Genomic DNA, 43117 nt, shown 5'->3' with positions numbered 1-43117 from the left:
CCAGCTCCAGCTCCAGCTCCTCTAAACCCACCAGCTCCTGCACCTGGCGACCCAGCGTGATCTCCTGCTCATGGGACAGCAGCGGCACTCGCCCGATGTCCCGCAGGTAGCTACGCACCAGGTCGCCGTCGGCCGCGGGCATGGAGCGGGCAGCCTTGTCGGGAGCAGCTGCGGTGGGTGCAGTAGCGATGGCGACGACCACGGCGTTGGGGCTTTGAAGATGTGTAAAGCCTAACCTGAAGAAGTGTTAACTCCTCTCAGAAACCCCAAAACTGCTACTGCGACTTAAGCCACTCCCAGCAGCGACCTAGCCAGGCGCGGCGCGTTGCAGCAGCCAAGAGGCGGTTTGCAGGTAGATGAACACCCCAGCGACGTCTGTAGCGGTGGCAATAAAAGGCGCGGACATCAAGGCCGGATCCAGGCCCAGACGGTCAAACAGCAGCGGCAGGGCCGCGCCGGCCGTTGCAGCGAGGGTGGTGATCGCCACCAGGCTCAGGCCGGCGGCCATAGCCACTAACCAGCTGCCTGCCACGTAGGCGGCCCACGGCACCACCGCCAGCACCATCAACAAGCCCAGCAGGGCGCCGGCCACAGATTCACGCCAGATCGCCCGCCAGGCGCCCATCGCCTGAATGCGCTGGGTGCTCAGGCCCCGAATCACAACGGTGGAGCTCTGGGCTCCCACATTGCCGCCGGTGCCGATCAGCAGCGGAATAAAGGCGGCGAGCACCACCACCTGCTTGAGCACCAACTCCTGGGAGGCGATCACCGCCGAGGTGCCGCTGTTGGCCACCAACAGCACCAGCAGCCACACCACCCGGCGCCGCGCCACGGTGAACAAGTTGCTCTGGAAGTAGTCGTCTTCATCGCCAGCCTGCACGGCGCCGGCGGCGTAGAGGTCGCGGGTGGCCTCCTGCTCGATCACGTCGATGACGTCGTCCACGGTGACGATCCCCACCAACCGCTGCTCCCGGTCCACCACCGGCACGGCCAGGAAGTCGTAGCGCTGGATAGCGCGCGCCACCTCCTCCTGGTCGGTGTCGGTGCCAACGCTCACCACATCGCGGGTCATCACATCGCCGATGCGGGCCTCGGGGTCGGCCGTAACCAGATCCCGCAGCGACAGGATGCCGGTGAGGTGGCGCGAGCCATCGGTGACATATAGAGAATAAATGGTTTCTGTGTCGCGGGCGCGGCGGCGCACGATCGCCAGGGCTTGGGCGGCGCTGTGAAACTCCTTGAGGTCGACGAATTCGGTGGTCATCAGCCGGCCCGCCGTCTCCGCCTCGTAGCCGAGTAGTTGGGCCGTGACCCGCCGCTCCGCCGGGCTGAGTTCGGCAAGCAGGCGCCTCACCACCTTGGCGGGCAACTCATCAAAAAGCCGCACCCGATCGTCGGGTGACATTTCCTCCACCAGCTCCAGCACCTCGCCGGAGCGCAGCCGCTCCAGCAGGGTCTGCTGCACTGACGCATCGAGGTATTCATAGACCTCAATTGCCTCGTCCTTGGGCAGCAGCCGAAAGGCCAGGGCCTGCAGGGTGCGCGGCAAGCTGCCTATAGCTTCAGCTGCGTCCACCTCCTGCACGGGGCCGAGCAGCAACTTGGCGCCGTCGTAGTTACCTGCCTCAAGCAGGCTTTCCAGCTGTTGGGCCACCACCTCGGCCACCTGGATCCCGTTGGCTTCGCCCATAGGCCCCGCGACGCCGCAATGCTGAGTTTATGGGTCGCAGCTGCCTTCGGCCCGCTATGGTCCGGCCAACTGATGACAACCGGACCAATGGCTATCTCCGTGACCAATGTGGCCGTGCGCGATGCCAAAGGCGACAAGCGCAATTTGGGCGAATGGGCCGGCAAGGTGCTGCTGATCGTGAACGTGGCCAGCCGCTGCGGATTCACCCGCCAATACGCAGGCCTGCAGGCCCTCCAGGGGAGCTACGGCCCCCAGGGCCTGGCCGTGCTCGGCTTCCCCTGCAACGATTTCGGCGCCCAGGAGCCCGGCACGCTGCCAGAGATCCAGCAGTTCTGCTCCACCACCTACGGCGCCAACTTTGAGTTGCTCGACAAAGTGCAGATGGCCGAAGAGCCCTACACCACCCTCAGCAAGAGCGAGCCCGCTGGCCCCGTGGGCTGGAACTTCGAGAAGTTTCTGGTGGGCAAGGACGGCACCGTGTTGGGCCGCTACAAGAGCAACGTGGAGCCCGATTCAGCTGAATTAAAGAGCGCCATCGAAGCTGCCCTAGCCGCCTAACCGGCGGATCGTTGGTCTGTTAGGGAAGGTCGGGATAACCCGGGGGCCGGGGCGGGGGCATCCAGGTCGCTGGATGAGACTCATGCCAGCGACTTCATGGTGATTGGCCGCACGGTGGCTTTCCAGAGCTTCCTTAGCCCTCATTGAGTTTGTACATCTGTACAAACTCAATGAGATACCAATGTCGAGTGTGCCCTCAAGCAACTCACTCAACCAGCAGCCAACCAGCCGCGGCGATCGGCGGCCTGCACTTGAAGCCAGCGCTGGCCGGAACTGCCCCGCCAGCTGCGCAGCACTCGCATGGGCTCGCCAGGTCCCAGCTGCTGCAGGGCGGGGGCGCGCTGCTCCGGTGCTGCCCGCAACGCCACGGCCTGGGTGGACAGCAAGGGATCTCCGGCACAACGCCGGCGCACCTCAAGCGGCCTGCGATCAGCCCCTCCGGCAGGCAAGCCCACGGGGGTGATCAGGGCGAAACCAAGCAGGGCTGCCCAGCGCCAGGCTGCAGACGACTGCATCATGCGGATGTCCGCCATCAAATATCGAGCTGGGCTAGATCGAGGGTGGCGCTATGGGCCTCGATAAATTCCCGGCGCGGGGCCACTTTGTCGCCCATCAGGATTGTGAAGATGCGATCGGCTTCGAGGGCATCTTCAATCTCGACTCGCTTCATCATGCGAGTGGTGGGGTCCATGGTGGTTTCCCATAGCTGCTTCGGCATCATTTCGCCCAAGCCCTTGAAACGCTGGATCGTGTAGTTCGCCTTCTCACCAAATGAAGCGATCGTTTTCTTGAGATCGTCTTCGTTGTAGCAGTAGGTGTGGTTCTTACCCCGCTCCACTTTATAGAGGGGTGGGCAGGCGATGTAGATGTAGCCACCCTCAACTAGGGCCCGCTGATAGCGGAAGAAGAAGGTGAGAATCAGAGTGCGGATGTGGGCGCCGTCGACGTCGGCGTCGGTCATGATCACGATCCGGTGGTAGCGAAGATTTTTCTCATCAAACTCCTCGCCTTTAATCCCCAAACCTAGTCCGGTGATTAGCGCCTGAATTTCAGTATTTTTATAAATCTTGGCGTCGTCAGTTTTCTCGATGTTGAGAATTTTGCCCCGCAATGGCAGGATCGCTTGGAAGCGACGGTCGCGCCCCTGCTTGGCCGAACCACCAGCTGAATCCCCCTCCACGATGTAGATCTCAGACTCGGCCGGGTCGCGGGAGGAGCAATCTGCCAACTTGCCAGGCAGGGTGGAGCTCTCGAGCACGCTCTTGCGTCGCACCAGCTCGCGGGCGCGGCGGGCAGCCTCGGCTGCATTGAAGGCCTGAATAGCCTTCTCGAGGATCAGATCGATCACCGAGGGATTGAATTCAAGATATTCGCTGAGGGCTTCACCCACCAGCGTGTCAACAATGCCGCGAACTTCCGTATTGCCCAGCTTAGTTTTGGTCTGACCCTCAAATTCCGGGTCGGGCACCTTCACCGAAAGCACCGCGGTGAGGCCCTCGCGGATGTTTTCGCCGGCCAGATTGGTATCGGCATCCTTGCGCTTGCCGCGCTTTTTGGCAAAGGTGTTGAGGGTGCGGGTAAGCACCGTTTTCAGGCCCTCGATATGGGTGCCACCATCGACAGTGCGGATGTTGTTGGCAAAGCCAAGAATGCTGTCTGAGTAGGCATCCACGCACCACTGCAGTGCCGCTTCCACCTGTACACCATCCTTTTCGCGGTTGACGTAAATGATTTCGGGGTGGAGAGGATCCTTCTCCTTATTCATGTAGGCGACATATTCCTTGATGCCGCCTTCGTAGAAATAGATCTCTTCGTGAGCTTCGCCAGCGGCATTGCGGGCCACAGCACGGTCGTCACGGAAGACAATCCGCACCCCACCATTGAGGTAGGCCAGCTCGCGCAAACGCGAGGAGAGAGTTTGGTAATCGAACTCAATGCCGGTCGAGAAAATCTCGATATCGGGCTTGAAGCACACCGATGTTCCGGTGCGGCCCTTCTCGCCAGCGGCTGATTGCAGGATGCCGATCGGAGCACCTCGCTCAAAGCGCTGGGTATGCACTTGGTCTTGGCGATAAACCGTGACCTCCACCCACTCGGAGAGGGCATTGACCACCGACACACCAACGCCGTGCAGGCCGCCAGAAACCTTGTAGCCACCAGAACCAAACTTGCCGCCGGCGTGCAACACCGTGAGCACGGTTTCAAGGGCGCTCTTACCGGTGCGCGGGTGGATATCGGTGGGGATGCCGCGGCCGTTGTCGGTGACGGCGCAAGAGCCGTCATCGTTGAGCACCGCCAGGATCTGGTCGCAGTGGCCGGCTAGGGCCTCATCCACTGCGTTGTCGACCACCTCGTACACCAAATGGTGCAGGCCTCGGGGGCCGGTGGAGCCGATGTACATGCCCGGACGTTTACGAACGGGCTCCAGGCCCTCCAGAACCTGGATCTGCTCGGCGCCATAGGCGGCCTGAATTTTCGTGGAAGCTTGGCTTTCAGCGCTCATGCAGGAAGGTCTCCCCAGGGATTCGGCACAGGACGGCGAAATCCCGGGGCAAGTAAGGCGCAAACGAGCCCAAAAGCCCTTTTGCAATAAGCAATTTACCACCGCCAACTCGGGCTGACACCCCCTGGCAAGGTGGACCCATGAGCCCCACTGAGTCCGCAGGCCAACCCCTTGTCATCGTCTTGCTAGGCCCCACGGCCAGCGGCAAAACGGACCTAGCGATCGCCCTGGCCCAGGCCCTGGATCTGGCGGTGCTGAACGTGGATTCGCGCCAGCTCTACCGGCAGATGGACGTGGGCACCGCCAAGCCCACGGCCGCTCAGCGGGGGCAGGCGCGCCACGAGCTGCTGGATCTGCGCGATCCCGACCAGCCGATCAACCTGCAGGAGTTTCGGGCGATCGCCGAGGCCCAGCTCAACGCCGAACTTGCCCGCAAGCCCCTGGCCCTGCTGGCGGGCGGCAGCGGCCTCTACCTACAGGCCCTCACCCAGGGGCTGGAGCCCCCAGCGGTGCCACCCCAACCCCAGCTGCGCGCCCAGCTGGCAGCCCTCGGCCAGCCCCTCTGCCACCAGCTGCTGCGCCAGGGCGATCCAGCGGCCGCCGCTCGCATCGCCCCCGCCGATGCCGTGCGCACCCAAAGGGCCCTGGAGGTGCTTTATGCCACAGGGCGGCCCCTATCCAGCCAGCAGGGGGCCACGCCGCCGCCCTGGCGGGTGCTGGAGCTGGGCCTAAACCCCACCGACCTAACAGGCCGCATTGCCAGCCGCACCAAGGGCCTATTTGCTGCGGGGCTGGTAGCTGAAACCGAAGCGCTGATCGAGCGCTACGGGGCTGAACTGCCCCTGCTCAACACCATCGGCTACGGCGAGGCGAAGCAGCAGCTGGCCGGCGAGCTCAGCGAAACTGAAGCGATCGCCCTTTGCGAGCAGCGCACCCGCCAATTCGCCAAACGGCAACGCACCTGGTTTCGGCGGCGCCATGAGCCGATCTGGCTGGAAGAGCGCAGCACCGAGGGGCAGTTGGCCCAGGCGTTGCAAGTGGTCGAGCGCGGACTAGGGTGAAGCGTTAGCGATTTCGCGATCCTTCACACCCCTGAATGCCTCCACGTCCCCGTTTTGACCGCCGTGCTCCCGTGCGGGAGCTGCCCAACATCAACGACCGCATCAGCTACCCCAACCTGCGGGTGGTGGATGCCGATGGCAGTCAACTGGGGGTGATCACCCGCGAGGAGGCCCTTGAGGTTGCCAAGGACCGCGAGCTCGATCTGGTGTTGGTGAGCGAAAAGGCCGATCCGCCGGTGTGCCGGATCATGGACTACGGCAAATACAAGTTTGAGCAGGAAAAGAAGGCCAAAGAAGCCAAGAAGAAGTCGCACCAGACGGAGGTAAAAGAAGTGAAGATGCGCTACAAGATCGACTCGCACGACTATCAGGTGCGGATCGGCCAGGCGCAGCGCTTCCTTAAGGACGGCGACAAGGTGAAGTGCACCGTGATCTTCCGCGGCCGCGAAATCCAGCACACCGCCTTAGCTGAAGTACTGCTCTACCGCATGGCCAAGGACCTCGAGGACAACGCCGAGATCCAGCAGCCCCCCAAGCGGGAAGGGCGCAACATGATCATGTTCCTGAGCCCCCGCAAGGCCGCCGCTCCCAAGGGCAACAGCAAGGTCGCTTCAAGTTCCGCTGCAGAACCCACGGGTTAAACCGCTTCTATAGCGATCGCCGACATATCGCTCAAGCGCTGAGCGGTTGAAGGGAAGGTCTGGGCTGCTGACATTGGCGGACTGACATTGGCGGGCGGGCATTGGCGGGCGGGCATTGGGTTTTTGCGCGTGTGCAGGAAGTTGTACAGATGTACAACTTCCCGGAGGGCCGCCCTCTTGCACCAGGCCCAACCGGCACACGCCCGTATGCCAACAGGGGGATTGTCCCCAGGGCCAAGCCTCTTTATGGTGGCCACCAGCCCAATTGGCCCAACCCCGGCGTGCGATTCCACATCCAGCAGGAAAGCGACATCCCGGCGTCGACGCAGCTCTACAACCAGATCTGCTTCGCCATTGCGGCCCGCCACTACCCGCCGGGGCACCGATTGCCCAGCACCAGGCAGCTGGCGATGCAAACCGGCCTGCACCGCAACACGATCAGCAAGGTGTATCGCCAGCTGGAAACCGACGGCGTCGTTGAAGCGATGGCGGGATCGGGCATCTATGTGCGCGACCAGCAAAAGCCGCGGGAAATCAAGCCGCCGCCGGGCCCCAGGGGCCGTCCCCTGCCAGACATCGACCGTGAGGTGCGCCAGAGCGTCGATGGCCTGCTCAATGCCGGCTGCACCCTGCAGCAGAGCCGCGACTTATTCACCCGGGAGATCGACTGGCGTCTGCGCTGCGGCGCCCGGGTGCTAGTCAGCACCCCCCGCGAGGACATCGGCGCCTCGATGCTGATCGCCGAGGAGCTCATCCCCAGCCTGGAGGTGCCGGTGGAGGTGGTGCCGATGGAGGAGCTGGCGGCGGTGCTGACCGAATCCAACAACGGCACGGTGGTGACCAGCCGCTACTTCCTCCAGCCGGTGGAGGAGATTGCCAAGCAGCACGGCGTGCGGGCGGTGGCCGTTGATCTCAACGATTTTCGCCACGAGCTCGACCTACTCAAGGAGCTGCGCCAGGGCAGCTGCGTGGGCCTGGTGAGCATCAGCCCGGGGATCCTGCGGGCCGCCGAGGTGATACTGCACAGCATGCGCGGCAACGAGCTGCTAGTGATGACCGCCAACCCTGACACAGGCAGCCGCCTGCTGGCCCTGCTGCGGGCCGCCAGCCACGTGCTCTGCGACCGCCCCAGCCTGCCTCTGGTGGAGCAGAGCCTGCGCCAAAACAGGGCCCAACTAATACGGATGCCGGTGGTGCACTGCGCCCAGAGCTACCTAGGCACCGCCACCATCGACGGACTGCGCAAAGAAATTGGCCTACTGGCTACCTGAAACCAATGGCTACATGAACCAAATGGCAGGCTGAATCAAGCGGATGAAGAGATTCGAACTCTCGACCCTCTCCTTGGCAAGGAGATGCTCTACCACTGAGCTACATCCGCAACTACCGGCTTTGCCGATTTCAAGATCATGCATGACGGGGGGCCCCTCGGTCAAACTGGCTCCATGCTCAAGGCACTGCAGGCCGACCTGGCGATCATCAAGCAACGAGATCCTGCGGCCCGAGGCACGCTGGAAATCCTGCTCTGCTATCCGGGCTTGCACGCCCTAACCCTGCACCGTCTCAGCCATTGGCTCTGGGGCCGGCGGCTGCCGCCGTTGCCCCTGCTGGCACGGCTGCTGAGCCAGCTGGGGCGACTGGCTACCGGTGTTGAAATCCACCCCGGCGCCCGGATCGGCCATGGCGTGTTCATCGACCACGGCATGGGAGTGGTGATCGGTGAAACAGCCGTGATCAGTAACCGCTGCCTGCTGTATCAGGGCGTCACCCTGGGCGGCACCGGCAAGGCCCATGGCAAGCGCCACCCCACCCTGCTGGAGAACGTGGTGGTGGGCGCCGGCGCCAAGGTGCTGGGGGCGATCACCGTGGGTGCCAACACCCGCATCGGCGCCGGCTCGGTGCTGCTGCGCGATGTGGCGGCCGACAGCACGGTGGTGGGCATCCCGGGCCGGGTGATCCATCAGAGCGGGGTGAGGATCGACCCCCTTGCCCACTCAGCCCTGCCAGACACGGAGGCGAATGTGATCCGCAACCTGATGGAGCGCATCGACGTGTTGGAAATGGAGCTGGCCCGCACCCAAGGCTGCCTGCGGGAGCTGGCCGCCGGCCGCCCCCTGCTGGAGCCCTGCAACGGCGCCGCTCAAAACCTCAAAGATCGCGAGATCCTGGAGTTCCTGGGCGACAACCCTGGCACCACCAGGTGAGTCCTGGTTTCACACGCGTGCCTTCAGATGGCAGCTTTCACATCAGTGCGAGCAAAATCATCACCTTTGAACAGCAGCGGCAGGTCCAGGGCCATGGCTAGGCCGTAGCTGAAGCAATCACCCAGGTTGAGGCCAGCCCGGTGGCGGCCCTTGCCGAAGTGGCGCCAGCCGTGGAGGGCCAAGTGCACATGCAACGTGTCGAGCGGAAGCGACTTGATCTCCGCTCGGCCCAAGAGCAAGTCCAACTCAGGAGGCCCTGCCTCACCGAGCTGACTGATCACCAGGATCTGAGCTTCCAAGAGAGTGGCGGTGGAGATCCACTTCGGAGATGGCTGACTCAGGCAGACAAGGAGTTCGGCAGCTTCCGGCTCCGCTTTGAGAATGGCTATCAGAGCAGAGGTATCGATCACCATCAGACCGGCAGACCGTCATCGTCGTAGAGGGCATCCTGCAACTCCTTGCTGGTGCGCTGGTCTGGCCAATGCAGATTGCTGAAGCGCCCCAACAAAGCGAGTAACTGCTGCAACTTGGCATCCTGCAGCTTCAGCGCAGATGGCCCTGGGCTTCTCTCCAGTTCGGCCGCAAGCGCACGACGCACGGCATCGGTCACGGTGGTGCCATGCCGCGCCGCCAGCTCACGGGCTATGGCATGAACCTCAGGGTCTTTGATGTTCATGCCCATGGATGCTCACACCCCCACAAGGAGCAGGGTAGAAATCAACCATAATTCTACCTAGACCCCGATCTCACCCACAACGAAGATCACCTTCTTGTCGCCATGAACAACAAGATAAGGCGCTAACTTGACGCCATGGACGACAAGCTGCCCGCAGGGCTGAAAGCCCTGCTGCGCCAGAAACTGGTGGACAGCTGGCAGCAGCCGCTACCCCAGCTGACCCAGCGCGACACCTGGATCCCCAGGATCCCCGGCAAAACGCTGGCCGTGATCGGCATGCGCCGCAGCGGCAAAACCTCACTGCTATGGCAGGAGCTGGGCCGGCGTGTGGAGGCGGGCGAGGAGCGCAGCTGGCTGCCGATGCTGTCGCTGGAAGACGAGCGCCTGCTGGCCCACAACCCTGGTGCGGAGCTGCTCGACCAGCTTCTCGAGACTTATTTCCAGCTCCAGCCCCAGGCGCGGCAAGCGGGAGCGCGGCGGGGCTGCCTGTTTCTCGATGAGATCCAACGCATTCCCGGCTGGGAGGGATTCGTGCGGCGGGTGATGGACAGCGAACCGATCGACGTGGTTGTGAGTGGCTCGTCGGCGGAGATGCTCTCCACCGAGATCGCCAGCAACCTGCGGGGGCGCGCCCTAGAGGCGGTGGTGTATCCGTTCAGCTTCCGCGAGAGCCTCCGCCACCGAAGCCTGGAGCCGCTGCAGCCGAGCACGCACTGGAGCAGCGCCCAGCGCTCGCAGCTCACTCACCAGCTGGAGCACTACCTGCGCTGCGGGGGGTTCCCGGAGGCTCAGGGACTGGAGGAGCGCAGCCGCCGGCTGCTGCTGGGCAGCTACGTGGACAGCACCGTGCTGCGGGATGTGATCGAGCGCCATGCCATCCGCCAGCCCCTGGCTCTGCAATGGCTGGTGCGGCAGCTGCTCGGCAACGGTGGCGGCAGCTTCAGCCTCAACCGCCTGCATGGGGCCCTGAAAAGCCAGGGTCTAGCGATCGGCCGCGAACACCTAGCCGAGCTGGTGCAGCACCTAGAGAGTGCCTTCCTGATCCACTGCTTGGGCGTGGTGGGAGGTTCGCTGAGGCGTCAGATGACGCTGCCCCGCAAGGTGTATCCGGTCGATCCGGGTTTGCTGCCCCTCTATGAACTGGAGGGGCGCAGCAATCTCGGACATGCGCTGGAAACCGTGGTGCTTTTGGAATTACTGCGGAAAGGAGCGGAGGTGGGCTACCTGCGTACAAGCAACGGCAACGAGGTGGACTTCCTCGCCCGTTTCCCCGATGGCCGGCGGGAGCTGATCCAGGTGTGTACCGATCTCAGTGAACCAGCGACTTTGCAAAGGGAGCTGCGGGCACTCCTGGAGGCCCTGCAGGAACCGTCGAGCAGCGGCGCCCAAGCGCGGGTGATTTCACTCAACAACAGGCCGCCCCGGGGGGAATGGCCACAACCGGTGGCCTGGAGCAGCGCAGTGGAATGGCTGCTGGAGTGAGCCGAATCAGCTGATGCACTGGCCTTGTCGAGGTGCGTTTAGGCAAGCTGACGGCAGCCAGCGGACTGGTCGACACCCTGCCCCAACTCCTGGCGGCTTCAGGGCTGCAGGCCTTCCCTTAGCGCTTGCTCTGGTAGCCGCCCGGTAAGATTTGGATTGTGCTGGCCGTTCCGCCTCAATGCTCAAGCTGCTGCTGGGTGATCCAAATGCCCGCAAGCTGAAGCGCTACCAGCCGATCGTTTCCGATATCAACCTGCTCGAGGAGGAAATCTCCCCCCTCTCCGACGACGAGCTGCGCGGCCTCACGGCTGAATTCCGCCTGAAGTTGGAGCAGGTGGCGGGCAATGCCGTCAAGGAGCGGGCCTTGCTCGATGAGCTGCTGCCCCAGGCCTTTGCCGTGGTGCGCGAGGCCGGCAAGCGGGTGCTGGGCATGCGGCACTTCGATGTGCAGCTGATCGGCGGCATGGTGCTGCACAACGGTCAAATCGCTGAGATGAAAACCGGCGAGGGCAAAACCCTCGTGGCCACCCTGCCCGCCTACCTCAACGCCCTCACCGGGCGGGGCGTGCACGTGGTGACGGTGAACGACTACCTGGCCCGGCGCGACGCCGAGTGGATGGGCCAGGTGCACCGCTTCCTGGGGCTCTCGGTGGGCCTAATCCAGCAGGAGATGACGCCAACCACCCGCCGGGCCAACTACGCCTGCGACATCACCTACGCCACCAACAGCGAGCTGGGCTTCGACTACCTGCGCGACAACATGGCCAGCGACATCGCTGAGGTGGTGCAGCGCCAGCCCAACTACTGCGTGATCGACGAGGTCGATTCGATCCTGATCGACGAGGCCCGCACGCCGCTGATTATCTCCGGCCAGATCGAGCGCCCCCAGGAGAAATACCGCCGCGCAGCCGAGGTGGCTGAGCTGCTGGAGCGCTCGGCCGAACTAGGCAAAGACGGTATCGACCCCGAGGGCGACTACGAGGTCGACGAGAAGCAGCGCAATGTGACCCTCACCGACGAGGGCTATGCCAAGGCCGAGCAGGAGCTGGGGGTGACCGATCTCTTCAACCCAGAAGACCCCTGGGCCCACTTCATCGGCAATGCCCTCAAGGCAAAGGAGATGTTTGCCAAGGACGTGAACTACATCGTGCGCAATGGCGATGCGGTGATCGTGGACGAATTCACCGGCCGGGTGATGCCAGGGCGGCGCTGGAGCGACGGCCTGCACCAGGCGATTGAGGCCAAGGAACAGCTGGAGATTCAGCCCGAAACCCAAACCCTCGCCTCGATCACCTACCAAAACTTCTTCCTGCTCTACCCGCGCCTGGCCGGGATGACCGGCACCGCCAAAACCGAGGAAGTGGAATTCGAGAAGACCTACAAGCTCGAGGTCACGATTGTGCCCACCAACCGGGTGCGCTCCCGCTCCGACTGGACCGATCAGGTATACAAAACCGAAACCGCTAAATGGCGGGCGGTAGCCCTGGAAACCGCCGAGGTGCACAAGGGCGGCCGGCCGGTGCTGGTGGGCACCACCAGTGTGGAGAAATCCGAGCTGCTATCAACCCTGCTGGCTGAGCAAGACATCCCCCACAACCTGCTAAATGCCAAGCCAGAGAACGTGGAGCGGGAAGCCGAAATCGTGGCCCAGGCAGGCCGGGCTGGCGCAGTGACCATCGCCACCAACATGGCGGGCCGTGGCACCGACATCATTCTGGGCGGCAATAGCGATTACATGGCCCGCCTCAAGCTGCGCGAGGTTCTGTTGCCCAAGCTGGTGCGCCCGGAAAATGAGCACAGGCCCATCCCCTCAGCCAAAGCCGCGCGCGAGGTCCGCAGTTTGGGGAGCCTCTATCCCTGCAGTCTAAGCGAAACGACTGACCAGGATCTGGCCACCCTCGCCAAAGACCTCGTGAATGCCTGGGGCGACCGGCAGCTCACCTTGCTGGAGCTGGAAGACCGCATTGCCCAGGCAGCCGAAAAGGCCCCCAGCGAGGACCCCCAAATCCAGGCCCTGCGCGACTGCATCGCCCAGGTGAAGGCTGAATACGACGACATGGTGAAGCAAGACGATCAGCAGGTGCGCGAAGCCGGTGGACTGCACGTAATCGGCACCGAGCGCCACGAATCCCGCCGCGTCGACAATCAACTGCGCGGCCGCGCCGGACGTCAGGGTGATCCCGGCTCCACCCGCTTCTTCCTGTCGCTGGAAGACAACCTGCTGCGCATCTTCGGCGGCGATCGGGTCGCCGGACTGATGAATGCCTTCCGGGTGGAAGAAGACATGCCGATTGAATCAGGCATGCTCACCCGCTCGCTGGAAGGGGCCCAGAAGAAGGTGGAAACCTACTACTACGACATCCGCAAGCAGGTATTCGAATACGACGAGGTGATGAACAACCAGCGCAAAGCCGTTTACACCGAGCGGCGCCGGGTGCTCGAGGGCCGCGAGCTCAAGGCCCAGGTGATCGGCTACGGCGAGCGCACCATCGAAGACATCGTGGATGCCTATGTGAACCCGGAGCTCCCCCCCGAGGAATGGGATCTCAGCCGCTTGGTGGATAAAACCAAGGAGTTTATTTATATCCTGGAAGATCTAACGCCCGACCAACTACAGGGTTTAGGGGTTGAGGAGCTCAAGGCCTTCCTGCAGGAGCAGCTGCGCAATGCCTACGACATCAAGGAGGGCCAAGTTGAGCAGCAACGCCCGGGGTTGATGCGCGAAGCCGAGCGCTACTTCATCCTGCAGCAGATCGACACGCTCTGGAGGGAGCACCTGCAAGCGATGGACGCCCTGCGCGAATCGGTGGGCCTGAGGGGATATGGGCAGAAGGATCCGTTGATCGAATATAAGAATGAGGGGTACGATATGTTCTTGGAGATGATGACGCAGATGCGAAGGAATGTGATCTATTCGATGTTTATGTTTCAGCCGGCGCCGGCGCCACAGGGGACGGCGGCTTAGATTAGTAGGATGAACAGACAGAATCATCCTTACCCAATAAGCTAAAGCGCTTACCAAAAGATCTAGGACCTAAATCTTCTTAGTGGCCAAAACTGCTCTCATCGCCGGCATCACCGGCCAAGACGGTGCCTATCTCGCCCGCCATCTGCTGGAAGCCGGCTACCGGGTAGTAGGGAGCAGCCGTGATGCCCAGAGCAGCGATACCAGCCGACTCGACAGGCTAGGCATCGCTCAAGACATTGAGCTCATCTCCCTAGCCCCAAACGATTTCCGCAGCGTACTTAAGGCACTCTCTTCGATCGAACCAAAGGAGGTATACAACCTCGCCGGTCAAACAAGTGTGGGGCTCTCGTTTGAACAGCCCGTTGAATGCATGGAGTCAATCGCCGGTGGAACGCTCAACTTTTTAGAAGTACTGCGCTACCTCGAAGCTCCCACACGCCTATTTAGCGCAGGCAGCTCAGAGTGCTTTGGTGACACCCAGCAACAAGCAGCGAACGAAGCAACAGCCTTCCACCCCAGAAGCCCCTACGCCGTTGCCAAAAGCACAGCATTCTGGCAGGTGGCAAATTACCGCGAAGCCTATGGAATATTCTGCTGTACCGGTATTTTAGCCAACCATGAATCCCCCCTGCGTCCCCAGCGCTTCGTGACGCAAAAGATCATCGATGGAGTGAGGCGAATCAAACGGGGTGAAACCCAAGAGCTGAGGCTCGGCAATCTGGACATCTGGCGCGATTGGGGATGGGCGGCGGAATACGTTGTAGCCATGCATCAGATGTTGCAGGCACCAACTGCGAAGGATTACCTAATAGCGTCGGGGCACACCACATCACTGCGGGAGTTCGTTCGCATGGCCTTTGCGGCAGCTGGGCTAGAAGCAGACAAATACTTGGTCAGCGACGCAACATTTCTTAGGCCAAGCGACTTAAAGTATTCCTCCATGAATCCAAGCCAAATCTATGCAGACTTGGGCTGGAAAGCTCAAGTACAGCCGAGCGAGATCGTACAAAAAATGTATGAAGAAAGGCTGCTTTAGTCCCAGCGCTAATCTTTCAGCCGGGCACCCGCATCCTCTTAGCAAATCCTAATTACGTTCCATGATCAAGACTGCTCTCATTACAGGGATTACGGGTCAAGACGGCAGCTACCTGGCTGAGCTGCTGCTGGAGAAGGGCTATGCGGTGCACGGCATCAAACGCCGGGCCAGCAGCTTCAACACTGCAAGGATCGATCACCTATACCAAGACCCGCACGAGAGCGATCCCAGGCTGGTGCTGCACTACGGCGATTTAACTGACAGCACCAATCTGATCCGGATCATCCAGCAGGTGCAGCCCGATGAGATCTACAACCTAGGGGCCCAGAGCCATGTGGCGGTGAGCTTCGAGGCGCCGGAATACACCGCCAATTCCGATGCGCTCGGCACGCTTCGCATCCTGGAAGCTGTGCGGATGCTGGGACTCACAGCCAAAACCCGCATCTACCAGGCCAGCACCAGCGAGCTCTACGGCCTGGTACAGGAGATTCCCCAGAAGGAAACCACTCCCTTCTACCCCCGCAGCCCCTATGGGGTTGCCAAGCTGTACGCCTACTGGATCACGGTTAATTACCGCGAGGCCTACGGGATGTATGCCTGCAACGGCATCCTGTTCAATCACGAATCACCGCGGCGCGGTGAAACGTTCGTGACCCGCAAGATCACCCGCGGCCTGGCCCGCATCGATGCCGGGCTGGATCAATGCCTGTTCATGGGCAACCTCGATTCGCTGCGGGATTGGGGCCATGCCAGGGATTACGTGGAGATGCAGTGGCGGATGCTGCAACAGGAGGGGCCCCCGGAAGACTTCGTGATCGCCACGGGCCGCCAGGAATCGGTGCGGCGCTTCATTGAGCTCGCAGCACAGCAGCTCGGCTGGAACGCTGGTGGCGAGCAGGCCATCCAGTGGCAGGGTGAGGGCCTGGAGGAAGTGGGTCACCGCGCAGACACCGGCGCTGTGGTGGTGCGCATCGACCCCCGCTATTTCCGCCCGGCGGAGGTGGAAACACTGCTGGGCGATCCCAGCAAGGCACAAGAGAAGCTGGGCTGGACTCCCACCACCACCTTGGAGGAACTCGTGGCAGAAATGGTGGCGGCGGATAAAGAAGAAGCAGCCAAGGAGGCCACCCTGCGGCGCGAAGGCTTTGCGGTGGTGGGCTCGATGGAGAATCCACCGACCAATGCGGCTGCGGTGGCCGCCGCCCAACCATGAGTGGGCTAATAACCCGAGCCGACCGCATCTTCGTGGCCGGCCACCGGGGCATGGCCGGCAGCGCCATTACTCGGGCTCTGCAGGGGGCCGGCTACGTCGATCCAGCACAAGGTGGCGCTCTGATCACCGCCACGCGCGCCGAGCTCGACCTGCTGGATGCCGTGGCGGTGCAGCGCTGGTTTGCCGAGCAGCGGCCCACTGTTGTGGTGCTGGCGGCAGCAAAGGTGGGTGGCATCCATGCCAACAGCGCATACCCGGCCGACTTCCTGCTCGACAACCTCAAAATCCAGACCAACGTGATCGAAACGGCCTGGCGGGCCGGAGTGCGCCGCCTGCTGTTTCTAGGCAGCAGCTGTATTTATCCTAAATTTGCTGAGCAGCCAATACGGGAGGAAGCCCTTCTAACCAGGCCGCTGGAGCCCAGCAACGAGTGGTATGCCATCGCCAAGATCGCCGGGCTCAAGCTCTGTGCGGCGCTGCGCCGCCAGCACGGCTTTGACGCCTTCAGCCTGATGCCGACCAACCTTTATGGCCCAGGCGACAACTACCACCCCACAAACAGCCATGTACTGCCGGCGCTGATCCGCCGGTTCCATCAGGCAACTGAGTCTGGCGAAACCAGAGTTACTTGCTGGGGAACGGGGACCCCACTGCGGGAATTCCTGCATGTGGATGATCTTGGCGAGGCTTGCGTATTTGCCCTAGAGCATTGGCAGCCAGGCCCCGAGGAGCTGCAGCACCTGAATGTGGGCACCGGAGTAGATCTCACCATCGCAGGCCTGGCAGAAGCAGTGGCGGCGGCCACAGGGTTTCAGGGTGATATCTACTGGGATAGAAGCAAGCCAGACGGTACGCCCAGGAAACAGCTTGACGTAAGCCGGATGGCGGCACTGGGCTGGCGCGCGCGTATTGAGCTGGCAGAAGGCCTAGCAAGCACAGTTGCGCTTTACCAACAAGAGATCAAGACAAAAGCAATTCGCACGCAATGATCTTCAAAGGCGCTTCATTCGTCATGCAATATATGCATATGAACATCATATAGTCCGCGCCTTAATGTCTATTGCAGAATCGACTTGTGGATTAACGGCAATCATTCAGAGATCTTTGGACTGACAACACATTGAAATTCTCCAGATTCACTAATGCATCGGCCGACCTGGCTACTCCACCCTTAGAGCACATCTGGGTAGACCTAACGCCAATGCTGACGGGGGGTGCCAACGGTGGCGCCAAGCCATTCATCCTCACGCTGCTGCAGGAGCTTGCCAAACACCAGCCCCAGGCCCTGTTCCACTGCACCTGCAAGCCAGAGCTGGTAGGTGATCTTCAGCCCCTTGAAGCAGCCAATCTCATCTTCACGCCATCTGTTCCGGTGTTGGCGGCAGGGCGGTGGCTGGGCTCGAGGCGCCTCGGCCGCCACGGCCGACATCTCCGCCGGAGGGTACTGAATTATCTTTCAGGGCGCTCGAATAGGGCGGAAGTTTCATATCATCCAACTACACCTAACCACAACCAGGGTGCTGGAGCCCAACTCCTCCTCTGCCCCTTTGGAGCACCCCTGCTGCACTGTGCAGGTCTCACCACAGTGTCTACTTTCTACGACCTACAGGCACTCGCCTATCCAGGCTTCTTTCCCGCCGTTGCACAGTCAGAACGGCTGAGCCATTTCCGCCAGATGCTGGCAAAGGCCAGCCGCATCGCAGCCATCTCCCACTTCTCCCACCAGGAAGCAATCAAGCATGGGGCTGATCCAGGGCGCATCAGAGCCATACCGATCCGAATGGCCCGCAGTCGCAGTGCGGTGCCAATGGAACGGCCACCCTTCCATCTGGTGAGTGGCCGCTTCTTTCTCTATCCCGCCAACCTCTGGCGCCACAAGAACCATGAGCTCCTGCTCACCGCGTTCGCCATGGCGCGTCAACAAGGGCTGCTGCACGATTTCATCTTGGTGTGCACCGGAGATGGCGTCGGTCGGTTGGAGGAGCTAAGGAAATTGTCGGCAGATCTGGGCTTAAACGAGAGTGTGCTGCTGCCGGGGTTCATTCAAGAAGACGAACTCGAAGGGCTGTATCAGCACAGCCTCGCGGTGGTTTTTCCGTCTCTCTATGAAGGCTTCGGCATGCCAGTAATAGAGGCAATGGCTCGTGGCATCCCCGTAGCCTGCAGCAACACCACTGCCCTCGGAGAGGTGGCCGGCGATGCCGCCCTACTCTTCCATCCGGGCAATCCACAGCAGATCGCAACAGCCCTGCTGCAGCTGGCCAAGGACCCAGCGCTGCGGCATAGCCTGATCAAACAGGGTCTAAAACAAGCAACGCCGTATGCGCAGGCTGAAGTGATGGCTCAGCAGTACTGGGAACTGTTGTCTGAGGCCCACGCTGCTGGGTCTATGGCCTAGACCATCACCCCGATCAGATAATCCGTACCGCCGTCCTGTTTCATGAGCGAACTAATCCGAATTAGCGTCATCACGCCGTCTTACAACCAAGGCGTGTTTATCGGTCGCACCCTGGCCAGCGTGGCCAGCCAGAGCCATTCACCCCATGAGCACCTGGTATTTGACGGCGGCAGTAGTGACGAAACCCTGCAGGTGCTGAAGGCGGCCGGAGCCAACGTGCGCTGGGTCTCACAGCCAGATAATGGCCAGGCCGATGCAGTGAACCAGGGTCTTCAGGCAGCGAGTGGAGACATAATCGGCTGGCTCAACTCCGACGATATTTATTATCCGGATACCTTCAAGAAGGTGGCGGCAGCCTTCGCCAAAGATCCCAGCCTTGACGTGGTGTATGGAGAGGCCGATCACATCGACTTAGACGATGTACCTTTCGAAAGCTATCCCACCACCTTCTGGGATCCGGAGCTGCTGCGACACACCTGTTTTATCTGCCAGCCAGCCCTCTTCTTCAGAAGACGGATCATCGAGCGAGTAGGCCTACTGGATGCCAGCTTGCGCTACTGCATGGATTACAACTATTGGCTCAAACTAGCTGATGCTGGCTGCCGCTTTGCCTACATCCCCGATAAACTAGCAGGATCAAGACTTTACGCAGAGAATAAAACGCTCAGCGATCGTCCAGCCGTACATCGTGAGATCGCTGAGATGTTTCGAAGTTATCAAGGAAATGTTCCTTTGCGCTGGGTGTTTGCCTATGCGCATCACAGCACTGCAGCCCAGTTTGACCGCAGCAAAGAGCCAATGCGCTTCAAGCTGCATCTTTACCTCGAAACAATGCGAAGCCAATGGCGTTGGAACCGTCGCGTTGGAATCTCAGCGCTACGCGAATTACGTCAGGCCAACCGGCGTCACGCCCTAGAGGCAACGGCAGCCGAAATGCATGCTGCCTCCTCATAGAGGTCAAGAAGTTGGCGAGTGCTGACTTCCCAACTAAAGGCCGCTGCCCGCTCCCGAGCTGCAGCAGCTAAATCGGCCCGCCGCTGAGGCTGAATCAATAACACTTCGATAGCCTCCACCCAGGCATCCCGATTATTGGGGTCTAAAAGAATGCCGGCATTGGCCACGATCTCTGGCAGTGAGGTAGATCTGGAACTGATCACAGGCGCTCCCTGCCCCATACCCTCCAGCACCGGCAAGCCGAATCCCTCGTAGTGGCTGGGATACAGGTTCAATAAACAATGGCGGTAGAGCCAGATCAGCTCCCGATCACTCACATAGCCGAGCAGATGAATATCTGCAGCCCAGGGTGAATCCATCAGATCCCGCTCAAAATCATCCATCAGCCAACCCATACCACCTGCAAGGACCAAAGGAATGGCCGCACCACCACGCTCCCGGAAACGGCTGTACACCTCCACTAGGAAACGCTGATTCTTGCGCGGTTCGATCGTGCCGATGGCAAGAAGGAAAGGGTTTCCGCTATGGAAGAGCTTTGCCTGCGGCTGAATGGGCTGGATATCAAATCCAGGCTGATCGAATCGAGAGGCCGGATAAATCACCCGAACCCTCTCCGGCACAACATGAGGGAAATGATGCAGAAACTGCCGCTTAGAAGAGTTGGATATCGCTAACAGCCAGTCTGCCCGAACAGAAGCTTGCTGCACCCCCTTAAAACAACCGAGGCGGTTCGTCTCGGTTGTCCACTCAGGATGCTCAGCAAAACTCAAATCGTAGAGCGTGTAGATCAGGGTCGTGCGCAGCCGCCAGGGCGGACACCAGAAGTTGTTGGCATGTATTAAATCAAATCCATCAAGTAGCTCTCCTGCCTGCTGCTCGCTTTGCCAAAAAGCCTGCGCATCAGAGCGACGCAACAGACGCGGCCCATAACCCACCCCGTGGCTGCGATGCGGGAAAGCCGCCGCTTGGGTGGGATCATGAAAAAAGTCACCGAAGCTTGTAAGCAGCGTGAAATGATGATCTGCACCCGATGTCAGCAGGCCATCGATCAAAGCTGCAGCATAAAAACCGCAGCCAGCCTTCCGTGGCCCTGTCTGACTCACATCAAAGGCAATATTCAGTGGAATCACCCCTAATCTCCCTGATAATTGGGCAATAATAAGGGAGACGATCTCCTAACTAAGCGAAGCCAGAATTTCCCCCAATAGCGTCGCCAAGCAGGGGCGATAATCCCCAAATCTTGATTAATCTCCTCTAGCTGCTTCTTACCCCTCAAAATGGCCTGCCAGCCACTCGTGGCTCCGCCCTCAGCCATCGCGACCAAAGGTACCGAGCAGATAGCCACTTGCCCTGCCAGACCTGGCCGCAACAACAATGTCTGCATAAGTTTATAATCTGCAGAGAGACTGTAGTGCACATCAAAGCCTGTGGCCCGATAGAGAGACGATTCTGCAATAAAACCAGGATGGGGGTAATGGAGACCATGCCGCAACTGCTTATGCCAGACTTTCACATCGGGTGGAGGCAAGTGCACGATCCACTCTGCCCGCACATAACGCTCGGGCCGACGAAAATAAGCAATTGATGCCAGCAGCAGTGCAGCATTCTTGCGGCGAGCTTGGATCAGGAAATCCGCGTAAGCACCTGGATCCAGCAGGAGATCGTCAGCATTAAGCACATGGCAGTAGTGGCCGCGCGCCAATTGCAAACCCAAGTTCATGGCGGCATAAGGTCCACCACCGATGTCCCGCTGCCAACGACAGAAAGGGTGCCGCGAAGTATGCCGTTCCAGCAGCTCCTGGGTGCCGTCTGTAGAGCCTCCATCAATAAGTAGATGCTCCAAGCCCACACCGGCCTGCTGCAGGATCTCCCAGGTACGCACCACGCCCATGAGTGTGTCGGGCAAGGTATCTACCGATTGAAGACAGGGAGTGATGACCGTCACTAACGGCGGGGAGCACTCAGAACCAGCCGGCAGGGCCATAAGCAAATGATTTCCCTAGATGATGGAAAATAAATCATGAACTCTCACGAATCCCCAAAACCCCGAGCCGTCAGCATCGGCTTCGATGACCAGATCTTCCGGCGGCAGCTGCGCGGCGGGATCAGCCGCTACTTCCGTGAGCTGGCCCACGACCTGAGCTCAGTGGGCGTGGAAGTCCACCCCGCAATGGATCAGCAGCGCAGACATTGGCCAGGCCCTCAGCCCTGGCGGCAAGCAGACGTTCTACATGCGACCTTCTACGGGGGCAAGCCCTACCGAAGGCGGAGCCAGCAGCAATTGGTCAGCAGCCTTTTCGACATGACCCCGGAGCGGCACCCAGAGCATTTTTTCTTGCCCGCCTTTCGCTCACCCCATGCCAATAAGGCAAGGTGGCTTGAGGCCTCTGATTTGATCCTCAGCATCAGCGCCGCCAGCGCAGACGACCTGGCTTTCTTCCAGCCAAATCTGAGGGTGCCGCTGAAGGTGATCCACTTGGCCACTGCCATAGATCGACTGACCCCAAAACCCATCGCGGCACTTACGGGACGCCGCTACTGGCTCATGGTGGGCAAGCGCCACGCCTACAAAAATGGGCTGACTGTGCTGCGAGCGCTAGCCCTGCTGCACAGCGGAACTACTAGCAAATCTCGCCGCAGCGAAAAGCCCTTGCTGGTCTGTGCGGGGGGTGGCCCTTGGCGGTCAGACGAGCGCCGATGGATTGGCGGCCAGGGCTTGGAGGATGCAATTCTCCAACTGCCGGCCGACGATCGCGTGCTGGCCTGGCTATACCGCCACGCCGAAGCCGTAGTAGTGCCCTCCCTGGCCGAGGGATTCTCTCTTCCCTTGATCGAGGCCCTTGCCTGCGACACACCGGTTATCGCCTCAGATCTAGAGGTGCACCGGGAAGTGGGACAAAGCTACGCCACTCTTCTACCGGCCCTCAATGCCAAGGTCTGGGCCGAAAAGCTCGCCGACAGTGAGCGGTTATTGAGCCCTAGCCAAAAACTTGGAGCCCAGAAGTATGTCGCCCTGCGCTCCCATTACGCACCAGAGCGACTAGTTCAAGAACACATTGCAGCTTACGGCAGCACAGCAACATAAAAAGAGCACCTTTGACTTAAGCCATGCAACAAGCTTAATCGACAAAAGCCAAAACTCACGAGCGGGCCATAAAAATCCTACGAGTTACTAGTCCCAATTAATACACCTATATGCACCCATTTATGGGAGGCTCCCTGAATAGCAATAGGATGCTTCTTGCCTAGCAGTTACCCAAAACTGGCAGCGGCATGGCACAACTGCCAAGGCCAGGAGTGACGCCAGGTGATGCGTGAAAGAGGCCCCGCTTACCAAACCCTCTACAAGGAAAGGACCTATTCGTTGGCTGTCAAGAACTCTCAGGAACGCGACCGCTGGCTGCCGCGTACGTCTTGATCAAGAACCTGCATAGGAAGCGCTCAGCCCTCGGCGTCCGATCCCCCCATCAGCCGCTCCACGAAGAATTTACCTTAGCTTGCGCATGCGTTCGACACCGCGACGAACGAGCATAATGAGGCCCCCAATGGTACTCCTATAAACAGTAATCGGGAGATAAAGAAGACGATCCAGCTTGGCTGCGGAATGCTCAGCAATAGCCAAGGCTTGCTGAGCTTTGGTCGCAAAACCTTCAAAACGGCTGTCCCAGCGAGCCATCAGATCTTCAAGACTCAGACCATAACTGGCATCAAACTGCTTACTTGTAAGCGATAAGATATCTTCACCTGCAAACTTCTGGGCGACAATAGAATAGTCCGGACTGGCGCCATTGACTACATCCTGCAGGCTAATGTCACTACGATTAACGATGTCCTTGGACTCTTGAAGGCGCAGAGTTTTTACTCGGTGAAAGCCTGCATACTCAGCAGCAAACGCCAAGAGCATCGACGGGATTGGTCGTAGGTGGGTCGGGTCAAGATAGAAGTTACGGGTCGCAACAAGAATATTTTCCGGGTTCGGTGTTTCCATGATCAAAAGCCCTCCCGGCTTTAGCACACGGAATGACTCACCGACTAACACGCGAAGCTGGTCGAAGGTGATGTGCTCAACAAGCTGAATCGCAGAAATTACCGCTTGACTTTCATCAGGCAAGGCACATAGATAATCCAATGCATCACCGTGTTCAACCGGCAAAGCGAGCTTAAGGCAAGAATCGAGCATACCCGTATCGGCATCTACCCCCATGGGCGTGAAGCCTGCCTCAACAAGAAGCTCCACCCACTCTCCTCGACCACAACCGAGATCTATTGCCGCAACTCCAGGATAAGCGCTCAACAGAGGCTTAACAAATGGAAGATAAACTTCAAGGCGCAATTTAATGAGTTCTCGGGAGCCGCGATAACGCTCCTCAAACTCTTGATAGAATCTATCACTCATACGAAACACCGCACGGCTGGAGGGATCCATGCTACGCCAACAAATTCATCCTTATCGACATTGACCATCTCAAATAGCAAAGCCCGGTCACGCCATTCGAAGTTTTTTACGGCATGGGTTTCGTCAGCGTGCAAAGCGACAGCAATTGAATAACTACCCGGCCCGAGATTAGCCTGAAAATCAAAATATATCTCGACAGCATGATTGAGTCCAAGATTTTTTAAACTAAGCTTGTGGTAGAAGGTATTGGTTCCAAAAACAGGTTGACCAAAGCGATCCTTAATCATGTAACCGACAACCAAGTCCTGTACATTGACGTTGCAGGTAGCCGACACACGCAGAGAAACCGGTTGGCCAACAGCGACCACCTCCAGTTGATGGCCCTTTGCATCAAGTAGAGCGGCGTCGGACAAAGTAACTTCTCCAGTACCGGAAATGGTCTGAATTTTGCCTTCGCCAGTAACTTCCTGGTTGACGATCTGGCTCTGGTGATCAGCCAGCATTGCGTTGTAGTAATCCATCACCGCTTCTGGCTCGCCCTCCATAGCTAGCTTACCTTCATTGAGAAGGATAGCGCGGTCGCAGATAGACTGAATTGAGCTCTTGTCGTGAGAGACAATCAGCAGCGTTGTGCCCTGCTCACGAAACTCACGTATTCGGGCAAAACTTTTATGCTGAAAATATGCATCACCCACTGACAATGCTTCATCGATGATAAGCACATCTGGGCGATCGGCGGTCATAACACTGAAAGCCAAGCGCATCTGCATACCGCTGGAGTAAACCCGTATCGGCTGGTCGATATATTCACCTATTTCAGCAAAGGCCTCTATTTCTGGCATGAGTTGGGCAATGTCATCAGCTGGATAGCCGAGGAGCTGCCCTGCCATAAAGACATTTTGGCGACCGGTAAAATCGGGATGGAATCCCATACCAAGCTCAAGCATCGCCGCAACACGACCACTTATGCGGACACTACCAGTAGTAGGATGAGTTGTGCCTGTAATCATCTTGAGCAGGGTACTTTTACCAGTACCATTGATGCCGATAATCCCTACGGCCTCACCAGGATTAACCGTAAAATTAATATCTTTAAGCACCCAATGCAACTTGTGGCGGACTTGATGAAAAGGACTGATCCACTCAGCCAGTCTCGACCAGCGGCTGGAATAGTGCTTGTATGCTTTACCTAGATTAGAAACTGTGATTGCACTCATTATAATTCATCCACCATTTCACCAGCATGTCTGCGGAACAGACGCAAGCCAAGGCTACATAGGACAAACGCACAGATCGCCATATAAATGAGACTCCCCCATGCTGGCCAGACTCCCCTGACCAATACCCCCTGCACTGCAGAGATATAAGCAGCTAATGGATTTAACGCCATTAATGCTTGTGTCCATTTAGGCAATATTGCAGGTGCATAGACGATGGGAGTCAACCAAAACCAAAAGGTCACAATGATCCCAAATGCCTGGCCGACGTCCCGAAAAAAAACATTAAGTACACCCAACAACATGCCCAACCCCGCAGAAAATGCGATCAACAGCCCGGTTAGCGGAAACAACGCCAAAAAAGCCGGCCCAGGAAAACTACCACTTATGAGCAGAAAAACAGTGAACAACGAGAATATGATAGAGAAATTCAGAAGAGCGCTGGCTACCACCACAGCTGGCAAGCAGATTCGAGGAAATCGCAGCTTCTTCAGCAGATTCGCATTTTCGATGAACATAGTCTGCGACCGAGTCGTAATCTCAGCGAATAAGCCCCAAGTGAGAATGCCAGCACAAAGGAAGATGCTGTAGGCAAATGTACTATCAATTCCCGGCAATCTTGTACGCATGACTTGCGCGAAGATCACCGTGTAAACCACGATCGTAGCCAATGGATTAATTACGTTCCAGGCAAAGCCAAATATTGAATTAACGTACTTGCTCTGAAACTCACGCCGCACAGAGCCCGAAATGAATCCACGGCAGGCCCAAAGCTCCCTGATTAATCGCATGATTTAGAGAAGCCTGACCAAAAAAGGGGCTTGATCATTCAAATGGATTCTGGGCTTCAAGAATGAATTCATAGTGATCTATCCGATCCGCTAGCCCCCATACCCTGACTTTATCTTCACCGCCTCAAACCACTCCAGATTTTCTAAAGACCACCTTACCGTTGTCGCCAGACCCTTCTCGAAGGTAAAGCGAGGTTTCCAGCCGAGCTCCGTGGTGATCTTGGACGCATCGATCGCATAACGGCGGTCATGGCCAAGGCGGTCTGGCACCGAGGTGATCAACCGAGCATGAGGCGCTCCCTTGGGCTGGATATCATCCAACAAATCGCAGATCGCCTCCACCACCTGCTTGTTGTTGCGCTCACTCGGGCTGCCGTGATCACCGGCACCGCCAACGCAGTAGCTCTCGCCCAGGCGACCCCTAGTGGCCGCCAGCAGCAACGCCTCCACGTGATCTTCCACATACAGCCAATCGCGCACGTTGGCACCGTCTCCGTAGAGGGGAATCGGCTCGCCGGCCACGGCCTTGAGGATCACCACCGGGATCAGCTTCTCGGGAAACTGCCAGGGTCCGTAGTTGTTGGAGCAGTTGGTGATCACCACCGGCAGGCCGTAGGTGTGGTGCCAAGCGCGCACTAGGTGATCACTAGCGGCCTTGCTGGCCGAATAGGGACTGCGCGGGTCGTATGGGGTGGTTTCTGAAAACCGGCCCGTGAGCCCGAGCGAGCCAAAGACCTCATCAGTGCTGATGTGGTGAAAGCGGAAGTGTTCATGCCGCTCCTGGGAAAGCTGCTCCCAGTGGGCCCGCACCGCCTGCAGCAGATGGAAGGTGCCAGTGACGTTGCTCTCGATAAAGGCCCCTGGCCCGCTGATCGAGCGGTCCACATGGCTCTCTGCCGCCAGGTGAAACACCAAATCCGGATCGGCCTGGCGCACGGCCGCAACCGTTGCTTCGGAGTTGGTCAGATCCACTTGCAGCAGCTGGTGCCGGCCCGCCGCCGACGCGCCCAGCTCGGCGAGGGTGAGCTCAATGCTGGTGAGATCACTAGCGTAGCCAAGCTTGTCGAGGTTGAACACCGAGGCGCTGGAATCGCGCAGCAACCGGCGCACGAGCGCACCGCCGATGAAGCCGGCGCCGCCGGTAACCAGCACGCGGTTGATCCCTTCGGGCAGTAGTGAGGGCATGGGATCAATCAAGCTTCCAGGAGGCTACCGGGGAACGTTGTTCCACAAACCATCCCCACGGAAGGGGGGCATGCCTACGGGCAAAACGCCTTTAACCTGACCCCATGGGCTTGATTTACGGCACCGTTCAGCTCTCCAACCCCTCGAGCCCCGAGCTGCAGGGATTGGAGGTGCGGGCCCTGGCCGATTCCGGGGCCGTGCACCTCTGCATCCCTGAGCACGTCGCCATCCAGCTGCAGCTGCGAGAGCTGGAGCAGCGGGAGGTGATCCTGGCCGATGGACACCGGCGCACGGTGCCCTACATGGGCCCCATTGAGGTGCGCTTCGCCAACCGCCGCTGCTTCACCGGCGCCATGGTGCTGGGCAACGAGGTGCTGCTGGGGGCCATCCCCATGGAAGACATGGATCTCGTGCTGCGGCCCCAGCTGCAGTCGATCACCGTGAACCCAGAAAGCCCCAACATCCCCTTGAGCCTGGCCAAGCAGACCGATCGCTAAGCCAACCGCGCCGGCCACCTGGCCGATGCCTGAGGCTGAGCTGAAGGCGTCCAAAATCTGTACAAGTTGTACAGATTTCCTGACACCCCCAAACAGCTGATCGACCCCTCCGAACGCAATGCCAGGCGAGTCCGAGATGTGATCTCAGTGCTTGAGGAGTACGGGGGAATGGCGGGCTAAACCTGCGCTGTGAATCGACGTAGGGTCAAATCACAGCCCATCGAGTGCCACAGAAGCCAATCTGATCAGCAAGGAAAAAACGCCTTACAATCAAGATCCAAGCTGCCCATTGCAATGGTCGAGCCCCCAACGCAAAGGCGCAAGCGATCGCGGTCCCTCACCGTCACCCGAAAAGGGCAGGTGACGCTGCGCAAGGATCTACTGGCCCATCTGGGCATTCAGCCTGGCCAGCGCATTGATGTGGAGGTGTTGCCTGGCGGCCGGCTGGAGCTGCACGCCGAGCAAGCCACCGGCAGCATCAACAGCTTCATCGGCCTGCTGGCAGGCCGCAGCAGCCACTGCGCCAGCATGGAGGAGCTGAATCAGGCCGCCGCCGCCGGCTGGGCCGGGCTCGGCGACGCAAACGCCCAACCCATCACCAGCCCATGAAGATCACGGCCGACACCAACGTGCTGGTGCGCGCCCTGGTGCAGGACGATCCCGAGCAGGCCAAATCAGCCAGTGCGCTGCTGGAGCAGGCGGAGCTTGTGGCGATCCCCCTCCCTGTGTTGTGCGAACTGGTTTGGGTGCTGCGCCGTGTCTACCGCTTCTCCAACCACGACTGCGTCAGCGCCATCGAAGCGCTGCTTGCCAGCAGCAGCGTGGTGGCCGATCGACCGGCCGTGACAGCCGGGCTCAAGCTGCTCACATGGGGCGGCGATTTCGCTGATGGCGTGATCGCTTTCGGCGGACGGCAGCTGGGCAGCCAGCAGCTGGCCACCTTCGACCGCGAAGCAGCGCGCCTGCTGAGCGAAGCCGGTGAACCCGTGCATCTGCTGCGGTGATGCCCGCACACCCAAGCAACTCTCTGCGTGGAACTTGGCTGGAGGGCCTGTAGTTCCCCAGCTCACTGAGATCGCGCCAGGCCGTGGCCCGGCTAACCCTGTGAGGCCAATCGCTTTGCGCAGCGTCATCCCCCTTGAAATCGTTCGGGTTCGACATCGAGCAGCCGATTGAGCAGCTTCTGCTGCCGCGCATTGAAACAGCTATGGCGATGCCGCCACCAAAACAGCGCCTTGGCCTGCACCGCCGCCGCCACCGCCTGGTTGGCGAGAGCCGCTGCTGCCACCTGCACCAGAAACCACTGCAGCCAGCGCGTCACCTCCAACACGCCCCGCTGGCAGTGCTCCGCTTCATCGAGTGAAGCGATTAACGGACTCGATTCGCTTCACGGGTGTTTGAAGGGGCTGACTGGACCGGAGGGGCGCTGACCCGAAAGCGTCAAAACACGGTTGTGCACTCCTGCGGGAGGGAAGCAACCACTCCTAGTGGCACCACCCTTCACAACACTTGGCCAGCACCTCCACCTATTCCCGCCCGTTCAGGCAGTGCAGGACTCCAGAGGCCTTGCCACATCCGGAAAAGCCGCAACACCAGCTCGGAGGTCACTGGTTGGTCCTGAAAAGACAGCAGCAGCTCACGTCGCAGATAGCCGCTGAGCACATTGCGCCACTCACTGCGCCAAAGCGGCGGCGCTGTCCAGCGGGGTTGCTCCAGCAACAGGGCTTCGGCCAACGACGTTTTGGGCCCTGGCAGCAGCAGATAGGCCAACACATTGGTATCGACGACGATCAAGATCGCCCCTCGCGATTGGAGGCATCGATCTCAGCCGGATCAAAACAGTGCTGAGCAAGGCTGTTGCGCAAGGCGCGGATCTCCTGGAGCTGCTGCTCCACCGCCAAGGGCTCATGGCCCAAGCCAACTTCCAAACAAACGATGGCTTCGTTGTTGAGACTGCGCCGGTGTCGCTTGGCGGCGGCAGCGAAGCGGCCGTGCTGGTGCCTATCGACGAATGGCGTCGTCTCCAGGCAGCCGCACAGCCCAGCCTGAAAGACCTGCTCCTTACTCCAGGCGCGCGTACACAATCTTTAGTTCCGCCGCGGGGCCAGGCCCGCTGGCGATCCGTGCCGACTCTGTAGCCCGATGGCGTTTCTACTGGACACCAACGTGGTTTCGAAGCTGGCATGGAACTCACCCGCGGACAAAACCCCGCCAAGGCCGCCGAGATCGAGCAGTGGCTCGATCAGGTGAGCTGCACTTACAACATCTTGCCAATGGATGGGCCAGCTTTTCGCTGCTGGGCCCAGCTAATGCAACGACAATCCAACACCCTCTACGAGGACGCGCTGATCAATCCGTTCAGCGCTACGGACAGGCAGGCCTGATCGCCCTGGTGGCAGCCCCTAATCCCCCCGAGCCAGCACCTCCACCAACGCCTCGCGCCAGTGCAACGGCTCCAGCCCCAGGGCTACTCGGCTGGCAGTGCAATCCAGCAGGGAATAGCTGGGGCGCTGGGCCGGCGTGGGGTAATCCGCCGTGGTGAGCGGTTTCACCCTGGCGGCCCGCTCCAGCAGGCCGGCCTCCACCCCCAGCTCACCGATCGCCACGGCGAAGTCGTACCAGCTGGCGGCGCCGGCATCGCTCCAGTGCAGGATGCGGGAGCTGGCGGTGTCAGTGGCGGGATCTGCCCCCACCCCGATCGCCCGCCAACAGGCCGCCGCCAGGGTGAGGGTGCTGGTGGGGCAGCCCACCTGATCGGCCACCACGCCCAAGGATTCGCCCGCCGCGGCCTTCAAAGCGTGGAGCCTCAGCATCGTGCGGCAGAAATTTTTGCCCACGGGCCCATAAACCCAACTGGTGCGCAGCACCCGCGCCCCCGGCAGCTGCAGCGCCGCCTCCTCCCCAGACGCCTTAGTGGCGCCATACACACCGAGCGGATCCAGCGCCTGATCGGGCCGATACGGCGAACCCTGGGCCCCATTGAACACAAAGTCGGTGCTCACCTGCATCAGCCGGCCGCCTGTTGCCGCAAGGGCCTCAGCGAACGCCGCTGGGGCGCCGGCATTCACCGCCGCCGCCAGCTCCGGCTCGCTTTCGGCCTTGTCCACCGCCGTGTAGGCGCCGGCATTGAGCACCCAATCGGGCCGATGCTGCTGCACCGCCGCCCGGCAGGCCTCGGCATCGGCCAGATCCAGCTCGCCGCGGGCGCAGGCGATCAACTCCACCTCGGGCGGCCTGGAGGCGATCAGCTCCTGGCCCAGCTGGCCGGCGGCCCCGGTGAGCAACACCTTCATGGCTGGAGCAAGGGCAAACTTGCCACCATTGTGAACAGCAGGGCGAGGATGCCATCCGCGTGAATGATCTAATCTGAGAATTAGTAATTCACCCGGGGCGGCCGTGCGCAGCACCATCACCAGCCGCGGCCAAACCGTGATCCCTGCGGCCATCCGTGATCGCTTTTCTCTGGGCCCCTCCAAACGCCTGGAATGGATCGTGGAGGCGGATGGCTCCATCCGGGTGCTCCCCGTTGACCCGTCACCGGTGAAGGCCTTTCGCGGCACGGGCAAGCGAGGCGGCTCCACCCAACGCCTGATCGCTGAGCGTGAGGCAGAGCGCACCGCTGGTCGCTGATGACGACGCTGATTCTGCTGGACACCTCAGCACTGCTGACCCTGCGCGACGATGAACCCGGAGCCGACCGTGTCGAACAAGCGCTCAAGCAGCCACAGCACTGCTACGCCTGTTTTATGAGTCGGATGGAAGTGCTTTATCGCGTCTGGAAGGATGAAGAGGAGCGCGCTGGCCGCCTGGCCTATGAGCAGCTCAAGGCCTTGCCCTTGCAGTGGATTGAGGTCTCTGAGCCCCTGCTGGAGCGCGCCGCGAGCATCAAGGCCTGCCATTCCCTGTCGCTCGCAGATGCCTGGATCGCTGCCGCTGCCCAGCAGATCGGCGCCACGCTTCTGCACAAAGACCCTGAATTCCGCGCTGTTGCCGAGCTCTCTCAGGAATGGCTCTATTGAGCCTCATGGGCCAGATCGAATGGGAAACCAAGGCGAAGGGTCTTCCCCCTTCAAATCCTTCGACAGGGCCTGCAAGCCCGCCACGCTTAATGCGCACTAAAATGCGCACATCTGCAGCCTCGGCCATGCGCACCACCCTGGAGCTGCCCGACCCCCTGTTTGCCCGCTTGAAGGCCCGCGCAGCCAGTGAGCAGACAACCCTCAAACAACTGTTGCGCAACTACGTGGAACAGGGTCTCAACGCAGCTACCCCAACGACGGCACCAAAGCGCACAGCAGCAGGCCTGCCCCAGCTGAACAGCCCGCTCTCGATGTCCAGCAACACCCTGAGCAACGCCACGCTATTTGAGCTGCTGGACTCTTGAACACCCGTTCCGACCCAGCGGATCTGCCCGATCTGAACGTGTGGCTGGCCTTGGCCGCGACACAGCACCCTCACCACGCACAGGCATTGACGTATTGGGAACAGCAAGCCTCCGGCCGGGTGCTGTTCTGTACGGTCACGGCCCTAGGGCTGGTAAGGCTCTTGAGCCAACCAAAGCTGATGGGCGCATCCGTTCTGGGTTCAGCGGAAGCCTCCGATCTGCTGCAGGCGTTCCGCCGTCAACCCGGCGTGGCCATGGCAGCACCGGAGCACGACAGCTGGGACCTCTTTCACACCCTGCTTTCCAGCGCCGAGCTGCCAGCCCGACTTCAAACCGATGCCTATCTGGCCGCCCTGGTGATCGCCAACGGCTGGCGGCTGGTTAGCTTCGATCGCGATTTCGAGCGCTTCAAAGGCCTGAACTGGCTGCCACTCTGACCTCAGCTGAACAGATCGGAAGGTGACAGCGCCGCCAGCAACGGCGCCACGGCATCCTTCTCCGATAGCTGGGCCTCTGCGCCAGCCAGGGCCTCGAGGGGCCAGGCGATCGCTAGCGCAGGATCATCCCAGCGGATGGCGCGCTCACACTCTCGGCTCCAGAAGTCGGTGGTTTTGTAGAGCGCCTCAGCCTGCTCACTCAGGGTGAGGAAGCCGTGGGCAAAACCCGCCGGCACCCACAGCTGCTGCTTGTTGTCGGCGCTCAGCACTGCCCCCACCCACTGACCAAACGTGGGCGAACTGCGGCGGATATCCACCACCACATCGAAGATCTCCCCCAGCACGCAGCGCACCAGCTTCCCCTGGGGATGGGGCGGCAGCTGGTAGTGCAGGCCCCTCAGCACCCCACGGCTGGAGCGCGAATGGTTGTCCTGCACGAAGGCGGTGTCGCCGGCGGCAGCGTTGAAGGCTTGCTGGTTCCAGCTTTCGAAGAAGAAGCCCCGCTCGTCGCCAAACACCCGCGGCGTCAGTAGCAACGGTCCCTGAACGGGCACGCCGGCCGCCGTGGTGAGCACTTCAACCTGCATCGGGGGTCTCCAGAAGTTGCAGTAGATAGTCGCCGTAGCCGCTCTTGCGCAGCGGAGCAGCCAGGGCCGCGAGCTGGTCGGCGCTGATCCAGCCCAGCCGCCAGGCCACCTCCTCAGGGCAGCCCACCTTCAGCCCCTGGCGATGCTCCAGGGTGCGGATGTAGCTGCCGGCCTCATGCAGCGAATCGCAGGTGCCCGTATCCAGCCAGGCCATGCCCCGGCCCATCAATTCCACCTGCAGCAACCCCTCCTCCAGGTATTGGCGATTGAGGTCGGTGATCTCCAGCTCGCCCCGGGGTGACGGCTGGATGTGGCGCGCCCGCTCCACCACCGATGAGTCATAGAAGTAGAGCCCGGTCACCGCGTAGCGCGACTTGGGCTTGCTGGGTTTTTCCTCCAGGCTCAGCACCCGGCCATCCGCGGCAAACTCCACCACCCCGTAGCGCTCCGGATCCCGCACCGGATAAGCAAACACCGTGGCTCCCTCAGCTGGGCCATTGCAGGCCTGGAGCTGGGGAATCAAATCATGGCCGTGGAAAAGGTTGTCGCCAAGCACAAGGGCCGCCGCCGCACCGTCCAGAAAATCGTCGCCAATCAGAAAGGCCTGGGCCAACCCGTCCGGGCTGGGCTGCTCGGCGTAGGCGATCGTCATGCCCCAGCGAGAACCGTCACCCAGCAGGCGCTCAAAGGCCGGCTGATCCTGGGGGGTAGTGATAATCAGCACCTCCCGAATCCCCGCCAGCATTAACGTGCTGAGCGGGTAATAGATCATCGGCTTGTCGTACACCGGCAGCAGCTGCTTACTTACCGCCTGCGTGATCGGATGCAGCCGAGTGCCGCTGCCTCCGGCCAAAATTATTCCCTTACGGGTCACAGGGAACGCTCCGCTGGGAGAATGCTGCCATGGCAGCACTGCGCCTCCTAATCCACGCCCCTGGTGCCCCTGGCATGCGCTGGTTTGGCTTTGGGCCAGGCCTGCGCCCTACCCGGGGCCTGTGGAAGCTGCAGCGCCTGTTCAACAAGCACGCCTTCTGGGCCCAGCAGCGCAGCCACGGGCAGCTGCGCCGCCTGCTGGCTGGCAGCGCCGTGGTGGTGAGCTTGTGGCATGGCAAGCGCCTAGTGGGCTTCGGCCGGGCCAGCAGCGATGGGATCTATCGCGCCGTGCTCTGGGATGTGGTGGTAGCCGGCGACCTGCACGGCCAAGGCCTGGGCCGCCGGGTGGTGGAGGCCCTGCTGGCCGCCCCCGCCCTGCGCGGCGTTGAGCGCGTTTATTTGATGACCACCAACAGTGCTGGCTTTTATCAGCAGCTGGGCTTCCGCGATGCAGCCCCCCAGGCCCTACTGGTGAAACAAGGAGTTTCAGGGGCCTCGGGGGTTTCGACCGGATAGGCAAGCGCGCCAGCCGCCTCAGCTAGATCCCGATCGAAGGTCGCCGGCAACAGGCCCAGGCGATAGGCAAGCTGGAGCTGAAGCAAAAGGGGCAGGGCTGCAATGCCAGGCCTGTAGCGCTGGCGGTGGCGCACCATCGCAAAGTCGTCCGGCTCAAAACAAACCACCGGACAACGTTCCGCCAAAAAGCCATCTAGCAACCGTTGCGCGGCCTGGCTGTCGAGCTCCCCCTCGAGCTCCATCACACTCCACGCACTCACCCTCAGCAGCCTCTCCCCCACCCGCTCCAACCAATTCAGAGCAGCGGCACTCTTTGGCCCCGGCAGCAGCAATGCCCGCAACAAAGAAACATCGAGCAGCCGGCCGTGGCTGCCCATGCGCCGCCAGGGTTCAAACGGCTCCATGGCCTGCCTCCTGGTGCAGACGACGTAAGCGCTCAAGCCAAAGCTCAGCTCCAGCCTGGCCTGCCAGCTCAGGAATCAGCCGCGCCACCGGTTTGCCGTAGCGACTGATCACCACGCACTCACCAGCTTGTATGCGATCGAGCAAGCCGGACAACTGCTGGCGAGCCTGAGCAAGCGGAACCGTGGTCATGGCGGCGGCGGGGGCGAAGGAAGGGTTGCGCTGATGGGCACTGTCAAAGAAGTTGTACAGCTGTACAACTTCCCGCATAGCGTCGAAACAGCACCACCAGCATTCCCACAGTCAGCATTCCCACTGTCAAGAGAAACCCAGTCAAGGGAAACCCAGGCAGCCGAAACCAACTACCCGCCACTTACGGACGCTGCGCCCACGTGGTAGCACCACCAAACCAAGCACCTTCGGCCCGGCGCCTTTAGTCGGGAATAGCCGCCATCAAGCTGCCCATCTCCAGGGCCTGCAGGCCGTAATTCCAGCCCAGGTTGCTCTTAATGCCGGCCCGCTCTAGGGCCTGCTGCAAGGTGTCGGTGGTGAGCACTCCGAAGATCACGGGAACGCCGGTGTCGCGGGCCACGGCAGCCACTCCTTTGCTCACCTCGGCCACCACCACATCGAAATGGGGGGTGTCGCCTCGAATCACGGCCCCAAGAGTGATCACCACCTGGTAGCGACCGCTGGCCGCCAGGCGCTGGGCCACCAGGGGGATCTCGAAGCTGCCGGGCACCCAAGCCACATCCAGCTGGGCACTGGCATCACTGGTGTCGACTCCGTGGCGCGAAAGGCAGTCGAGGCAGCCGCTCAGCAGCTTGCCGGTCACCAGGTCATTAAAACGGGCAACCACGACCGCGATACGCAGACCAGCCGTATCGGTGAACCGCCCTTCAAAAATCGCCACGCTTCAGACCACAAAGATGCTCATGCCCCAGTTGAGCAGCACCAGGGCCACCCAGGCGAGGCCGCCAAGCAGGATCAGGCGATTGGAGCGGCCTGAGTCTTCACTGCTGGCGTAGAGCACCGGCACCGCCACAATCAAGGCGAACGACAGCACCACCAGAGCCAAAACGGTGAGGGTGTTGAGGATCTGCATGGATTAGCAGCGGCTACACGCCGATCGGTTGCGAGATTCTCACACGCAGACCCAGGTCAGCCGGGGCACCGCTTCACAACATGAAGCCACCGGCAAGTCGACCTACGATCCAACCTCACCAGGAAAGGGCCGTGGCCGCGGAAGCCGAACAACAGCTTTCGCTCACCGCCGCCCTGGGCTTGGCCGAAGAGCCCCAGCCCGTACCCGAGCCCGGCCCAACCCGGCCCCGCAACCGTCAGCGCCAAGCCGCCCCAGCTGCCCAGCCGGCCGCAACCACAGCAAGCTCAAGCCCCGACTCCGATCTGCCCCCCTGGCACCACCACAGCCTGGTGAGCGCCGAGCAGCTGACGCCGATGCTCCGTCACTACGTGGAGCTCAAGGCCGCCCATCCCGATCGGGTGCTGCTCTACCGCCTCGGCGACTTCTTTGAGTGCTTCTTCGAAGACGCCATCACCCTCTCTCGCCTGCTGGAGCTCACCCTCACCGGCAAGGAGGGCGGCAAAGCTGTCGGGCGAGTGCCGATGGCGGGCATCCCCCACCATGCCGCCGAGCGCTACTGCGCTGAGCTGGTGCGCCGCGGCCTCAGCGTCGCCCTCTGTGACCAGCTGGAAAGCACCCCGGCCAAAGGCGAACTGCTAAAACGCGGCATCACCCGGGTGCTCACCCCCGGCACGGTGCTTGAAGAGGGCCTGCTGGCTGCCCGCCTCAACAACTGGCTTTGCGCCGTGGTGATGGAGGGCGCGTGCTGGGGCCTGGCGGTGGCCGATGTCAGCACCGGTGAATTCCGGGTCACCGAGCGGACCGGCAGCGCCGGCTTGCATCAGGAGCTGCTGCAGGTGGAAGCCGCCGAGGTGCTCTGGCCCGGCAACACCGCCAGTGCCAGTGCCGGCCCCTGCCCCACCTGGTGCCCTGAAGCCCTACGGCTAACGCCCCTGCCCCGCACCCCCTTTGAGGCGCCGGAAGCGTCCGCCACCCTCAAGCAGCGCTTCGGCCTGGCCAGCCTTGATGGCCTGGGGCTCGGCGAAACGCCGCTAGCCCTGCGCGCAGCGGGCGGCCTGGTGGCTTACCTCGACGACACCAGCCGAGCCCGGGTGCCCCTAGATCCGCCCACCACCTGGCAGGCCGGCGACCAGTTGGTGCTCGACGCCGCCACCCGCCGCAACCTGGAACTCACCAAAACCCAGCTGGGCGGCAGTGTCCACGGCTCCCTGCTCTGGGCGCTCGACCGCACCCACACCGCCATGGGCGGCCGCTGCCTGCGCCGCTGGCTTCAGGCGCCGCTGGTGGAGCGCGCGGCAATCCTGGAACGCCAGGGCGGCGTCAGTGAGCTGGTGGCCGATCGCGGCCTGCGACTAACCCTGCGCCGGCTGCTGCGTCCGATGGGCGACCTGGAGCGCCTGGCCGGCCGCGCCGGCGCCGGCAGCGCCTCGGCCCGGGATCTGGTGGCATTGGCAGATGGTCTCGAACGCCTACCCCAGCTGGCCGCCCAGCTCACCAACGTCACCAGCGCCCCGCTGCAGGCCCTGGCCCGCCCCTGGCCCGAGCTTGAAAGCCTGGCCGGCGAGCTGCGCCACGCCCTGCTCGACACCCCACCCCTATCGCTCACCGAGGGCGGCCTGTTCCACGACGGCGTTGATCCGGCCCTCGATGAGCTGCGCAACCAGCTCGACGACCAGGACACCTGGCTGGCCCAGCAGGAATCGGAGGAGCGCCGGCTCAGCGGCCTCACCAGCCTCAAACTCCAATACCACCGCACCTTCGGCTACTTCCTGGCGGTGTCGAAGGCCAAGGCAGCGGCGGTGCCGGAGCACTGGATCCGCCGCCAAACCCTGGCCAACGAGGAGCGCTTCGTCACCCCAGCCCTGCGCAACCGCGAGGGCGCCATCCAGCAGCTCAAGGCCCGCGCCGCCCAGCGCGAATACGAACTGTTCTGCGCCCTGCGCATCCAGGTCGGCGACCAGGCCGCCGCCATCCGCACCGCTGCCCGGCTGGTGGCCGAGCTCGATGCGATCGGCGCCCTGGCTGAGGTGGCCGCCACCGGCGGCTACTGCTGCCCCGAGATCACCGACCCCGCCGGTCCCGAGGCCCGCCTGCTGCAGATTGAAGCCGGCCGCCACCCGGTGGTGGAGCAGCTGCTGGTGGAAGAGCCCTTCACCGCCAACAGCGTGGTTCTTGGTGCCATCCCCGAGGCAAACCCCGAGGCAGCCCCCTACCCCGACCTGATCATCCTCACCGGCCCCAACGCCAGCGGCAAAAGCTGTTACCTGCGCCAAACCGGCCTGCTGCAGCTGATGGCCCAGATGGGCAGCTGGATCCCAGCCACCTCGGCCCGCCTCGGCATCGCCGATCGCCTGTTCACCCGCGTCGGCGCCGGCGACGACCTAGCCGCTGGCCAATCCACCTTCATGGTGGAGATGGCCGAAACCGCCAACATCCTCCACCACGCCAGCGAGCGCTCCCTGGTGCTGCTCGACGAGATCGGCCGCGGCACCGCCACCTTCGACGGCCTCTCGATCGCCTGGGCCGTGGCCGAGCACCTGGCCACGCCGGCCGAACGCGGCGGCATCGGCGCCCGCTCGATCTTCGCCACCCATTACCACGAACTCAACGCCCTGGCCGGCCAGCTGGCCAACGTCGCCAATGCCCAGGTGCTGGTGCAGGAAACCGGCGACGCCCTGATATTCCTGCACCAGGTAGCCCCCGGCGGCGCCAGCCGCAGCTATGGCATCGAGGCCGCCCGCCTAGCCGGCGTTCCCGCCGCGGTGGTGCTGCGCGCCCGCCAGGTGCTGGGCCGCATCGAAGCCAACAGCGTCATACAAGTGGATCAAGACGAACCCAGCGGGGCCGACGGCGCGCTCGCCGCCTGAAGCCAGGCAGCCCGCAGCAGGGCGTTGCAGGCCGCTGCCACCAGTCCGGCTCCGCCTTTGGAGCCCTCGAGCCGCATATGCACCAGGCCACTCTCAGCCAGGTGACGCTTGCTCTCCGCCACCCCCACAAACCCCACCGGCATGCCGATCACCAGGGCTGGTGCCGGCACGCTTCCCGCTGCCACCAGCTCGAGCAGCACCTCCAGGGCCGTGGGGGCGCTGCCGATCAACACCACACCTGGCTGGCCCTGCCCGGCCAGCGCCGCCGCCATGCCGGCGGCCGTGCGGGTGGAGCCCGCCGGCGCCTGCTCAGGCGACCAATCCAGCACGCTGCGCACAGGATTGGCGAAGGTGCGCCGCGCCATCGGCGCCACCGCCGCGGCCGCCATTGCCGTGTCCGTGAGGATCGGCACCCCCGCAGCTAACGCCGCCAAGCCGGCGCCGCAGGCGGTAGCGGGACAAACCAGATCGACCGCCAAACCCGGATCACCGCTGCTGTGAATCAGACGCAGCAGCACGTCCTGCTGCAGGGGGCTGAGCGACGCCAGCGACGCCGCCATCCCCGGCATCTGCCGGATCAGCCGCAAGCTCTCACTAAAAATCGGGTGATCCAGGGAAGGCACTCCGCCAAGAGCCGCAGTTTCAGCATTACTCATGGTCCGGTCCAATTCTCATGACCCGTTTCTGAGCGGTGCATCAATCACCAGCAGCGCTGTCCTTAATTATGTACAAGCTGTACAGCATGTACGGTCTGTACAGATTCGTGCACACCTATGCCTGACACCACCCTGGGCGTCGAGGCGGCCAGGCGCCGCCTGCCGGAACTGCTGGAGCGGGCGGCGGCAGGCGAGCGAATCGTGATCCAGCGCCACCGCACCCCCATGGCCGCTCTGGTGCCGCTGGCAGGACAGGCACCGGTCGATCCCCTGCTCCGCCAACGTCAAATCCAGAGCCTGATGGCCCTACAAGGCAGCGGCCGGGGCTGCTGGGATCCCCAGCAACGCCAACCAGCCCGGCCAGCACCGCCACCGCCAGCTTTTGTACAACCTGTACACAACCTGCCCCACCAAGGCGCCTTCAACCCCCGCCTGCTAGCCCACGGCTCCCGGATCGCCCTCGATGGCACCGCGCTGGTGGCCTTTCTGGCCGACGCCAAGGGTGCCGGCAAACACCTCGAGCCCCTGATGCAGGGCATAGCGGCTGGATATTGGATTGGGGTTGTCAGCAGCTTGAGCCTGATGCGGGTGCTTGAGGGGCCCCTGGCCCGCGGCGACGAGGCCCTGACCCAGCGCTACATCCAGGCTTTCAACAATCCCCACCACTGGCAACTGATCCCGAGCGATGGCGCCATCGCCGCTGCCGCCGTGCGTCTGCGCCGCCAGGAACCCCAGCTCGACGACAGCTGCGCCATCGAACTTGCTACTGCGATCCATTCCGGCGCAGTGGTGCTGGTCACCGACCATCCGGCCCTGGCCCAGACTGAGCTCCATCCGGTGCTCAGCGCCCTGCGGATCTGAGCACCGCACACCACCCATGCCCATTCACCTGCTCTGGGGCGACGACGAGGCTGCCCGCAACCGTGCCGTCGAAGCGCTGGTGCAGGCGCAGGTGGATCCCAGCTGGGCCACCATCAACCTCAGCCGCCTCGATGGCAACGACGCCGGCCAGGCGACCCAGGCCCTCGAGGAGGCCCGCACGCCGCCGTTTGGCGCCGGCAGCCGGATGGTGGTGCTGCAACGCAGTCCGTTTTGCAGCCAGTGCCCAGCTGAACTGGCCGAGCGTTTCGAGGCCGCCCTGGTCCAGGTGGCGGATGGCTGCCATCTGGTGCTGGTGAGTTCCGGCAAACCGGATGCCCGGCTGCGCACCACCAAAGCCCTGCAGAAGCTGGTGAAGGCTGGCCAGGCCAGCGAGCAAAGCTTTGCCCTACCAGCCATTTGGGACGGCGCCGGCCAGGTGGAGCTGGTGAGCCGCACGGCCCGGGAGCTGGGGCTGAAGCTGGAGCCAGCCGCAGCGGCAGCCCTTTCCGATGCCATCGGCAACGACAGCGCCCGCCTCGCCAGCGAGCTTGAAAAGCTCAGCCTCTACGCCAATCCCATCACCCTCGCCGCCGTGCAGGCCCTGGTGGGCGGTCAGACCACCAGCTCCCTCGCCGTGGGCGATGCCCTGCTGGCTGGCCAGCCAGCCGACGCCATTGCCCGGCTCGATGCCCTGCTGGAGGCCAACGAACCGGCCCTGCGCATCGTTGCCGCCCTCAGCAGCCAGATCCGCGGCTGGCTTTGGGTCACCCTGCTCGACCAGCAAGGTGAAAGCGACGTGGCGGTGATCGCTAAAGCGGCCGGCATCGGCAATCCCAAACGCATCTACGTGATGCGCAAGCAGATCCGCGGCAGCCAGCCCGCCGTCTTCCTGCGCCTGCTCAGCCAGCTGCTCTCAGTGGAGGCTGCCCTCAAGCGGGGCAGTGATGCCGGCGATGCCTTCCGCGACGGCTTCCTGCTCAACGCTTAAGGGATCAAGACGGATAATTAGTCCTTCTTTCACTGACGCCCACCGCCGCACCCCGCCATGGCCCTGCTGGTTCAGAAGTTTGGCGGCACCTCGGTGGCCGATGTGGAGCGCATTCAGGCAGTGGCCCGACGCATCGCCCGCAGCCGTGAGGAGGGCCACGAGCTGGTGATCGTGGTTTCAGCGATGGGCCACACCACCGACCAGCTCACCGGCCTAGCCCGCGCCATCAGTAGCAACCCACCCCAGCGGGAGCTGGACATGCTGCTAGCCACCGGCGAGCAGGTATCGATCGCTCTTCTTTCCATGGCACTGCACGCCGAGGGCGTGCCGGCGGTGTCGATGACAGGCACCCAGGCGGGCATCGTCACCGAATCGGCCCACGGCCGCGCCCGCATCCTGGAGATCCGTACCGAACGGCTACGACGCCTACTCGCTGATGGTCAGGTGGTGGTGGTGGCTGGTTTCCAGGGCACGAGCAGCGGCGCCGGCGGCACCCCCGAGATCACCACCTTGGGCCGCGGCGGCTCCGACACCTCGGCGGTGGCCCTGGCAGCAGCGCTGGGCGCCGATACCTGCGAGATCTATACCGACGTTCCCGGGGTTCTAACCACCGACCCCCGCAAGGTGGCCGACGCCCAACTGATGGCCCAGGTGAGCTGCGATGAAATGCTCGAGCTCGCCAGCCTGGGAGCCTCGGTGCTGCACCCGCGGGCGGTGGAGATTGCGCGCAACTACGGCGTGCCCCTAGTGGTGCGCTCCAGCTGGAGCGAGCAGGCCGGCACCCTGCTCACCAGTGGCACCCCCAGGCCGATTGGCCATGAGGGGCTGGAGCTAGGTAAACCAGTGGATGGCGCCGAACTCCTAACTGACCAGGCCGTGCTGGCCCTCGCCCACGTGCCCGACCGGCCCGGAGTGGCAGCCCAGCTGTTCGAGGCCCTCGGCGCCGCCGGCCTCAACGTGGATTTGATCGTGCAAGCCACCCACGAGGGCAGCTCGAACGACATCGCCTTCACCCTGGCCGCCGCTGAATGCGACCGGGCCCAGCTGGTGTGCCGCGAGGTGCTGGCAGGGCTGGGCGCGACCCTCAACGATGGCGGCGCCCAGCTGAGCGCCGAGGCCGGCTTGGCCAAGCTGAGCATCTCTGGAGCCGGGATCATGGGCCGGCCAGGGGTGGCTGCCCGGCTGTTCGACACCCTGGCCCGCTCAGGCATCAACCTGCGCCTGATTGCTACCAGCGAGGTGAAGGTGAGCTGCCTGGTGGCTGGAGACCAGGCGGAACGGGCCCTGCGGGCCGCTGCAGAAGCCTTCGAGCTGCCTGATCAGCAGCTGCGCCGCAATCCCAGGCCCTGCCGTCAGGGGGATCCAGCTGTTCGCGGCGTTGCCCTCGACCGCGATCAGGCCCAGGTGGCAGTGAGGCGCCTGCCCGATCGCCCCGGCACCGCCGCGGCCGTCTGCCGCACCCTGGCCGACGCCAGCATCAGCCTCGACGCGATCGTGCAATCCGAGCGCACCCACGCCGGGCCAAGCCGCGATATGAGCTTCGTGCTCAAACGCGACGATCTGACGCGGGCGCAGCAGACCCTGGCGCCCCTACTGCGGCAATGGCCCGGCTCCAGCTTCGAGGAGGGGCCCGCCATAGCCCGAATCAGCGCAGTAGGGGCCGGTATGCCATTCACCCCAGGCACCGCGGCCCGCATGTTCCGCTGCCTAGCCGACGCAGGCATCAACATTGAACTGATCGCCACCAGCGAGATCCGCACCAGCTGTGTCGTAGCGGAAGCCGAGGGCATCAATGCGCTGCAAGCGGTGCACGCCGCATTTGCACTGGGTGGCATCGCGCAATATCGGGCCGAAGGCACCGAGGCGCCTGGCGAGGTCGAGGTATCGATGGCATGAACTGGGGCCGCCACCGCCTTCCCCTTGCCCTCGCGGCAGGTCTCGACGCTGCTGGGTTAATCGCCGCAGCGTTAA

The 43117-nt window shown here is 62.0% G+C and carries 51 protein-coding genes and 1 tRNA gene (1 of these 52 running past the window's edge); 27 read left to right on the top strand and 25 right to left on the bottom strand.

Annotated features, from left to right (window positions below; genetic code table 11):
• Both KBZ22_RS04465 and mgtE read right to left on the bottom strand, forming a co-directional pair.
• Positions 1 to 190, bottom strand: a 190-nt coding sequence (locus KBZ22_RS04465; RefSeq protein WP_396111653.1) for a sigma-70 factor domain-containing protein, incomplete at its 3' end; no start/stop codon positions are given.
• 117 nt (positions 191 to 307) lie between these two features.
• Positions 308 to 1690, bottom strand: coding sequence for a magnesium transporter (gene mgtE / locus KBZ22_RS04460; protein WP_254992992.1), 1383 nt, complete (start codon positions 1688 to 1690; stop codon positions 308 to 310).
• 87 nt (positions 1691 to 1777) lie between these two features.
• On the opposite strand from mgtE, the gene KBZ22_RS04455 reads away from it, so the two are divergent.
• Positions 1778 to 2248: a glutathione peroxidase gene (locus KBZ22_RS04455; protein ID WP_255021188.1), complete on the top strand. Its 471-nt coding sequence runs from the start codon at positions 1778 to 1780 to the stop codon at positions 2246 to 2248.
• A gap of 209 nt (positions 2249 to 2457) precedes the next feature.
• Here KBZ22_RS04455 and KBZ22_RS04450 read toward each other — a convergent pair whose 3' ends face one another.
• Both KBZ22_RS04450 and gyrB read right to left on the bottom strand, forming a co-directional pair.
• Positions 2458 to 2781: an SH3 domain-containing protein gene (locus tag KBZ22_RS04450; RefSeq protein WP_254942832.1), complete on the bottom strand. Its 324-nt coding sequence runs from the start codon at positions 2779 to 2781 to the stop codon at positions 2458 to 2460.
• The gene (gyrB, locus tag KBZ22_RS04445; RefSeq protein WP_255021172.1) at positions 2781 to 4751 is read right to left on the bottom strand and encodes a DNA topoisomerase (ATP-hydrolyzing) subunit B; all 1971 of its coding nucleotides are present in this window, start codon (positions 4749 to 4751) and stop codon (positions 2781 to 2783) included. Before gyrB ends, KBZ22_RS04450 begins: the two co-directional genes overlap by 1 nt.
• A 140-nt stretch (positions 4752 to 4891) precedes the next feature.
• Here gyrB and miaA point away from each other — a divergent pair, with 140 nt between their 5' ends.
• The 3 genes from miaA (at position 4892) to KBZ22_RS04430 (ending at position 7724) form a co-directional block, all read left to right on the top strand.
• Positions 4892 to 5812: a tRNA (adenosine(37)-N6)-dimethylallyltransferase MiaA gene (gene miaA, locus KBZ22_RS04440; protein WP_255021171.1), complete on the top strand. Its 921-nt coding sequence runs from the start codon at positions 4892 to 4894 to the stop codon at positions 5810 to 5812.
• Between the two features lie 35 nt (positions 5813 to 5847).
• Positions 5848 to 6453 carry a translation initiation factor IF-3 gene (infC, locus tag KBZ22_RS04435; RefSeq protein WP_254942830.1) on the top strand — a complete coding sequence of 202 codons (606 nt, stop codon included), beginning with the start codon at positions 5848 to 5850 and terminating at the stop codon, positions 6451 to 6453.
• Between the two features lie 281 nt (positions 6454 to 6734).
• Positions 6735 to 7724 carry a GntR family transcriptional regulator gene (locus KBZ22_RS04430; protein WP_254942829.1) on the top strand — a complete coding sequence of 330 codons (990 nt, stop codon included), beginning with the start codon at positions 6735 to 6737 and terminating at the stop codon, positions 7722 to 7724.
• A gap of 38 nt (positions 7725 to 7762) precedes the next feature.
• Here the strand turns inward: KBZ22_RS04430 and KBZ22_RS04425 are convergent.
• Positions 7763 to 7834 (bottom strand) — tRNA-Gly (locus KBZ22_RS04425).
• 64 nt (positions 7835 to 7898) lie between these two features.
• On the opposite strand from KBZ22_RS04425, the gene cysE reads away from it, so the two are divergent.
• The gene (cysE, locus tag KBZ22_RS04420; RefSeq protein WP_255021170.1) at positions 7899 to 8657 is read left to right on the top strand and encodes a serine O-acetyltransferase; all 759 of its coding nucleotides are present in this window, start codon (positions 7899 to 7901) and stop codon (positions 8655 to 8657) included.
• Between the two features lie 23 nt (positions 8658 to 8680).
• On the opposite strand, the gene KBZ22_RS04415 is transcribed toward cysE, so the two are convergent.
• Complete coding sequence (locus KBZ22_RS04415) at positions 8681 to 9070, bottom strand: type II toxin-antitoxin system VapC family toxin (RefSeq protein ID WP_255021169.1); 390 nt, start codon at positions 9068 to 9070, stop codon at positions 8681 to 8683.
• Positions 9070 to 9339: a type II toxin-antitoxin system VapB family antitoxin gene (locus KBZ22_RS04410; protein ID WP_255021168.1), complete on the bottom strand. Its 270-nt coding sequence runs from the start codon at positions 9337 to 9339 to the stop codon at positions 9070 to 9072. Before KBZ22_RS04410 ends, KBZ22_RS04415 begins: the two co-directional genes overlap by 1 nt.
• A gap of 129 nt (positions 9340 to 9468) precedes the next feature.
• On the opposite strand from KBZ22_RS04410, the gene KBZ22_RS04405 reads away from it, so the two are divergent.
• The 5 genes from KBZ22_RS04405 (at position 9469) to KBZ22_RS04385 (ending at position 17021) form a co-directional block, all read left to right on the top strand.
• The gene (locus KBZ22_RS04405) at positions 9469 to 10815 is read left to right on the top strand and encodes an ATP-binding protein (RefSeq protein WP_255021167.1); all 1347 of its coding nucleotides are present in this window, start codon (positions 9469 to 9471) and stop codon (positions 10813 to 10815) included.
• Positions 10816 to 10993: 178 nt separating this feature from the next.
• Positions 10994 to 13780 carry a preprotein translocase subunit SecA gene (gene secA / locus KBZ22_RS04400; RefSeq protein ID WP_255021166.1) on the top strand — a complete coding sequence of 929 codons (2787 nt, stop codon included), beginning with the start codon at positions 10994 to 10996 and terminating at the stop codon, positions 13778 to 13780.
• A gap of 82 nt (positions 13781 to 13862) precedes the next feature.
• A complete protein-coding gene (locus tag KBZ22_RS04395; protein WP_255021164.1) occupies positions 13863 to 14819 on the top strand; it encodes a GDP-mannose 4,6-dehydratase in 957 nt (318 codons plus the stop codon).
• 61 nt (positions 14820 to 14880) lie between these two features.
• Positions 14881 to 16032 carry a GDP-mannose 4,6-dehydratase gene (gene gmd, locus KBZ22_RS04390; RefSeq protein WP_255021163.1) on the top strand — a complete coding sequence of 384 codons (1152 nt, stop codon included), beginning with the start codon at positions 14881 to 14883 and terminating at the stop codon, positions 16030 to 16032.
• Positions 16029 to 17021 (top strand): GDP-L-fucose synthase, encoded by a 993-nt coding sequence (locus KBZ22_RS04385; RefSeq protein ID WP_255021162.1) that lies wholly within the window; start codon positions 16029 to 16031, stop codon positions 17019 to 17021. The genes gmd and KBZ22_RS04385 overlap by 4 nt, the downstream gene beginning before the upstream one ends.
• A gap of 203 nt (positions 17022 to 17224) precedes the next feature.
• Here the strand turns inward: KBZ22_RS04385 and KBZ22_RS04380 are convergent, their stop codons facing one another.
• Positions 17225 to 17461, bottom strand: coding sequence for a hypothetical protein (locus tag KBZ22_RS04380; RefSeq protein ID WP_254998760.1), 237 nt, complete (start codon positions 17459 to 17461; stop codon positions 17225 to 17227).
• Between the two features lie 156 nt (positions 17462 to 17617).
• Here KBZ22_RS04380 and KBZ22_RS04375 point away from each other — a divergent pair, with 156 nt between their 5' ends.
• Positions 17618 to 18430: a glycosyltransferase family 1 protein gene (locus KBZ22_RS04375; protein ID WP_255021161.1), complete on the top strand. Its 813-nt coding sequence runs from the start codon at positions 17618 to 17620 to the stop codon at positions 18428 to 18430.
• A gap of 42 nt (positions 18431 to 18472) precedes the next feature.
• Complete coding sequence (locus tag KBZ22_RS04370; RefSeq protein ID WP_255021160.1) at positions 18473 to 19384, top strand: glycosyltransferase family 2 protein; 912 nt, start codon at positions 18473 to 18475, stop codon at positions 19382 to 19384.
• Here the strand turns inward: KBZ22_RS04370 and KBZ22_RS04365 are convergent.
• A complete protein-coding gene (locus tag KBZ22_RS04365) occupies positions 19336 to 20487 on the bottom strand; it encodes a glycosyltransferase family 1 protein (protein ID WP_255021187.1) in 1152 nt (383 codons plus the stop codon). The two genes, KBZ22_RS04370 and KBZ22_RS04365, sit on opposite strands and share 49 nt — an antisense overlap.
• Before the next feature lie 29 nt (positions 20488 to 20516).
• Positions 20517 to 21329 carry a glycosyltransferase gene (locus KBZ22_RS04360; RefSeq protein WP_255021159.1) on the bottom strand — a complete coding sequence of 271 codons (813 nt, stop codon included), beginning with the start codon at positions 21327 to 21329 and terminating at the stop codon, positions 20517 to 20519.
• Between the two features lie 75 nt (positions 21330 to 21404).
• Here KBZ22_RS04360 and KBZ22_RS04355 point away from each other — a divergent pair, with 75 nt between their 5' ends.
• On the top strand, positions 21405 to 22469 hold the full coding sequence (locus KBZ22_RS04355) for a glycosyltransferase (RefSeq protein WP_255021158.1): 1065 nt from the start codon (positions 21405 to 21407) through the stop codon (positions 22467 to 22469).
• A 402-nt stretch (positions 22470 to 22871) separates the two neighbouring features.
• Here KBZ22_RS04355 and KBZ22_RS04350 read toward each other — a convergent pair whose 3' ends face one another.
• From KBZ22_RS04350 to rfbB, 4 genes are all read right to left on the bottom strand, one after another.
• On the bottom strand, positions 22872 to 23810 hold the full coding sequence (locus KBZ22_RS04350) for a bifunctional 2-polyprenyl-6-hydroxyphenol methylase/3-demethylubiquinol 3-O-methyltransferase UbiG (protein WP_255021157.1): 939 nt from the start codon (positions 23808 to 23810) through the stop codon (positions 22872 to 22874).
• On the bottom strand, positions 23777 to 24997 hold the full coding sequence (locus KBZ22_RS04345) for an ABC transporter ATP-binding protein (protein ID WP_254998750.1): 1221 nt from the start codon (positions 24995 to 24997) through the stop codon (positions 23777 to 23779). The genes KBZ22_RS04350 and KBZ22_RS04345 overlap by 34 nt, the downstream gene beginning before the upstream one ends.
• A complete protein-coding gene (locus KBZ22_RS04340) occupies positions 24997 to 25788 on the bottom strand; it encodes an ABC transporter permease (RefSeq protein WP_255021156.1) in 792 nt (263 codons plus the stop codon). Before KBZ22_RS04340 ends, KBZ22_RS04345 begins: the two co-directional genes overlap by 1 nt.
• A gap of 90 nt (positions 25789 to 25878) precedes the next feature.
• Positions 25879 to 26973 (bottom strand): dTDP-glucose 4,6-dehydratase, encoded by a 1095-nt coding sequence (rfbB, locus tag KBZ22_RS04335; protein ID WP_254998747.1) that lies wholly within the window; start codon positions 26971 to 26973, stop codon positions 25879 to 25881.
• A gap of 104 nt (positions 26974 to 27077) precedes the next feature.
• Here rfbB and KBZ22_RS04330 point away from each other — a divergent pair, with 104 nt between their 5' ends.
• The 3 genes from KBZ22_RS04330 to KBZ22_RS04320 all read left to right on the top strand — a co-directional run bounded on the left by KBZ22_RS04330 (position 27078) and on the right by KBZ22_RS04320 (position 28474).
• The gene (locus KBZ22_RS04330; protein ID WP_255019392.1) at positions 27078 to 27470 is read left to right on the top strand and encodes a clan AA aspartic protease; all 393 of its coding nucleotides are present in this window, start codon (positions 27078 to 27080) and stop codon (positions 27468 to 27470) included.
• A gap of 360 nt (positions 27471 to 27830) precedes the next feature.
• Positions 27831 to 28079: an AbrB/MazE/SpoVT family DNA-binding domain-containing protein gene (locus tag KBZ22_RS04325; RefSeq protein ID WP_255021155.1), complete on the top strand. Its 249-nt coding sequence runs from the start codon at positions 27831 to 27833 to the stop codon at positions 28077 to 28079.
• Positions 28076 to 28474 carry a type II toxin-antitoxin system VapC family toxin gene (locus KBZ22_RS04320; protein ID WP_255021154.1) on the top strand — a complete coding sequence of 133 codons (399 nt, stop codon included), beginning with the start codon at positions 28076 to 28078 and terminating at the stop codon, positions 28472 to 28474. Before KBZ22_RS04325 ends, KBZ22_RS04320 begins: the two co-directional genes overlap by 4 nt.
• 125 nt (positions 28475 to 28599) lie before the next feature.
• Here KBZ22_RS04320 and KBZ22_RS04315 read toward each other — a convergent pair whose 3' ends face one another.
• The 3 genes from KBZ22_RS04315 to KBZ22_RS04305 form a co-directional block, all read right to left on the bottom strand.
• The gene (locus tag KBZ22_RS04315) at positions 28600 to 28800 is read right to left on the bottom strand and encodes a hypothetical protein (protein WP_255021153.1); all 201 of its coding nucleotides are present in this window, start codon (positions 28798 to 28800) and stop codon (positions 28600 to 28602) included.
• 170 nt (positions 28801 to 28970) lie between these two features.
• The gene (locus tag KBZ22_RS04310; protein WP_255021152.1) at positions 28971 to 29264 is read right to left on the bottom strand and encodes a type II toxin-antitoxin system VapC family toxin; all 294 of its coding nucleotides are present in this window, start codon (positions 29262 to 29264) and stop codon (positions 28971 to 28973) included.
• Positions 29261 to 29554 (bottom strand): hypothetical protein, encoded by a 294-nt coding sequence (locus tag KBZ22_RS04305; RefSeq protein WP_255021151.1) that lies wholly within the window; start codon positions 29552 to 29554, stop codon positions 29261 to 29263. The genes KBZ22_RS04310 and KBZ22_RS04305 overlap by 4 nt, the downstream gene beginning before the upstream one ends.
• A 99-nt stretch (positions 29555 to 29653) precedes the next feature.
• Here KBZ22_RS04305 and KBZ22_RS04300 point away from each other — a divergent pair, with 99 nt between their 5' ends.
• Complete coding sequence (locus KBZ22_RS04300; RefSeq protein ID WP_255021150.1) at positions 29654 to 29854, top strand: hypothetical protein; 201 nt, start codon at positions 29654 to 29656, stop codon at positions 29852 to 29854.
• A gap of 18 nt (positions 29855 to 29872) precedes the next feature.
• On the opposite strand, the gene rfbD is transcribed toward KBZ22_RS04300, so the two are convergent.
• Positions 29873 to 30763, bottom strand: coding sequence for a dTDP-4-dehydrorhamnose reductase (rfbD, locus tag KBZ22_RS04295; RefSeq protein ID WP_255021149.1), 891 nt, complete (start codon positions 30761 to 30763; stop codon positions 29873 to 29875).
• A 103-nt stretch (positions 30764 to 30866) separates the two neighbouring features.
• Here rfbD and KBZ22_RS04290 point away from each other — a divergent pair, with 103 nt between their 5' ends.
• The 4 genes from KBZ22_RS04290 to KBZ22_RS04275 all read left to right on the top strand — a co-directional run bounded on the left by KBZ22_RS04290 (position 30867) and on the right by KBZ22_RS04275 (position 32291).
• Positions 30867 to 31100, top strand: coding sequence for an AbrB/MazE/SpoVT family DNA-binding domain-containing protein (locus KBZ22_RS04290; protein ID WP_255021148.1), 234 nt, complete (start codon positions 30867 to 30869; stop codon positions 31098 to 31100).
• Positions 31100 to 31489, top strand: coding sequence for a PIN domain-containing protein (locus KBZ22_RS04285; protein WP_255021147.1), 390 nt, complete (start codon positions 31100 to 31102; stop codon positions 31487 to 31489). Before KBZ22_RS04290 ends, KBZ22_RS04285 begins: the two co-directional genes overlap by 1 nt.
• Positions 31490 to 31614: 125 nt before the next feature.
• Positions 31615 to 31854, top strand: coding sequence for a hypothetical protein (locus tag KBZ22_RS04280; RefSeq protein ID WP_255021146.1), 240 nt, complete (start codon positions 31615 to 31617; stop codon positions 31852 to 31854).
• Positions 31851 to 32291: a TA system VapC family ribonuclease toxin gene (locus tag KBZ22_RS04275; protein WP_255021145.1), complete on the top strand. Its 441-nt coding sequence runs from the start codon at positions 31851 to 31853 to the stop codon at positions 32289 to 32291. Before KBZ22_RS04280 ends, KBZ22_RS04275 begins: the two co-directional genes overlap by 4 nt.
• A 2-nt stretch (positions 32292 to 32293) precedes the next feature.
• On the opposite strand, the gene rfbC is transcribed toward KBZ22_RS04275, so the two are convergent.
• Entirely contained in the window at positions 32294 to 32878 is a 585-nt protein-coding gene (rfbC, locus tag KBZ22_RS04270) for a dTDP-4-dehydrorhamnose 3,5-epimerase (protein WP_255021144.1), read from the bottom strand.
• Positions 32868 to 33752 carry a glucose-1-phosphate thymidylyltransferase RfbA gene (gene rfbA / locus KBZ22_RS04265; protein ID WP_255021143.1) on the bottom strand — a complete coding sequence of 295 codons (885 nt, stop codon included), beginning with the start codon at positions 33750 to 33752 and terminating at the stop codon, positions 32868 to 32870. The genes rfbC and rfbA overlap by 11 nt, the downstream gene beginning before the upstream one ends.
• 29 nt (positions 33753 to 33781) lie before the next feature.
• On the opposite strand from rfbA, the gene KBZ22_RS04260 reads away from it, so the two are divergent.
• Positions 33782 to 34267 (top strand): GNAT family N-acetyltransferase, encoded by a 486-nt coding sequence (locus KBZ22_RS04260; RefSeq protein WP_254998735.1) that lies wholly within the window; start codon positions 33782 to 33784, stop codon positions 34265 to 34267.
• On the opposite strand, the gene KBZ22_RS04255 is transcribed toward KBZ22_RS04260, so the two are convergent.
• The 4 genes from KBZ22_RS04255 to psbZ form a co-directional block, all read right to left on the bottom strand.
• Positions 34180 to 34671, bottom strand: coding sequence for a hypothetical protein (locus KBZ22_RS04255; RefSeq protein ID WP_255021142.1), 492 nt, complete (start codon positions 34669 to 34671; stop codon positions 34180 to 34182). The two genes, KBZ22_RS04260 and KBZ22_RS04255, sit on opposite strands and share 88 nt — an antisense overlap.
• Positions 34658 to 34939 carry a type II toxin-antitoxin system Phd/YefM family antitoxin gene (locus tag KBZ22_RS04250; RefSeq protein ID WP_254998733.1) on the bottom strand — a complete coding sequence of 94 codons (282 nt, stop codon included), beginning with the start codon at positions 34937 to 34939 and terminating at the stop codon, positions 34658 to 34660. Before KBZ22_RS04250 ends, KBZ22_RS04255 begins: the two co-directional genes overlap by 14 nt.
• Positions 34940 to 35102: 163 nt before the next feature.
• Entirely contained in the window at positions 35103 to 35582 is a 480-nt protein-coding gene (gene ribH, locus KBZ22_RS04245; RefSeq protein ID WP_254935255.1) for a 6,7-dimethyl-8-ribityllumazine synthase, read from the bottom strand.
• Positions 35583 to 35585: 3 nt separating this feature from the next.
• Complete coding sequence (gene psbZ, locus KBZ22_RS04240; RefSeq protein WP_106632462.1) at positions 35586 to 35774, bottom strand: photosystem II reaction center protein PsbZ; 189 nt, start codon at positions 35772 to 35774, stop codon at positions 35586 to 35588.
• A gap of 131 nt (positions 35775 to 35905) precedes the next feature.
• Here psbZ and mutS point away from each other — a divergent pair, with 131 nt between their 5' ends.
• Positions 35906 to 38641, top strand: a complete 2736-nt coding sequence (gene mutS, locus KBZ22_RS04235; protein WP_396111630.1) for a DNA mismatch repair protein MutS — start codon at positions 35906 to 35908, stop codon at positions 38639 to 38641.
• Here the strand turns inward: mutS and KBZ22_RS04230 are convergent.
• Entirely contained in the window at positions 38599 to 39297 is a 699-nt protein-coding gene (locus KBZ22_RS04230) for a precorrin-8X methylmutase (protein ID WP_255021140.1), read from the bottom strand. The two genes, mutS and KBZ22_RS04230, sit on opposite strands and share 43 nt — an antisense overlap.
• A gap of 117 nt (positions 39298 to 39414) precedes the next feature.
• Between KBZ22_RS04230 and KBZ22_RS04225 the strand changes: the two genes are divergently transcribed.
• The 4 genes in view from KBZ22_RS04225 to KBZ22_RS04210 are tightly spaced (at most 57 nt apart) and all read left to right on the top strand, a layout consistent with a single transcriptional unit that may run on beyond the window.
• Complete coding sequence (locus KBZ22_RS04225; RefSeq protein ID WP_255021139.1) at positions 39415 to 40158, top strand: hypothetical protein; 744 nt, start codon at positions 39415 to 39417, stop codon at positions 40156 to 40158.
• A gap of 16 nt (positions 40159 to 40174) precedes the next feature.
• Positions 40175 to 41146, top strand: coding sequence for a DNA polymerase III subunit delta (gene holA, locus KBZ22_RS04220; protein ID WP_255021138.1), 972 nt, complete (start codon positions 40175 to 40177; stop codon positions 41144 to 41146).
• A gap of 57 nt (positions 41147 to 41203) precedes the next feature.
• A complete protein-coding gene (locus KBZ22_RS04215) occupies positions 41204 to 43042 on the top strand; it encodes an aspartate kinase (protein ID WP_255021137.1) in 1839 nt (612 codons plus the stop codon).
• Positions 43039 to 43117: the start of a sugar transferase gene (locus KBZ22_RS04210; RefSeq protein ID WP_255021136.1), read on the top strand. Its footprint extends 1241 nt past the window's final position; only the first 79 of its 1320 coding nucleotides appear in the window; it begins with the start codon at positions 43039 to 43041; its stop codon lies off the right edge, out of view. Before KBZ22_RS04215 ends, KBZ22_RS04210 begins: the two co-directional genes overlap by 4 nt.

Source organism: Cyanobium sp. L1E-Cus (assembly GCF_024345755.1).
Lineage (GTDB): Bacteria > Cyanobacteriota > Cyanobacteriia > PCC-6307 > Cyanobiaceae > Cyanobium_A > Cyanobium_A usitatum.
Note: the sequence above shows the minus strand (reverse complement) of the source record. Positions and strands in the feature narration are given on the sequence as shown.

What these genes read in the sequence shown, in the direction of transcription:
- KBZ22_RS04280 (WP_255021146.1), top strand. Translation starts at nt 31,615, where the DNA reads ATGCGCACCACCCTGGAGCTGCCCGACCCCCTGTTTGCCCGCTTGAAG.
- KBZ22_RS04405 (WP_255021167.1), top strand. Translation starts at nt 9,469, where the DNA reads ATGGACGACAAGCTGCCCGCAGGGCTGAAAGCCCTGCTGCGCCAGAAA.
- KBZ22_RS04320 (WP_255021154.1), top strand. Translation starts at nt 28,076, where the DNA reads ATGAAGATCACGGCCGACACCAACGTGCTGGTGCGCGCCCTGGTGCAG.
- holA (WP_255021138.1), top strand. Translation starts at nt 40,175, where the DNA reads ATGCCCATTCACCTGCTCTGGGGCGACGACGAGGCTGCCCGCAACCGT.
- rfbC (WP_255021144.1), bottom strand. Translation starts at nt 32,878, where the DNA reads ATGCAGGTTGAAGTGCTCACCACGGCGGCCGGCGTGCCCGTTCAGGGA.
- gmd (WP_255021163.1), top strand. Translation starts at nt 14,881, where the DNA reads ATGATCAAGACTGCTCTCATTACAGGGATTACGGGTCAAGACGGCAGC.
- KBZ22_RS04255 (WP_255021142.1), bottom strand. Translation starts at nt 34,671, where the DNA reads ATGGAGCCGTTTGAACCCTGGCGGCGCATGGGCAGCCACGGCCGGCTG.
- cysE (WP_255021170.1), top strand. Translation starts at nt 7,899, where the DNA reads ATGCTCAAGGCACTGCAGGCCGACCTGGCGATCATCAAGCAACGAGAT.
- psbZ (WP_106632462.1), bottom strand. Translation starts at nt 35,774, where the DNA reads ATGCAGATCCTCAACACCCTCACCGTTTTGGCTCTGGTGGTGCTGTCG.
- secA (WP_255021166.1), top strand. Translation starts at nt 10,994, where the DNA reads ATGCTCAAGCTGCTGCTGGGTGATCCAAATGCCCGCAAGCTGAAGCGC.
- KBZ22_RS04215 (WP_255021137.1), top strand. Translation starts at nt 41,204, where the DNA reads ATGGCCCTGCTGGTTCAGAAGTTTGGCGGCACCTCGGTGGCCGATGTG.
- KBZ22_RS04350 (WP_255021157.1), bottom strand. Translation starts at nt 23,810, where the DNA reads ATGGATCCCTCCAGCCGTGCGGTGTTTCGTATGAGTGATAGATTCTAT.
- KBZ22_RS04380 (WP_254998760.1), bottom strand. Translation starts at nt 17,461, where the DNA reads ATGTCGGCCGTGGCGGCCGAGGCGCCTCGAGCCCAGCCACCGCCCTGC.
- mgtE (WP_254992992.1), bottom strand. Translation starts at nt 1,690, where the DNA reads ATGGGCGAAGCCAACGGGATCCAGGTGGCCGAGGTGGTGGCCCAACAG.
- KBZ22_RS04300 (WP_255021150.1), top strand. Translation starts at nt 29,654, where the DNA reads ATGGAACTCACCCGCGGACAAAACCCCGCCAAGGCCGCCGAGATCGAG.
- KBZ22_RS04345 (WP_254998750.1), bottom strand. Translation starts at nt 24,997, where the DNA reads ATGAGTGCAATCACAGTTTCTAATCTAGGTAAAGCATACAAGCACTAT.
- KBZ22_RS04225 (WP_255021139.1), top strand. Translation starts at nt 39,415, where the DNA reads ATGCCTGACACCACCCTGGGCGTCGAGGCGGCCAGGCGCCGCCTGCCG.
- miaA (WP_255021171.1), top strand. Translation starts at nt 4,892, where the DNA reads ATGAGCCCCACTGAGTCCGCAGGCCAACCCCTTGTCATCGTCTTGCTA.
- KBZ22_RS04370 (WP_255021160.1), top strand. Translation starts at nt 18,473, where the DNA reads ATGAGCGAACTAATCCGAATTAGCGTCATCACGCCGTCTTACAACCAA.
- KBZ22_RS04415 (WP_255021169.1), bottom strand. Translation starts at nt 9,070, where the DNA reads ATGGTGATCGATACCTCTGCTCTGATAGCCATTCTCAAAGCGGAGCCG.
- KBZ22_RS04410 (WP_255021168.1), bottom strand. Translation starts at nt 9,339, where the DNA reads ATGGGCATGAACATCAAAGACCCTGAGGTTCATGCCATAGCCCGTGAG.
- KBZ22_RS04355 (WP_255021158.1), top strand. Translation starts at nt 21,405, where the DNA reads ATGAACTCTCACGAATCCCCAAAACCCCGAGCCGTCAGCATCGGCTTC.
- rfbD (WP_255021149.1), bottom strand. Translation starts at nt 30,763, where the DNA reads ATGAAGGTGTTGCTCACCGGGGCCGCCGGCCAGCTGGGCCAGGAGCTG.
- infC (WP_254942830.1), top strand. Translation starts at nt 5,848, where the DNA reads ATGCCTCCACGTCCCCGTTTTGACCGCCGTGCTCCCGTGCGGGAGCTG.
- KBZ22_RS04455 (WP_255021188.1), top strand. Translation starts at nt 1,778, where the DNA reads ATGGCTATCTCCGTGACCAATGTGGCCGTGCGCGATGCCAAAGGCGAC.
- KBZ22_RS04330 (WP_255019392.1), top strand. Translation starts at nt 27,078, where the DNA reads ATGGGCTTGATTTACGGCACCGTTCAGCTCTCCAACCCCTCGAGCCCC.
- KBZ22_RS04260 (WP_254998735.1), top strand. Translation starts at nt 33,782, where the DNA reads ATGGCAGCACTGCGCCTCCTAATCCACGCCCCTGGTGCCCCTGGCATG.
- KBZ22_RS04285 (WP_255021147.1), top strand. Translation starts at nt 31,100, where the DNA reads ATGACGACGCTGATTCTGCTGGACACCTCAGCACTGCTGACCCTGCGC.
- KBZ22_RS04385 (WP_255021162.1), top strand. Translation starts at nt 16,029, where the DNA reads ATGAGTGGGCTAATAACCCGAGCCGACCGCATCTTCGTGGCCGGCCAC.
- gyrB (WP_255021172.1), bottom strand. Translation starts at nt 4,751, where the DNA reads ATGAGCGCTGAAAGCCAAGCTTCCACGAAAATTCAGGCCGCCTATGGC.
- KBZ22_RS04230 (WP_255021140.1), bottom strand. Translation starts at nt 39,297, where the DNA reads ATGAGTAATGCTGAAACTGCGGCTCTTGGCGGAGTGCCTTCCCTGGAT.
- rfbB (WP_254998747.1), bottom strand. Translation starts at nt 26,973, where the DNA reads ATGCCCTCACTACTGCCCGAAGGGATCAACCGCGTGCTGGTTACCGGC.
- KBZ22_RS04450 (WP_254942832.1), bottom strand. Translation starts at nt 2,781, where the DNA reads ATGGCGGACATCCGCATGATGCAGTCGTCTGCAGCCTGGCGCTGGGCA.
- KBZ22_RS04340 (WP_255021156.1), bottom strand. Translation starts at nt 25,788, where the DNA reads ATGCGATTAATCAGGGAGCTTTGGGCCTGCCGTGGATTCATTTCGGGC.
- KBZ22_RS04250 (WP_254998733.1), bottom strand. Translation starts at nt 34,939, where the DNA reads ATGCGGGAAGTTGTACAGCTGTACAACTTCTTTGACAGTGCCCATCAG.